General features: G+C 34.2%; 59 protein-coding genes, 3 pseudogenes and 2 other annotated features (2 of these 64 cut by a window edge). Of the genes and pseudogenes, 13 read left to right on the top strand and 49 right to left on the bottom strand.

Going from position 1 to position 57,671, the window contains the following annotated elements; all coding sequences use genetic code 11:
- Together rsgA and AAG068_RS09790 are read right to left on the bottom strand one after the other, a co-directional pair.
- Window positions 1-836, bottom strand: the 5' portion of a protein-coding gene (gene rsgA / locus AAG068_RS09795) for a ribosome small subunit-dependent GTPase A (RefSeq protein WP_342719119.1). 214 nt of this gene lie to the left of the window's left edge; the window shows 836 of its 1,050 coding nt (coding positions 1-836); it begins with the start codon at window positions 834-836; its stop codon lies off the left edge, out of view.
- A gap of 182 nt (window positions 837-1,018) precedes the next feature.
- Window positions 1,019-1,546, bottom strand: a complete 528-nt coding sequence (locus tag AAG068_RS09790; RefSeq protein ID WP_342719118.1) for a DinB family protein — start codon at window positions 1,544-1,546, stop codon at window positions 1,019-1,021.
- Between the two features lie 196 nt (window positions 1,547-1,742).
- Here AAG068_RS09790 and AAG068_RS09785 point away from each other — a divergent pair, with 196 nt between their 5' ends.
- Together AAG068_RS09785 and AAG068_RS09780 are read left to right on the top strand one after the other, a co-directional pair.
- A complete protein-coding gene (locus AAG068_RS09785) occupies window positions 1,743-2,090 on the top strand; it encodes a DUF4257 domain-containing protein (protein ID WP_000426320.1) in 348 nt (115 codons plus the stop codon).
- 84 nt (window positions 2,091-2,174) lie between these two features.
- Window positions 2,175-2,399 (top strand): hypothetical protein, encoded by a 225-nt coding sequence (locus tag AAG068_RS09780; protein ID WP_000162601.1) that lies wholly within the window; start codon window positions 2,175-2,177, stop codon window positions 2,397-2,399.
- 47 nt (window positions 2,400-2,446) lie between these two features.
- On the opposite strand, the pseudogene AAG068_RS09775 reads toward AAG068_RS09780, so the two are convergent.
- The 3 genes and pseudogenes from AAG068_RS09775 to AAG068_RS09765 form a co-directional block, all read right to left on the bottom strand.
- Window positions 2,447-2,648 (bottom strand): annotated as a pseudogene (locus AAG068_RS09775) (hypothetical protein).
- A 48-nt stretch (window positions 2,649-2,696) separates the two neighbouring features.
- Entirely contained in the window at window positions 2,697-3,872 is a 1,176-nt protein-coding gene (locus AAG068_RS09770; RefSeq protein ID WP_342719117.1) for an MFS transporter, read from the bottom strand.
- Between the two features lie 202 nt (window positions 3,873-4,074).
- A pseudogene (locus AAG068_RS09765) lies at window positions 4,075-5,008 on the bottom strand (aldo/keto reductase).
- A gap of 109 nt (window positions 5,009-5,117) precedes the next feature.
- Here AAG068_RS09765 and AAG068_RS09760 point away from each other — a divergent pair.
- The gene (locus AAG068_RS09760; protein WP_098669039.1) at window positions 5,118-5,426 is read left to right on the top strand and encodes an ArsR/SmtB family transcription factor; all 309 of its coding nucleotides are present in this window, start codon (window positions 5,118-5,120) and stop codon (window positions 5,424-5,426) included.
- A gap of 39 nt (window positions 5,427-5,465) precedes the next feature.
- Here AAG068_RS09760 and AAG068_RS09755 read toward each other — a convergent pair whose 3' ends face one another.
- From AAG068_RS09755 to AAG068_RS09745, 3 genes are all read right to left on the bottom strand, one after another.
- A complete protein-coding gene (locus tag AAG068_RS09755) occupies window positions 5,466-6,416 on the bottom strand; it encodes a serine protease (RefSeq protein ID WP_342719116.1) in 951 nt (316 codons plus the stop codon).
- 308 nt (window positions 6,417-6,724) lie between these two features.
- A complete protein-coding gene (locus AAG068_RS09750) occupies window positions 6,725-7,012 on the bottom strand; it encodes an AbrB/MazE/SpoVT family DNA-binding domain-containing protein (protein ID WP_000648329.1) in 288 nt (95 codons plus the stop codon).
- Window positions 7,013-7,126: 114 nt separating this feature from the next.
- Window positions 7,127-9,007, bottom strand: coding sequence for an ABC transporter permease (locus tag AAG068_RS09745; RefSeq protein ID WP_342719115.1), 1,881 nt, complete (start codon window positions 9,005-9,007; stop codon window positions 7,127-7,129).
- Window positions 9,008-9,277: 270 nt separating this feature from the next.
- Here AAG068_RS09745 and nadE point away from each other — a divergent pair, with 270 nt between their 5' ends.
- A complete protein-coding gene (gene nadE, locus AAG068_RS09740) occupies window positions 9,278-10,096 on the top strand; it encodes an ammonia-dependent NAD(+) synthetase (RefSeq protein WP_000174883.1) in 819 nt (272 codons plus the stop codon).
- 48 nt (window positions 10,097-10,144) lie between these two features.
- Here nadE and AAG068_RS09735 read toward each other — a convergent pair whose 3' ends face one another.
- The 4 genes from AAG068_RS09735 to AAG068_RS09720 all read right to left on the bottom strand — a co-directional run bounded on the left by AAG068_RS09735 (window position 10,145) and on the right by AAG068_RS09720 (window position 12,994).
- Window positions 10,145-10,606: an NUDIX hydrolase gene (locus AAG068_RS09735; protein ID WP_048527390.1), complete on the bottom strand. Its 462-nt coding sequence runs from the start codon at window positions 10,604-10,606 to the stop codon at window positions 10,145-10,147.
- A gap of 30 nt (window positions 10,607-10,636) precedes the next feature.
- Complete coding sequence (locus tag AAG068_RS09730; protein ID WP_342719114.1) at window positions 10,637-10,834, bottom strand: DUF4083 domain-containing protein; 198 nt, start codon at window positions 10,832-10,834, stop codon at window positions 10,637-10,639.
- Window positions 10,835-10,935: 101 nt separating this feature from the next.
- Entirely contained in the window at window positions 10,936-12,096 is a 1,161-nt protein-coding gene (locus AAG068_RS09725) for a transglutaminase domain-containing protein (protein ID WP_342719113.1), read from the bottom strand.
- Window positions 12,097-12,241: 145 nt separating this feature from the next.
- The gene (locus AAG068_RS09720) at window positions 12,242-12,994 is read right to left on the bottom strand and encodes a YwqG family protein (protein ID WP_342719112.1); all 753 of its coding nucleotides are present in this window, start codon (window positions 12,992-12,994) and stop codon (window positions 12,242-12,244) included.
- Between the two features lie 223 nt (window positions 12,995-13,217).
- Here AAG068_RS09720 and AAG068_RS09715 point away from each other — a divergent pair, with 223 nt between their 5' ends.
- Complete coding sequence (locus AAG068_RS09715; RefSeq protein ID WP_212805063.1) at window positions 13,218-13,355, top strand: YjcZ family sporulation protein; 138 nt, start codon at window positions 13,218-13,220, stop codon at window positions 13,353-13,355.
- Window positions 13,356-13,442: 87 nt separating this feature from the next.
- Window positions 13,443-14,408, top strand: coding sequence for a patatin-like phospholipase family protein (locus AAG068_RS09710; RefSeq protein ID WP_342719111.1), 966 nt, complete (start codon window positions 13,443-13,445; stop codon window positions 14,406-14,408).
- A 107-nt stretch (window positions 14,409-14,515) separates the two neighbouring features.
- Here AAG068_RS09710 and AAG068_RS09705 read toward each other — a convergent pair whose 3' ends face one another.
- Window positions 14,516-14,683: a DUF3933 family protein gene (locus tag AAG068_RS09705; RefSeq protein WP_000816377.1), complete on the bottom strand. Its 168-nt coding sequence runs from the start codon at window positions 14,681-14,683 to the stop codon at window positions 14,516-14,518.
- A 12-nt stretch (window positions 14,684-14,695) separates the two neighbouring features.
- Window positions 14,696-16,138 carry a PLP-dependent aminotransferase family protein gene (locus AAG068_RS09700; protein ID WP_342719731.1) on the bottom strand — a complete coding sequence of 481 codons (1,443 nt, stop codon included), beginning with the start codon at window positions 16,136-16,138 and terminating at the stop codon, window positions 14,696-14,698.
- Between the two features lie 118 nt (window positions 16,139-16,256).
- Between AAG068_RS09700 and AAG068_RS09695 the strand changes: the two genes are divergently transcribed.
- Window positions 16,257-16,871 (top strand): LysE/ArgO family amino acid transporter, encoded by a 615-nt coding sequence (locus AAG068_RS09695; protein WP_342719110.1) that lies wholly within the window; start codon window positions 16,257-16,259, stop codon window positions 16,869-16,871.
- Between the two features lie 53 nt (window positions 16,872-16,924).
- Here AAG068_RS09695 and AAG068_RS09690 read toward each other — a convergent pair whose 3' ends face one another.
- From AAG068_RS09690 to AAG068_RS09595, 20 genes and pseudogenes are all read right to left on the bottom strand, one after another.
- Complete coding sequence (locus AAG068_RS09690; protein WP_342719730.1) at window positions 16,925-18,154, bottom strand: MFS transporter; 1,230 nt, start codon at window positions 18,152-18,154, stop codon at window positions 16,925-16,927.
- Window positions 18,155-18,389: 235 nt separating this feature from the next.
- Window positions 18,390-18,596 carry an alpha/beta-type small acid-soluble spore protein gene (locus AAG068_RS09685; protein ID WP_000113545.1) on the bottom strand — a complete coding sequence of 69 codons (207 nt, stop codon included), beginning with the start codon at window positions 18,594-18,596 and terminating at the stop codon, window positions 18,390-18,392.
- Window positions 18,597-18,722: 126 nt separating this feature from the next.
- On the bottom strand, window positions 18,723-19,565 hold the full coding sequence (locus AAG068_RS09680; protein WP_342719102.1) for a sugar phosphate isomerase/epimerase family protein: 843 nt from the start codon (window positions 19,563-19,565) through the stop codon (window positions 18,723-18,725).
- Between the two features lie 37 nt (window positions 19,566-19,602).
- Window positions 19,603-20,586, bottom strand: coding sequence for a petrobactin biosynthesis protein AsbE (gene asbE, locus AAG068_RS09675; protein ID WP_342719101.1), 984 nt, complete (start codon window positions 20,584-20,586; stop codon window positions 19,603-19,605).
- A 23-nt stretch (window positions 20,587-20,609) separates the two neighbouring features.
- Window positions 20,610-20,885: a petrobactin biosynthesis protein AsbD gene (gene asbD / locus AAG068_RS09670; RefSeq protein ID WP_342719100.1), complete on the bottom strand. Its 276-nt coding sequence runs from the start codon at window positions 20,883-20,885 to the stop codon at window positions 20,610-20,612.
- Window positions 20,882-22,120 carry an AMP-binding protein gene (locus AAG068_RS09665; protein WP_342719099.1) on the bottom strand — a complete coding sequence of 413 codons (1,239 nt, stop codon included), beginning with the start codon at window positions 22,118-22,120 and terminating at the stop codon, window positions 20,882-20,884. Before AAG068_RS09665 ends, asbD begins: the two co-directional genes overlap by 4 nt.
- Complete coding sequence (locus tag AAG068_RS09660; RefSeq protein ID WP_342719098.1) at window positions 22,107-23,945, bottom strand: IucA/IucC family protein; 1,839 nt, start codon at window positions 23,943-23,945, stop codon at window positions 22,107-22,109. Before AAG068_RS09660 ends, AAG068_RS09665 begins: the two co-directional genes overlap by 14 nt.
- Before the next feature lie 58 nt (window positions 23,946-24,003).
- A complete protein-coding gene (locus AAG068_RS09655) occupies window positions 24,004-25,812 on the bottom strand; it encodes an IucA/IucC family protein (protein WP_342719097.1) in 1,809 nt (602 codons plus the stop codon).
- A 260-nt stretch (window positions 25,813-26,072) separates the two neighbouring features.
- On the bottom strand, window positions 26,073-26,594 hold the full coding sequence (locus AAG068_RS09650) for a GNAT family N-acetyltransferase (RefSeq protein ID WP_342719096.1): 522 nt from the start codon (window positions 26,592-26,594) through the stop codon (window positions 26,073-26,075).
- A gap of 96 nt (window positions 26,595-26,690) precedes the next feature.
- The gene (locus tag AAG068_RS09645; RefSeq protein WP_000119508.1) at window positions 26,691-27,371 is read right to left on the bottom strand and encodes an MgtC/SapB family protein; all 681 of its coding nucleotides are present in this window, start codon (window positions 27,369-27,371) and stop codon (window positions 26,691-26,693) included.
- Between the two features lie 159 nt (window positions 27,372-27,530).
- Window positions 27,531-28,187, bottom strand: coding sequence for a YkyA family protein (locus AAG068_RS09640; RefSeq protein WP_342719095.1), 657 nt, complete (start codon window positions 28,185-28,187; stop codon window positions 27,531-27,533).
- Between the two features lie 14 nt (window positions 28,188-28,201).
- Complete coding sequence (locus AAG068_RS09635) at window positions 28,202-29,023, bottom strand: peptidoglycan-N-acetylglucosamine deacetylase (protein WP_098671348.1); 822 nt, start codon at window positions 29,021-29,023, stop codon at window positions 28,202-28,204.
- A gap of 100 nt (window positions 29,024-29,123) precedes the next feature.
- A pseudogene (locus AAG068_RS09630) lies at window positions 29,124-29,583 on the bottom strand (sensor histidine kinase); the annotation flags it as partial.
- Between the two features lie 236 nt (window positions 29,584-29,819).
- Window positions 29,820-30,821, bottom strand: a complete 1,002-nt coding sequence (locus AAG068_RS09625; RefSeq protein WP_342719094.1) for an LCP family protein — start codon at window positions 30,819-30,821, stop codon at window positions 29,820-29,822.
- 322 nt (window positions 30,822-31,143) lie between these two features.
- Complete coding sequence (locus AAG068_RS09620; protein ID WP_342719093.1) at window positions 31,144-33,450, bottom strand: glycoside hydrolase; 2,307 nt, start codon at window positions 33,448-33,450, stop codon at window positions 31,144-31,146.
- Window positions 33,451-33,646: 196 nt separating this feature from the next.
- Window positions 33,647-33,856, bottom strand: coding sequence for a DUF6366 family protein (locus AAG068_RS09615; RefSeq protein ID WP_342719092.1), 210 nt, complete (start codon window positions 33,854-33,856; stop codon window positions 33,647-33,649).
- Between the two features lie 112 nt (window positions 33,857-33,968).
- Window positions 33,969-34,862, bottom strand: a complete 894-nt coding sequence (gene thrB, locus AAG068_RS09610; RefSeq protein ID WP_342719091.1) for a homoserine kinase — start codon at window positions 34,860-34,862, stop codon at window positions 33,969-33,971.
- Window positions 34,859-35,917 carry a threonine synthase gene (gene thrC, locus AAG068_RS09605; RefSeq protein ID WP_070805812.1) on the bottom strand — a complete coding sequence of 353 codons (1,059 nt, stop codon included), beginning with the start codon at window positions 35,915-35,917 and terminating at the stop codon, window positions 34,859-34,861. The genes thrB and thrC overlap by 4 nt, the downstream gene beginning before the upstream one ends.
- Window positions 35,910-37,205: a homoserine dehydrogenase gene (locus AAG068_RS09600; protein WP_342719090.1), complete on the bottom strand. Its 1,296-nt coding sequence runs from the start codon at window positions 37,203-37,205 to the stop codon at window positions 35,910-35,912. Before AAG068_RS09600 ends, thrC begins: the two co-directional genes overlap by 8 nt.
- Before the next feature lie 154 nt (window positions 37,206-37,359).
- Window positions 37,360-37,591: a binding site (T-box leader), on the bottom strand.
- 114 nt (window positions 37,592-37,705) lie between these two features.
- Window positions 37,706-37,937, bottom strand: a binding site (T-box leader).
- Window positions 37,938-38,172: 235 nt separating this feature from the next.
- Window positions 38,173-38,811: a pyridoxamine 5'-phosphate oxidase family protein gene (locus AAG068_RS09595; protein WP_342719089.1), complete on the bottom strand. Its 639-nt coding sequence runs from the start codon at window positions 38,809-38,811 to the stop codon at window positions 38,173-38,175.
- Between the two features lie 81 nt (window positions 38,812-38,892).
- On the opposite strand from AAG068_RS09595, the gene AAG068_RS09590 reads away from it, so the two are divergent.
- Window positions 38,893-39,501 carry an NUDIX hydrolase gene (locus AAG068_RS09590; RefSeq protein ID WP_342719088.1) on the top strand — a complete coding sequence of 203 codons (609 nt, stop codon included), beginning with the start codon at window positions 38,893-38,895 and terminating at the stop codon, window positions 39,499-39,501.
- A 51-nt stretch (window positions 39,502-39,552) separates the two neighbouring features.
- Here the strand turns inward: AAG068_RS09590 and AAG068_RS09585 are convergent, their stop codons facing one another.
- The 5 genes from AAG068_RS09585 to AAG068_RS09565 form a co-directional block, all read right to left on the bottom strand.
- On the bottom strand, window positions 39,553-39,888 hold the full coding sequence (locus AAG068_RS09585) for an SdpI family protein (protein ID WP_342719729.1): 336 nt from the start codon (window positions 39,886-39,888) through the stop codon (window positions 39,553-39,555).
- A gap of 72 nt (window positions 39,889-39,960) precedes the next feature.
- Complete coding sequence (locus AAG068_RS09580) at window positions 39,961-40,788, bottom strand: peptidoglycan-N-acetylglucosamine deacetylase (RefSeq protein WP_342719087.1); 828 nt, start codon at window positions 40,786-40,788, stop codon at window positions 39,961-39,963.
- A gap of 117 nt (window positions 40,789-40,905) precedes the next feature.
- Window positions 40,906-41,778, bottom strand: a complete 873-nt coding sequence (locus AAG068_RS09575; protein ID WP_342719086.1) for an aminoglycoside 6-adenylyltransferase — start codon at window positions 41,776-41,778, stop codon at window positions 40,906-40,908.
- A 133-nt stretch (window positions 41,779-41,911) separates the two neighbouring features.
- A complete protein-coding gene (locus AAG068_RS09570; protein WP_342719085.1) occupies window positions 41,912-42,583 on the bottom strand; it encodes an O-methyltransferase in 672 nt (223 codons plus the stop codon).
- A gap of 147 nt (window positions 42,584-42,730) precedes the next feature.
- Window positions 42,731-43,450 carry a 3-ketoacyl-ACP reductase gene (locus AAG068_RS09565; protein WP_073518693.1) on the bottom strand — a complete coding sequence of 240 codons (720 nt, stop codon included), beginning with the start codon at window positions 43,448-43,450 and terminating at the stop codon, window positions 42,731-42,733.
- A gap of 196 nt (window positions 43,451-43,646) precedes the next feature.
- Between AAG068_RS09565 and AAG068_RS09560 the strand changes: the two genes are divergently transcribed.
- Window positions 43,647-44,234, top strand: coding sequence for a DUF3139 domain-containing protein (locus tag AAG068_RS09560; protein WP_342719084.1), 588 nt, complete (start codon window positions 43,647-43,649; stop codon window positions 44,232-44,234).
- Between the two features lie 24 nt (window positions 44,235-44,258).
- Here AAG068_RS09560 and hitS read toward each other — a convergent pair whose 3' ends face one another.
- The 3 genes from hitS to AAG068_RS09545 form a co-directional block, all read right to left on the bottom strand.
- Complete coding sequence (hitS, locus tag AAG068_RS09555) at window positions 44,259-45,332, bottom strand: envelope stress sensor histidine kinase HitS (RefSeq protein WP_342719083.1); 1,074 nt, start codon at window positions 45,330-45,332, stop codon at window positions 44,259-44,261.
- Entirely contained in the window at window positions 45,329-46,006 is a 678-nt protein-coding gene (gene hitR, locus AAG068_RS09550; protein ID WP_342719082.1) for an envelope stress response regulator transcription factor HitR, read from the bottom strand. The genes hitS and hitR overlap by 4 nt, the downstream gene beginning before the upstream one ends.
- Window positions 46,007-46,094: 88 nt before the next feature.
- Complete coding sequence (locus AAG068_RS09545; protein ID WP_342719081.1) at window positions 46,095-47,855, bottom strand: ABC transporter ATP-binding protein; 1,761 nt, start codon at window positions 47,853-47,855, stop codon at window positions 46,095-46,097.
- 239 nt (window positions 47,856-48,094) lie between these two features.
- Between AAG068_RS09545 and AAG068_RS09540 the strand changes: the two genes are divergently transcribed.
- The gene (locus tag AAG068_RS09540; RefSeq protein ID WP_078419651.1) at window positions 48,095-48,859 is read left to right on the top strand and encodes an alpha/beta fold hydrolase; all 765 of its coding nucleotides are present in this window, start codon (window positions 48,095-48,097) and stop codon (window positions 48,857-48,859) included.
- 99 nt (window positions 48,860-48,958) lie between these two features.
- On the opposite strand, the gene entFM is transcribed toward AAG068_RS09540, so the two are convergent.
- Together entFM and AAG068_RS09530 are read right to left on the bottom strand one after the other, a co-directional pair.
- Window positions 48,959-50,221 carry an enterotoxin EntFM gene (entFM, locus tag AAG068_RS09535; RefSeq protein WP_342719080.1) on the bottom strand — a complete coding sequence of 421 codons (1,263 nt, stop codon included), beginning with the start codon at window positions 50,219-50,221 and terminating at the stop codon, window positions 48,959-48,961.
- Window positions 50,222-51,005: 784 nt separating this feature from the next.
- Entirely contained in the window at window positions 51,006-51,959 is a 954-nt protein-coding gene (locus AAG068_RS09530; RefSeq protein WP_342719079.1) for a D-alanyl-D-alanine carboxypeptidase family protein, read from the bottom strand.
- 261 nt (window positions 51,960-52,220) lie between these two features.
- Here AAG068_RS09530 and AAG068_RS09525 point away from each other — a divergent pair, with 261 nt between their 5' ends.
- The 3 genes from AAG068_RS09525 to AAG068_RS09515 all read left to right on the top strand — a co-directional run bounded on the left by AAG068_RS09525 (window position 52,221) and on the right by AAG068_RS09515 (window position 54,037).
- The gene (locus AAG068_RS09525; RefSeq protein ID WP_342719078.1) at window positions 52,221-53,207 is read left to right on the top strand and encodes a S66 family peptidase; all 987 of its coding nucleotides are present in this window, start codon (window positions 52,221-52,223) and stop codon (window positions 53,205-53,207) included.
- Window positions 53,208-53,364: 157 nt separating this feature from the next.
- Complete coding sequence (locus AAG068_RS09520; protein WP_000805122.1) at window positions 53,365-53,706, top strand: EamA family transporter; 342 nt, start codon at window positions 53,365-53,367, stop codon at window positions 53,704-53,706.
- Window positions 53,699-54,037, top strand: a complete 339-nt coding sequence (locus AAG068_RS09515) for an EamA family transporter (RefSeq protein ID WP_342719077.1) — start codon at window positions 53,699-53,701, stop codon at window positions 54,035-54,037. Before AAG068_RS09520 ends, AAG068_RS09515 begins: the two co-directional genes overlap by 8 nt.
- 35 nt (window positions 54,038-54,072) lie before the next feature.
- Here the strand turns inward: AAG068_RS09515 and AAG068_RS09510 are convergent, their stop codons facing one another.
- The 5 genes from AAG068_RS09510 to AAG068_RS09490 all read right to left on the bottom strand — a co-directional run.
- Entirely contained in the window at window positions 54,073-54,519 is a 447-nt protein-coding gene (locus AAG068_RS09510; protein WP_342719076.1) for a DUF6376 family protein, read from the bottom strand.
- 90 nt (window positions 54,520-54,609) lie between these two features.
- Window positions 54,610-54,831 (bottom strand): hypothetical protein, encoded by a 222-nt coding sequence (locus tag AAG068_RS09505; protein WP_342719075.1) that lies wholly within the window; start codon window positions 54,829-54,831, stop codon window positions 54,610-54,612.
- A gap of 248 nt (window positions 54,832-55,079) precedes the next feature.
- Window positions 55,080-55,646 carry an acyltransferase gene (locus AAG068_RS09500; RefSeq protein WP_342719074.1) on the bottom strand — a complete coding sequence of 189 codons (567 nt, stop codon included), beginning with the start codon at window positions 55,644-55,646 and terminating at the stop codon, window positions 55,080-55,082.
- Window positions 55,639-56,769, bottom strand: a complete 1,131-nt coding sequence (locus AAG068_RS09495; RefSeq protein ID WP_342719073.1) for a DegT/DnrJ/EryC1/StrS family aminotransferase — start codon at window positions 56,767-56,769, stop codon at window positions 55,639-55,641. The genes AAG068_RS09500 and AAG068_RS09495 overlap by 8 nt, the downstream gene beginning before the upstream one ends.
- A gap of 19 nt (window positions 56,770-56,788) precedes the next feature.
- Window positions 56,789-57,671: the 3' portion of a glycosyltransferase gene (locus tag AAG068_RS09490; protein ID WP_342719072.1), read on the bottom strand. Its footprint extends 1,679 nt past the window's final position; only the last 883 of its 2,562 coding nucleotides appear in the window; its start codon lies beyond the right edge, outside the window — the gene reads right to left on this strand; it ends in the stop codon at window positions 56,789-56,791.

The raw sequence follows: 57,671 nt of genomic DNA, 5'->3' as shown, positions 1-57,671 counted from the left end.
TTTGCTAGTTCCTCAATATCAGAAAATGTTGTTTGAATTGCATCGCTTCCTTCCCAAAGCTGTAGCTCCCTCATACCAGGAGTATCAATTACTAAACTACCACTCGGTAATCGGAACAATTCACGATGAGTTGTCGTATGTCTCCCTTTACTATCTTCCTCACGAATATCACCGGTTTTTGCTACTTCAATTCCTATAAGTGCATTTAACAAAGTGGATTTTCCAACCCCAGATGATCCGACTAGAGCAATTGTTTTTCCTGAAGAAACAAATTGCTGCAACGATTCAATACCAGTATGTTCTAAACTATCAACAACGAAGATCGGAACACCAATTGCCACAGCTTCTGTTTCAACGATTTTCTGTTCCACGTCTTCACATAAGCTACTCTTTGTTAAAACAATAACAGGCATTGCACCACTTTCATACGCTAATAGTAAATAGCGCTCTATTCTTCTTACGTTAAAATCATGGTTAAGTGCATTCACTAAAAATAGATAATCTACATTTGCTGCTATTACTTGTTCTTCCGTTCGAGTACCAGCCTCTTGTCTAGAAAAAGAGCTTCTTCTTGGAAAAACACGATGAATAATTGCTTTCTTTTCATTCTCTATTTTTTTTATATACACCCAATCACCAACCGCTGGATAATCCCCCTTCGTTACTGCTTCATGCCGAAACTTACCAGACAGCTCTGCCATATATTCACCATCATTGCAAATAATTCGATATATATGCTTATGCTCAAGTAAAATACGCCCTACTTCAAAGTTCTCTACAGCTTGTTCCTCAAAAAAAGAATTCCAGCCGAACGATTCTAAAATATTTTGATTCAAATTGATATCCTCCCTAGTTTAAGCTAAGCGGAAGGATCGTGCGCTCCCTTATATAGTCTCGCCCTTTCCATCCACCTTTGTATTTGGTTTATTATTCATATAAGCTATTTTCGCCATAATACATCACCCCGTTCTTATTTTAATTACTCTCATTATATGGAATATCTATACAAAAAGCTACCTTATTTAACGTAATTTTCAAATAATTTATTTTTCATCATTCTAATTTGTCCACGGTGATTAATCTCATCTTCTAGCACATGAAACCACAGATAGTGCTGGTTATATGCTACACCGTTAGGCCACTTTCTTTCTGACTTAAGCCACTCATCATCTTGTTTACTCAAATACTTCAGAGATTCTTCTCGGACACTTTGTAGAAGTTGTACATAATACTTTATTTCATGACCACGGATTGTTCTCCCCACTTCCCCTAAATACAGTGCGTCTTCCCATATTTCTAATTCTTCTTTAGTAAAGTCACGCTCTTGAAATGAAATAAGTTGGTGAGCTTTTTCTATAGCTGCTATATGCTTTAGTAACGCTCCAATGGAATTTCCCTCACTCGGTATCATTAAATCTAATTGCTCAACTGACAGATCTTTTATTTCCTGTAATGTTACAGCCCTCGTATACTCCAGCATGCTTACTAATTCCCCTATATTTTTTGTATAACCATCCACACTTCTTATTCGGTAATCTATATTCATATCACGCACCCCTTTCTACATTCATATTAAGGAATAACTGCGTCATATAATAGACTCATATATATCAGATTTTTCTGCTATAATTAAATTGAATATAGAAAAAAACCAAACAAACTTTCTCAATATGCTTCTATGAAATATTAAAAGGAATCAATATAAAATAATCGAATCTTATTCACTAAAAGGAGTGGATTCGATGGAAATGTATCAATGGCTAACTGCTGTTCTCGTTGGTGGCATTACCGGTTTCGTTTCCCATCTAATCAATAACCAAGGTAAGTTATTGCTTCCACGCCGTTTGAAAACTTTTTTTCACTTTGGGTTTTTGACTGATATTTTCACTGGTAGTCTAGCTGCACTTCTTGGACTTGTTTTATTCGATGTCACCTTAATAAAAGAAATTATTAAAGTATCCATTGTGACTGCTATTTCCGGTCAGACTTTCTTACTGCATCAAGCGCTTGGTGGTGAGCAGGCTAAAAATACACAAATTGGGAAAGCTGATGAGAAGATTCAAGAAATTGACAAATTATTACGACGTTAGTCTATACTTTCTTTAAAAATTATTGCTATAATAAACAATAAATATTTTCTATTGCGTCGTTTGTCAGAAGAAAGGGTGTTTCGTATGACAAAAAAGAAAATAGAAGATTTCTTAACAGACACTGAAAAAGAGGAACTGCTAGAAAACTATAAATGTTTACGAGAAGCCCGCACAAAAAGCGAAGCTAACTATTTTGGAGAAGCAGTAAACCATCTATTAAATAAAGCAAAACAACGAATTATTAAAGATGCAGGCATACATGATGAAAATGCAGCAACTGTTCAATCAAAAAGAAAAGCACTGTTTTAGTTCATTGGCTAAAACAGTGCTTTTCTTTTTGAGGTATTTTTTCGCATCTATTTCACATCTTTTTCACAAATATAAGTAGTGCGATATGCTAAACTAAATATATCCTTTTCTAAGGAACTATATGCCGATATATAAATCCCTATCTTTATAGGGATTTTTTATTTTTGGATTCCTCATAACTTTGTTACAATACATTACTTCTACTATTTCTATACTTTTAGTAACCACTGTAATGAAAAGTACATTCATGTATCCATACTCTTATTTATTATGATATATGCAATATCTATACAAGCTTTATGATGCAATTCCCGTTTCACTATGTTCAGTAAGTTTTTCACTTTTTCTAAACAAAAATAAAGCTACAACATATAGTAACGCAGTAAAACTACCTATAAGTATAAAATTGTGAGATGCTGCAAATAACATTCCTGCTATTGCCGCTCCAATCATTTGACCAATATACATAGAAGCATTCGCAAGCGCGGCTCCTGTTCCTCTTGCTACACTAGACATGTTTTGTAAGTGCCTCATCATTAATACAAACAAAATTCCTGTCACAAAAAATATAACAAAGAATAATAACTCCACAAATATAATGTTCTTTACATGAGGAAGTAATACATATAGCACTGCTGTAAATATAATTCCACTATAGAAAGAAAGGTTATAACTAATTTTATTTACGATTCTAGGGCCAAAAATATTACCGGTTAAATTTCCTAATCCTAATACGAACATAGCTGTACCTACTTCATGAACTTGCAAGCCAAATTGAATGGAAAGCCATACACCAAAAAATGAAAATGCAGCAAAATTACCAGTTTGAAAAACAAAATATGCAAAATAAGAAAGTGAAACCTTTGAATCTGCAAGTAATTGTTTATAGCGCTTTAAGATGTTTGTTTTACTTTCACCTATATGAACCGGTTGTATTTCTGGTAATACTACATAAATAAGAATGACAAGTAATGCTGATAATATACCAATGACGAAGAATGGTGTTGTATAGTGTATCATTGCCAAATACGATCCAACTGGCAATCCTAAAATTTGAGAGATTGCTAACCCTGCTGTTGCAATTCCAAATGCCTTTACAATTTGTTCCTTCTCTATAAGGAGCGGAATAGATGCCCAAACTTGTGGAGATACAAAGGCCGCACTCACACCTGCTAAAAATCTAAATACTAGCATCCATAGAAAACTCGGTGCTATTCCACATAAAAACGTACTTAACGCAAAAAAACTCATTCCTATTACCATCACTTTTTTTCTATTTAAGCCATCTGATATAGGACCAGCAATAAGTGCAAATCCAGCGTACCCTAAAGCATATGAACTCACCATCCACCCTGACAGCTCAGTTGAAACATGATACACCTGTTGTAATGTCGGTAAAAGTGGTGAAATTAAGAAAGTATCTGTACCTATCATAAACATAATCGTAAAGAATATAACTAGTACTCTTTTCATTTAAACCTTCTCCTTTTATATAAAGCGAAACTTTAATCAGTGGGGGTTTTGTTCATCCCCCACTGATTATCAGCCCTCACCAATCGGGCTTTTACGTGCAGTTGATTCCCCACCTAACTTCTTTGCTTCCACTAAATTTTGAGGTGGGGGTCTTACTGCCCGTTAATGCGGGATAAGAAGAGGGGACTCCCCCTCTTCTCAACTAAGCTTCTAAAATAGTTTCAATTTCTTTCATAACCTTTTCATTCAATGAAACTTCCACCGCTCTTACACTTTCTCTTATTTGCCCCGCTCGTTTCCCACCAGGAATAACAGTATCAATTCCTTTTTTGTTTAATAGCCACGCTAAAGCCAAATGCAATACTTCAAGATTCATTTCTTTAGCTAAGCCTTTTAACTTCTCAACTTTTTTAAAGTTACTCTTATATGTATTTTCTTCAAATAGATTTACACTTTGACGCCAATCACCTTCACTTAATTTAAAATCTTCCGTATATTTCCCGCCTAGTATCCCAAAGGCAAGAGGTCCGTACGGAATAAATGAAATACCTGATTCTATACAATACGGCAAAAGTTCTTCCCCTGCAGCACGATTCAACATATTATACGGTGATTGTACAACATCTATATGTCCGTGCTGATTCGCTTCTTTTAATTGCTCTAGGTTTATGTTTGATATTCCAATTGAACGAATTTTCCCCTCTTCTTTAGGCGAGTAAGCTCACCAATTGAATCTATGTAACTTGTTTCTGGATTTGTAAAATGTAAATAATATAAATCAATATAATCAGTTTGTAATCTTCTTAAGCTATTTTCCACAGCATTTCTTAAATAGCTTCGTTCATTATTAATATAAACCTCTCCATTTAATAACGGCTGTATTCCACCTTTTGTAGCAAGTACCACTTCTTGGCGTTTTCCTTTCAATACTTCGCCTACCAATTCCTCTGATCTACCGAAACCGTATGAATCTGCTGAATCAAAAAATGTAATCCCTTGCTGGATAGCTTCTTCTATTAATCGTTTCCTTCTTCCTCATTCACATTAGCATATAAATTATGCCCCCCTACAGCGTTTGTTCCTAACCCCAACTTTGAAATATGTAGTCCTGCCTTTTGTAATTTAGTATACTTCATTTTTTCTCCCCCCTATATTTCTATTGTTCTAATACATTCGAACAATAGAAATATACCACTTTATATGTTATAGTGCAAACTATATTAACTTATACAAGCAGGTGAAAAAATGCGTACTCTCTATCATCCAAACCGAGAAGAAATTCAATTCTCTTCTGTTTTATACGCACTTAGCGATCAAATTCGTTTACAAATTGTAACTATGCTACTAGAGAAACGTGAACAATCTTGTGGTGCGCTAAACATTCCAATTGCGAAATCAACTTTATCTCATCATTTCAAGGTTTTACGTGAATCCGGTGTTATGTATACACGTCTTGAAGGAACACAGCGTTTCATTTCAATTCGTGAAGATGACTTACATGCTAGATTCCCTGGTTTATTAGACGTCGTATTACATGCGACAGAACCATACTAAAAAACATCTCATAAAATTATGAGATGTTTTTTGTATTTTCTATTCTTTTAATAAATCTAATAATCCATTCCCTTCAGATGTACGTTCATAACCTAAAGGTACAGTTCTTTTAATAAGTTGTGCATATATTTCTGGCTCTGATAATTTTCTACCATATTCTCTCTCACACTGCTTAATAAGCAATGCGAGCGCTCCAGCCACATGCGGTGTCGCCATAGAAGTACCACTTAATACCGCATATTTCCCTTCAGGATACGTAGATAATATTTCATCGCCTGGCGCCACTAAATCAATTTCTTGATTCGAATTACTAAAACATGCGATTTTCCGTTCTAAATTGACAGCGCCGACTTCAATTACTTCTGAGTATGCACCTGGGAAATCTAGTTCCTCCGTGTTATCATCACAATCTCCATCATTCCCAGCAGCACATACGACGAGAACATCTTGCTTTACCGCGTTTTGAATTGCTTCATGTAATTCCGGAACGTCCTGCGGACCACCAAGTGACATTGATATAACTCTAACTCTTTCTTTATTAGGCCCTCTCCAATTTACAGCATAATGAATTGCCTCAATAATTTGCTCATAACTTCCAGACCCATCTCCCGCTAAAACCTTTAACACCAACATTTTAGCAAGAGGTGCGACTCCTAAAACACCGACTCCATTTTCAGTCGCTGCAATTGTCCCCGCTACATGAGTACCGTGTCCGTTATTATCAAGATAAATATTTGGATCCCCTTCATAATCTTGTGTGAAATTTCTTCCGCCAATAATGCGATCCTTTAAATCTATATGATTCATATCACACCCTGTATCTAATACGGCAACGATAATATCTTTTCCTTTCGCACTCTTCTCCCATACTTGCGGAGCATGAATGAGTTGTACACCTGGTGGAATTTCATTTACTTGTTCAACCACCTTTTCGACTGTAAAAGGAATCAATTGTATACCTTTTTGTTTATTCGCTGTACTACTATTCATCGTAATCCCTCCTGAAAATATATTATTTTCATTTCAGACCACTTTTGAAAACGCTTACATGTAACATTCGTTTTATTCGTTTCGTATTCCTCCCTTAAAAATATTTCTCAATATAGCTTACTAATTTTATCCCGCATTAACGGGCAGTAAGACCCCCACTGATTAAAGTTTCACTTTATACTACTCTTTTATTTATCTCGTAATTTTTAGACAAGAAAAATTACGAGATAAATAAAAGGACCAATTTAATGGTCCTTTTATAGTTTTTAAAGAATGATATGAAATTTTAAAAATAATTTAAATTAAGACTAAGCCTCACTCTTATTTAAAAACTTCTCTATTTCTTTTATGAGATGTTTCGCTCCATCTATACTAACAGTAATGTTTCCATTTGCTAATGATATGTTTTGATTTGAAACATCACCTGTTATTTGACAAGCATTGTAAGGTTGATATTTTTGTAAAATGACTTTGTCTTCTTCTACGAAAATTTCAAGCGGTGATTTGATTTGTATCCCCAATACATCACGTAATTCTTTAGGAATAACAATTCGTCCTAATTCGTCTACTTTTCGAATAACTCCTGTTGCTTTCATATTACTCCCCCCTTACTTTCTATTATTTTTCCACCTCGCTCTTTCCATTTTATCACTTTTTGGTAATACTTGTCTCTTTTTAGAAAATTTTGTACTCAAGTTAAAAAAAAACATTTAATGAATACGTAATCTCTCTTTCAATTGTTTTAAATAACGAAATCTTATCAGTAAAAAGTAACAAACTTGAATTCCTACGAAAATACTTAATACAGTCGCATTTTCTTTAAATAGTGAGTACTCAAACATCTGTCCCAGAGCAGTTAATGCTACTGCTCCATGTAATGTTGCAACACCTATTGGAACGAAGAATAATAGTGCTAATCGAATTGTAACTACTTTCGATAATTCTCCGCTCGTTAAACCTACTTTTCGGATCATTTCAAACAAACGAGTATCATCCTCTAAATCAGAAAACAGACGGAAGTAAAGGAAGCTTCCTGCACATACGAAAAATACTATACCAATAAAGAAACCTACAAATAGAATCGGTCCTGCAATTTGTAAACTTTGGTTTTGTTCATACTCTTCTGCACTAAACGTTGCATATTCTTCATATGGCTTCATTTGATACGTAAGCTCTTTACCAACCTCTATTTCATCTTTCGTTCCTTCTGTTTTGTACACATAATCTTTTTCCTCTTTAAATCCATCTTGTAATGCATCATATTGATTTTTAGAGATTACATAAACGTTACCTCTTAGTATTTTACTTAATGAAGAAGTATTAACTTTTTTCACATGTAAAGATTCATTCAAATGTGGTAAAGTAATTTCTTTTCTTTCTTTCATCGGTGGTCCTGGTATATCGACTGCTAAGAATAGAACTTCTTTATTTGCAACAGTTTGAAATGGTTCTCCTGTTAACTTCGCATATTTCTCATAATCTGATTCTTTTATGAAAATGCCGTTTCTTAACGACTGCTCCTCCGCCTTTTTCGTTGAAATATTCGTTTTAGAAGATGCTATATTATGTTTCTTTAATCCTTCATCAATTATCTTCAAATGCTGTGATTCATTACTATTTCCTTGCTTAGAATGATACTGAAACGCAATTGGTCTCTCCATAATGCCTTTCGTCATTGATGCGAAACCAACTAATGTACCTATCGCTGAAAATGCTACAGTTGAAATAATGGTTACAATAAAGAACATTCTTGCGTTATCTCTCATACGGTATGCTAAATCTGACAAGGTGATAATATTTGTCTGTGTCCAATAGAAACGTTTACTTTTTTTACACAGTCTAATAATAAAGACACTCAACTGCTTGTACAGCAAATACGTACCAATAATGACTACCGTTGTAACAGGAATCATCATGACAAATACCATTGCACCGTGTGACAACAGCGCACCTGCATATCCTGCACTAAGCAATATAACCGCTAATATAGAAGAAATAATGGATGCTTTCGGTTCTGGCTTCGCTTCTGCTGATCCTCTAAACAATTTCATAATTTTATTTTTTCGAATCATTCCTGCACTAAACAATGAAATAATCATAAATAATACGAAAAACATAATACTCGTTACAACAATGGCTTTCATCGGTATGTAATAAGCTAAAGAAATATCTAATTTTAATATCATCGGAGCTACAAATAGTAATACTCCGGAAAATAGCATTCCAGCAAGTATCCCAAAAATAATGGAACCTATTCCAATCATAATATTTTCAAAGAAAATAAGACGCTTTAATTGATATTTCGTCATACCTAGCATCATTAAAATTCCTAATTCACGCTTTCTCGTTTTTAAAAACATTCCCATCGAATATAAAATAAAGAAAAATGTAAATAAGTAAATAATGGACTGTGCAAAAGACATACTTACGAATACGTATTGTCCCAATTCTCCAGCACTTAATGCGGGATGAAACGCAAAAAATGAATAAACAAAAAAGGCCAAAATGGCAAATGCACTACTTAAAAAATATGCTGAGTATGTTCGTCTATTTCGCGTTACATTCCGGTATGCGAGTTCTCTAATGTTCATATTCCTTCTCCGCCCTTCTACTAACTATGTTCTTATATTAGTAAAGTCCGGAAATGCCTTCCATCGATTCAAATGACAAAAACCTTACATTATTGAAAGGTTTCAAAAAATTGCTTAAACGAAACAGTTTCATTATAATGACTACATTCATATTCATACACGCACCCTATTGTATATTCGTTAGTTTTGCGAAATAATAAAGGATAGAAGTATGAACCAATATACATATAAACTTAATTACCGCTTTAATATGAATAGGAGGAAAACATAATGACATTACAAGAACAAATTATGAAAGCATTACATGTTCAGCCTGTAATTGATCCGAAAGCAGAAATCCGTAAACGTGTTGATTTCTTAAAAGATTACGTAAAAAAAACAGGTGCGAAAGGATTTGTACTTGGCATTAGTGGCGGACAAGACTCTACATTAGCTGGACGTTTAGCTCAGCTTGCAGTGGAGGAAATTCGTAATGAAGGTGGTAATGCAACATTTATCGCCGTGCGCCTTCCTTATAAAGTACAAAAAGACGAAGATGATGCGCAATTAGCATTACAATTTATTCAAGCTGATCAATCTGTTGCATTTGATATCGCTTCAACAGTTGATGCTTTCTCAAATCAATACGAAAACTTATTAGGTGAATCATTAACAGATTTCAATAAAGGTAACGTGAAAGCACGTATCCGTATGGTTACGCAGTACGCAATCGGTGGTCAACAAGGATTACTTGTGATTGGAACTGATCACGCTGCAGAAGCTGTTACAGGATTCTTTACAAAATTCGGAGATGGTGGTGCAGACCTTTTACCATTAACGGGATTAACGAAACGTCAAGGACGTGCCTTATTACAAGAATTAGGTGCGGACGAGCGACTTTACTTAAAAATGCCAACAGCTGATTTATTAGATGAAAAACCAGGTCAAGCTGATGAAACAGAATTAGGTATTACGTACGATCAACTTGATGACTATTTAGAAGGTAAAGCAGTTCCAGCTGACGTTGCAGAAAAAATTGAAAAACGTTATACAGTGAGCGAACATAAGAGACAAGTTCCAGCATCTATGTTTGATGATTGGTGGAAGTAAGTAAAACATAAAAAAGAAGCTAATCTCATTTAGCTTCTTTTTTATATGTTAACGATATACCCCTACTCTTTTCTCCAATAAATCTTGCAGGCAATCTTCATGCTGTTTACAAAATAACGGTGGCATGTCGTCTAACGGGAAAAACTTCAAATCCAACGTTTCATCACCATCTATTTTTTTATTCCCTCCAACTATTGAGCATGAAAAACACATCACAATTGACTGTGCTTTGTCTCCATTTGGATATGATTGAAAATATTTTGTATACACTCCAATAAGCTCATTTATTTCTACATCATACCCGGTTTCTTCTTTTATTTCTCGAATTGCAGTTTCCGCAGCCGATTCTCCTATCTCCATTGCGCCACCTGGAAAGCCCCAAGCGTTAAAGTCTCCTCTTTTTTGCAGTAATACTTCTCCTTCTTTATTAAATACACAACCACCGGCAAAGTTTAAGAAAACATAATCATGCCCTACTTTTTCACGTAATTCTTTTATATAATTAGCCATCCTCTTCTCCTTTTCATACATCTTCTATCACTATTTCTTATCTTTCTCAAGCAATTCAATAATTCGATCTAGCTTCTTATTCATATGCATCACATGTTGTTTTTTTGCAACGCTGTTTTGCAATGCTCTTCTTATAAACAAAGTAAATGATAGGAAAAATAAAACGACAAGTCCGATTACTAAACAAGTATATATCAATGTAAATATATTACTTTCGAACAAATCCATTCAGATTCCACATCCTTCCTTTTTATTTTATCACATAATTCTGTTTTTTAAAGTAATACATAATAAAAAGAGCACCTTTTACAGATGCTCTTTTTCATTACTTAATACGTAAATGTAATTGTCGCTAATGAATAATCTGCCATCGCACTATATGGTGCTACTTGATAAGAAACACGTTTTGCACCTTTTGGCCAATCTATTTCATTTAACACTTTCTTTATATCTTGCATCGTCCCATCCATAGACTGCTTATATCGTACTTCTACCTTTTCTGGCTTAGAAGCGAATTGTTGCTGTAATTTCTTCTTAAACTCACTATAATTCTCTGCTCCGTATTGTGTAGACATATATTTTAAATTTGTTTCTTTTAACATTTGTTCATACGCAGCAGTCTTTGAACTACCCGCTTTTATTTTGTTTGTTAATTCACCAAAATAACTTGTAGTTGCCGCTGGATATTTACTACGATCCCATTCGTGATCTTTACTTAATTGCTCGTCAGACATATTAAAATATGAATATGTTACACGTCCAGCTTTATCTGGTACTGGATCATCGAATGTAGTATCAAGGTGGTACCATTTGTTTTCAATGTTCACTAAATTCCATGCGTGAGCTTGTCCATTTCCTATACCTGTTACAATATGGTTTTGGATACCCGCTTCTTTTAGTAATTCATATGTTAATAACGTATATCCTTGGCAAACGGCAGAACGATTCGCTAACGCTTCATATGCTGTATATGCTCCATAAGACGTATCATACGATACATGTTTTACAACGTAATCATGAATAGCTTTTACTTTCTCATGCTCATCCATTCCTGGTTTTATAATCGAGCCTATAATCGCTTTCGCCTGAGATTTTACATATTGTGTTTGCTCTTTTGATTCACGGTACTTAACTTGCAGTATAAACGTATAGTTTCCTGGTAACCCTTTAATAGAATATCTAGTAGACGCTACATTATATTTTACATACTCATCTGCATCTACAACTTTATTAAACTCGTCATACAATTGGTCCATCACATTTCTAGCATTTCTATCTTTTGTTTTATATGTGATTGTAATATTTTCTTCTCGATTATCAACCTGTTTTTTTAATTCTTTTCTAAAATCATTTAACAACTTTGCATCTGATTGTGATGTCGCTACAGTTGAATTCGTAGCTGCATAAGATACAGATGAAGCCTGTAAGCCTCCCATTACTATCGTTGAACAAAGTGCGGCAGCTGTCACATACTTACTTGTCTTTCCCATCATGTCACTCCTTACATTCTATAACTATACGAAAAAGTATCGTATAGTTTCAGAGTATACAATACTTTTTCGTATAGGTCATATGAGATTATGCATATTTAACATTGTAAAAAGGCTGTTCTTTTTATAAGAACAACCTTCTTCCTTAACAAGTTTGTAATACACAACATGCATTTTCAAAACGTCGATTTTTCAAGTCTTCATTTCCAATGCAGAAATAAAGCATCCCTAAATCTCCCCACATCATATTACAATTTTTAGTATCTGAATCAATTTGGAATAAAAGCGTCATTTGCTGCGGGTCTATTCCCATATACTGTCCAGTTTCGTACAATACCTCATCTTGTACAGAAAATGGCTCACCAAATATTTGATGGTTATCGTAGTTATCTGGAATTAACTCTTCAAGCAATTGTAAGAATCGATCTGAATCATCCTCATCTTCAATGAAGAGCTCTGGCAATTTATATGTCAGTTCAAAAGTAGTTGCACACTGGTTATAATTCGTTTGCAATTCATCCGCTCTTCGTAATTGCTCAACAGGAACATCATAATAAAGCACACGTCCCGCTTCGGTTGGATTCACATCTTCTTCAAAGTAATTTTCAACGCTAAAGAAATATAACATCCCTGTCCCAGGGAGATCGTGATCTATACCAACATTTTGTAAATCATTTAAATTAAATTGAGCGATAAACTGTAACGGATTTCCTTTATGCGTTGGGTATTCAAATGTAGCTGGTAAGTCAGGAACCCCTCCCATTTTCGAACTACCTATCGCTACTGTTTCCTCCTGCTTTGGCACAACTTTTATACAAGGAAATACAGTATTCATAAGTTCCTCTTTTAAATGTGTGAGCCCATATTTATCAATTAATACTTCAATTTGTTTATTCATACATTCTCCTTATATTTACATACTTATTTGTATCATCGCACAAAAATTATACTCCATTCTTTATAAAAACAACAAGCCTCCAAAAAACGGGCTCTTCCTACATACGCGAACAAGTTTAAAAAAGCATAGTATACATTGTTCCTACAAACACGATAGTTCATTATTTCTTCCAGTACATTTTCCCCTCGTTCATTTTTATTTTTAATATAAGGAGGAATTCCACATGGGTTACGGATATAGTTGCTGTGGTTACGGATACGGTGGTGGTTGTGGTTATGGAGGTTTCGCTTTATTAATCGTTTTATTTATCCTTCTAATCATCATCGGAGCTAGCTGTTGGGGCGGCTTTGTAGGCTGCTAGTAAATTTAAAAACTATTGTAAAAAAGCACGTACAATACGTGCTTTTTTGCCATTTTCAAATATTTTATGTGAAAGGAAGTATGATGGATGAAAATTGATGGTGTTTTTGAAGGAGGCGGTGTACGCGGAATTGCGCATGTAGGGGCAATTTACGCGTTAGCTGAAAAAGGCTATGAATGGGAGCGTGTAGCTGGAACATCGGCTGGTTCCATTATCGCCGCGCTCCTAGCAGCAGGATATTCTTGCTCAGAGTTAAAAACAATTATAACTGACATTGATTATAATAAATTTACGAAGAAAACCTTTATTGACAGAATCCCATTTATCGGAAAAGGATTAAGCGCATGGACTACTCTTGGTATTTACTCTAATATTTTTATAGAAGAATGGATTGAAGAATTACTGCGAAAAAAAGGAGTTCACTTATTTACAGATTTACCCGATTTAAATAAGCTTAAAATTATCGCTTCTGATATAAGTAATGGTAAAATGGTTATCTTTCCCGATGACTTACCAAACTACGGATTTTTAAATTATCGCTTCTCTATTGCTAAAGCTGTAAGAATGAGTAGTACCATCCCCTTCTTCTTTGAGCCCGTAAAATGGAGAACCCCTAAATGGAAGCAGCCTTGTTATATGGTTGATGGAGGAATTTTAAGCAATTATCCAATTTGGATTTTCGACTCCCCTACCTCTCCCCGCTGGCCGACTTTTGGGTTTCATTTCGTAAAAGATGAGATTCAAGCTGACCCAGCCCACTACAACGAGCCTATCTCCATGTTCAAAGGACTTTTTAAAACAATGATGCAATCCCATGATTTACGTCATTTAGACAAGGAATCAAAAGCAAGAACAATTACAATTCCAACAGGGGCTATTACTAGTACAAACTTCGACTTAACAAAGGAAGAAAAAGAGTGGCTATACAATTCTGGTTATAATGCCGCAAATAAGTTTTTACAATCGTGGAACTTCAGACAATATATTGATGACTATAGAAACAGAAAGCAGGATCGAAAATCAAATCGTTACTTCCGTCAACTTGACTCATAATACTATTACTTTTCATACGAGAACACGTAACGCTTTCAAAAAAAAATAAGCCTAGTAATAATATATTACTAGGCTTATTTACTTTCTGCATCATTATTATACGTTGTTTAAGGATACGTTAACCCTTCTGCTTCCTCTGCAGTAATAACGGTGTATCGATTTCCCGTTCGTAATCCTAACAATTCTGCTTTTTCAATTGCTTCCTCCTTCGTCTCCGCATAAGCAGCTAAATATTTTTCTCCATTGATAATTTGGCAAATTACATATTGTTTCATTACTTTCTCCTCTTACTTTTTCATTAGTTGTGCAAGTTTTTTAATACCTATTTCAATTTCTTCTAACGTTGCGTATGAATAGGATAGACGCAAAAATTGATTTGCACTTCTATCATACAAAGTACCTGGATTTAATAAAATCTTTTCTTTCAAAGCTTTGTCAAATAAGCTACGATTTGACACGGGTATATTCATATGTAACCAAATATAAAAACCACCTGCCGGTTCATACCAAGTTGCTATATCATGGCAATATTTCTCTAACATCTGTAACATAAAATCTTTACGTTTTTTCAACTGAGTTCTTACAAACTGTAAATGTTCATCATACAATCCATTTGTAAACCATTCCGCTGCAATTTGCTGGGATATTGAACTCGAGCCATAATCTGTTTGCATTTTTATGTCTGCTAATCTTTGAATGACTGGCTCTGATCCGACAATCCATCCGATTCTTAAGCCTGGACTAATGACTTTAGACATACTCCCAATATGTAGTACAATTCCGTTTTTATCATATGCTTTTAAAGGCTTTGAAACAGGCTCATCAAACCATAAGTCTTGATATACTGCGTCCTCTATAATAGGCAATCCAATTTCATTACATATTTCCATCACTTCTATTCTTTTCTTCTCATTCATACTAAAGTTCGTCGGATTATGAAAAGACGGGATTGTATATAAAATAGATGCATTAAATTGCATCATATATTTCGAAATATATGATGCATGTAAACCATTCTCATCCATCGGTATACCAATTAATCGCATTCCTGCTGATTGAAAAACATTAAGAGAATATAAATAAGATGGTTTTTCTAATAAGATAGATGCCCCTTTGGGTAGAAGCCCCATAGAAATAAGTTGCAACGCTTGAATTGCTCCTGAAACAATTAATATAGAATCAGGAGTTACATATACACCATGTCCTTTTAAATAGTCCGCAATTTTCTTCCTTAAATAAAAATTCCCTTTCGGTTCCTCATATCCAAGTATCATGTTCGACTTTAAAAGCTTATTCATAATATCTTTCATCTTTTTTTCAGGTAAAAGACTTGGCGCGAGTTCACCTGTTCCTAAACGAATTACGTGCGGATAAAATTCAGCTTGATTTATTTCTTGAATAGCAGGCAGATTCGGATAATGGAGTCCTGTTTCTACATAAGACTGCCAATTAGGCGGGGGTGCGTATGTAGAAGCATTCTCATTATTCTTTACAACAATTGTTCCTTTCCTGCCATTCCCTTCAATGTATCCCTTTGCCACTAGCTCATCGAAAGCCATTACAATTGTACTCCGGTTCACACCAAATGTATGTGCCAAATCTCTTTGTGAAGGTAATTTCGTTCCAATAGTCCATTCTCCATTAACGATTCTTTCTTTTATATGCGTTTCTATTTGTTTATACAGAGGTGTCGCTAGAGACATATTCGGTTTCCAAAAAGATCTTTCCATCATATCACCTTATATTCTTTTTGGTTGGTAACCTCCCCAACCATATGGATGGATACAAATTTTCATTTCTTCTATACAATATACACTATCATAATGAATTAAAATAGGAGGTAATATGATGAGTGAAGCAATTATTCATGGTATCATTCTTGCATTTGGTCTTATCATTCCATTAGGTGTTCAAAATGTTTTCGTCTTTAACCAAGGTGCGAGCCAACCAAACATTTGGAGGGCAGCCCCTGTAGTATTAACGGCCTCTATATGTGATACGTTACTTATATTAATTGCGGTGCAAGGTGTCTCCCTTGTACTCCTTACTTTTTCTTGGCTAACTAACTCGTTATATATAATTGGATTTTTCTTTCTCCTGTACATGGGCTTTATTATTTGGAGAAGTAACCCTTCCAACGATGTAAAGCAAGAAAAAAGTATGCCATTAAAAAAGCAAATTCTTTTCGCCGCATCGGTTTCGTTATTAAATCCACATGCAATTTTAGATACAATCGGTGTAATTGGAACAAATTCTATTCAATACATAGGAAGCGAAAAATGGGCTTTCACACTGGCGACTATTATCGTTTCTTGGATTTGGTTTGTAAGCTTAGCTTTTGCGGGGAAATTTCTAAAAAGACTAGACTCAACCGGAAAGACAATCGTATTATTAAATAAATTTTCTGGTCTCATCATATGGGGTGTCGCACTTTATATGTTAAAACAAGTTATTTATTCTTAATGAACGAAAGAGAATTGCATGTTACTGAAAACATCATGCAATTCTCTTTCAAATTATGAAGTAGGTTCCGGTTTCTGTTTTACGTTCTTTGCATCTTTTGCTGGTTTAATCCAAATGATCGCTATAACAGCACCGACAGCAGCGAAAATACTTGTTAAATAAAACACTTCATGGTCAGCACCTTTCATGAAAAAAGAGTATAGAGGTGGTCCAGCTGCTACACCGATAAATCGCATAGAACTATAAAATGACGTAACCGTCCCCCTTTGCTCCTTTTTAATCCCTTGTGTAATGAGAGCATCTAAACATGGGAGTGCCATACCAATTCCTACCCCCATAATAACGAGACAAAGAAGTAGTAAATAAATCCCTTTTATAAATAAAGGAATGATAACTGATGCAGCAGCCATTAAAAAACCAATATAAATACACTTCTTCATAACGTTCTGATTATCTCCAATTTTTTTACCAGCCATATATGAACCAAGTGACAGTACAAGTAACGGGATAGCAAGTACACACCCTTTCCATATACCATGAATGTCATACTTTGATTCCAGTATAGTCGACAAATAAAAGAGAATTCCGAATAAAATAAGCATAATAATTGCACCTAATGCAAAAATGGCAATCAACCATCTTCCCTTTTCTCGAAACGTAGCGAGAATAGATTTGATAAACTCTTTAAGTGGTGGTACTTCTCCTTCTTGTTTCTTTGCCTTTACTAGAACGAGTAATAAAACAATTGATACTACGCATAAAATTGGAATCGCCCAAAATGGTAAGAACCATACAATGGCAGCAAGAGCAGATCCTAAAATAGGGCTCAGCACTTTTCCAAACGTATTGGATGTTTCGATGATTCCTAAACCTGTGCTAATTTGTTTTTCATCTTTGTATAAATCACCAACACACGGTATAACAACTGGCATCGCACCAGCAGCACCAATACCTTGAATCGCTCTACCGATCAATATCCAATTGTAGGGATTATCAACTTTCCAAGATACCCAACCAGTTATCGCTCCTCCTATAGCCGCAATTAGCAAACTCGGAACCATTACCATCTTTCGTCCCCATCTATCTGATAAATAACCAGCAATCGGTATAAGTAAAATGGCTACAATAGAGTAAATTGTAATAATCATGGATACTTGAAACGATGAAATATGTAATTTCTTTTCAATAGTCGGCAGAATTGGAATGAGCATTGAATTCCCTAACGTCATAACAAGTGGAACTGATGCAAGCGCAATTAAACAACAGTTTTCTTTTTTTAACATGTTGACTTCGGAACCTTTCATCATATATTTCTTACCATATAATAGCCCTGCTGGAACGTAATTTTTCATTCCACCAGGGCTATTACATCTTTACTACTTCCCATTCACAACAAAAGAAATTGGGGAAAATATAGTATTATTACTATTCTTTGAATCCAGTTCGCAATATATCCATACCAATTAATTGAAAAAAAAGAAAGGAAGAATCCTCCCTTTCTCCTATAACCTTCTACAATTAGCGAGTATATCCGCCACCAAGTTGTTGTTCTGCCATCGCTACAAGGCGTTTTGTAATTTCACCGCCTACAGAACCGTTTGCACGTGAAGAAGTATCAGCGCCAAGTTGTACACCAAACTCTTGTGCAATTTCATATTTCATTTGATCTAAAGCCGCTTGTGCTCCATGTGATGCTAATTGATTAGAATTACGATTTCTAGCCATTACCAATCACCTCCTTATTTAAATATAAATTGTGTTAAATTTCAATTTAAATACATGGTAATTTTTGGTTATTGTTTTTTATAAAAAAAGAGTCTCTACAATGAGAGACTCTTACATCATTTTATATTAAGAAATTACTACTTCTAAATTTCTATTTGTTAATACTTTCATTTCTTCTTTTAATATATCTTTCGCATTATGTCCAAACCATTCGAGTGAGGCAAAATGGTCAGTGCCTCTCACTTCCTGAATAATCTCATCATAATTTACGATACCTTCAAATAATGGCACCATCCCGATACGACTTCCCGCTGCTGCATATACATTATTAGGTTCAAACACATGTAAATACTCTGCTGAAGATATATTCTTAAAATGGTAATGTTGTATCCACGGCTTTAGACGATGGAAGCTGTCTATTGGATTTGCGCCGGACTCCCATATATGAAGAAAATCAAGGTTTATTTTCAAACTCGGATGATCTACTTCTCCTAATAATTCCAAAGTAGAAGGCAATGTATCCGTTAACGTATTTGGATGTGTTTCTAAAAGTACATACATATTATGCTGAGCAAATACTTCACAAATGATGCGAATACGCTTCACATACTCCTGCCTCTCCTGTTCCGAGAAATCTTCACTACCTTTTTGTCCAGCAAATGTACGAATTTTGTTCGTTTTAAACCAATTAGCTAATATTGCAAGTTGTTCACACTTCTCTATTGTTTTTTCAAAATCTGCTGATAAGGATATGTCTAAGTAATCACTTATCATCGTGATTTCTAAGTTTTTATCCTTTAAACAATTTAATTCCCGTTCTGTCGCTTCATACTCTTGTATATACAAATTTTGTGCATGAGTCCCCCACAATTCAATTCCTGCAAAACCGTTTTCATATGCAAATTGAACAATATCAGTAAATGAAATTAATTGATGACGAAAGGAAATAGTACATAATGAATATTTCATAGGTTTGAACTCCCTTATCTTAAATTCAGTTAGCCTTTTATAATGCTAAGACAGACTCGTTTGTTTTCATTTCTTTCCATGATAAAAACTGTCTCTCTAATTCAGCCTTAATTTGCAGTTCAATTGCATTCATTTCATCCAGCTTTTCAACAATTGATAATAGCATACTTTTATTATTCGTCATTGCCATTTTTATGGAACGATACTGTACATTTGTAAATCCTTGTACAATATCTTCTACTCGATCACACCAATAATCAAATTCTTGCTCTGAATATTGCAACGTTTCACGGAAGTATGCAAAGGCATGTTCATAACTATATTTACGAATTGCAAGTACTGGTATTTGTTTTACTGCCGCTACAAGGCCAGAAAGCGAATACCCCTCTTCTTCATTTGCCATTTTTATAATTAAATTTTTTAGCTCCATAGTCAACTCATTGTCGTTTCTTTTGAAAGTTTCTATGAAATAACTTGCTACCATTTCTTCTGTTGGCTCCTGAATTTCTTCTATATCAATGAAATACCCTCCGCCAAATGGGTTATCTTGAACAGAATGAAGCACTTTTTCTCTTTCCATATTCCCTTCCCAGCGAAAATCAGGATCTAGCATGAACCATTCTTCTTCTTTCTCCGTCTTTGATATCATTAAATAATGTGGAAATGGTTTTTGATGGAATTTATTTTCCCTCTCTGGCAATAGAGACATATCTACCATTACAATGACATAGCGATTCTCTGGCTTGTTTTCTACTAATTGTAAAAACGTTTCTACATTGCTATCCTTATCTTTTGCATGATCATACCATTCGTTCACTTTTGCGCCATACAATTTTTCATACCATAATAAATAATTATCGTGGTTAATATTTTCGGAGTGATACGAAATAACGCCACCTTCTGTTATATCAAAATCTCCGTCCCATAATCCAAAATAAAAAGGACGAAAATCTATATCGCTACGCCTTTTTATAATTTCACAAAAACAACTCACTAAACAGTGAACTTTAATTGAAGTCATGTTCTCATCTACTTTCTTAAAGGTTAGTTATTTACATTCACTTCCTGTAACGGCTCTAATTCCTCCATAAAATCAAGCAATGATCCTACAGTAAGAAAGGCTTTTGGGTCTACCTCATCCTCTGGAACGCATAGCTTTACATCCATTTCTATGTAAACTATGAGTTGTAACATCATTACCGAATCTATATATAAATCTTGATTTAAACGCATCGTTTCTTCTAAATACGTTACATTTTTTAGTTCCATTTTTTCTGTCATAATTTTCAACACTTCATTTTTTAATATTTCACGTCTCATGTTGTAACCTCTCCCATCTCTAGTAACTTTCTACTTACTTTTCCAGTTTTATTTTTCGGAATTTCAGTTACACTTTCAATCTCATGTGGAACTTTATAAGCTGGTAAATGCTGTATACACCATTCTCTTATTCGAACTGGATCAATATGAGAGATTACTTTCGCTTTAACTATTTCGCCCATCACAGGATGTTTCCCTCGATATACAATTGCCTCTTGAACGCCTTCTAGTCGAAGCATCATTTCTTCTACCTCTATAGGAAAGACTTTTAATCCTGAAACGTTAATCACATCATCCATGCGCCCCATAAAATGAAGGCCTCGCTCAGACTTATATCCCAAATCTTTCGTAAAAATTTCTTTACCGTTCATTTTCACTACGATTTCTTCAGGCATATTTTCATCTGAACCTATGCTTATACTCGTATGGGGTAGTGGATTTCCTAAATCTAAATGACTTTTCATATCATGACATATACTAATACAACCTGCTTCAGAACAACCGTATTGTTGCATCATATATGTTGTCGTTTCTTTTAGTTTATAAAACAAAGCTTCTGGTAAAGGCGCTCCGGATGTCATAATCTTATGAAACTGAAACGTACCTTGCGGGAAACTCCCCATAATATGTAGCATAAGTGGTACTGCATATATGATATGTTTTTCTGTAGTGCGAACTATATTTAAGGCGAATTTAGGATTTTTATTTGTAATGATAATCGGCTTACTTCCCCTCATAATTGCAGATAACGTACCACATATGAGTCCATATGAATGTGAAACAGGAGCCATAACAATCGGCACTTCATCTACTTCACAGTTTAAAGCCTCATTATAAGCAGTAATTTCTGTATCAACTTCCGTCCATGCTCTACGAATCAGTTTCGGTTCTCCAGTCGTTCCTGAACTATATTGCAATAAAGAAGGCTCTTCTAATAAAGAGTTCACTACTTCTAATTTCTTAAAATCGCTAATTTCTCTATAAAAAATTCCGATACAATTTGCACGCTTTGCCATTTCAATAGCGGTTTCTTTTGGTGTATCTTCATGTATAAGTAGTACTGATGATTTCTTTTCTTTTAAGAAAAAAACAAGCGTAATAATATCGAATGGATCTTTCAGACAAAGCGCAAATCTATTTCCTGCTGCTTCTTGAAATTGTTCCATTCCCTCATAAACTTGAAACCTCAAATCAAAATCACTTTTGCTATACTCTTCTTTATTAACGATTAGCATAATTTCCCCCTGTAACAACTGATTTTTGTTTGTTAAGTTGTCTTGCTCTATACAATGGATTTGGAACTTCATGAACAAGCGATTCCACATCCATATATAATCTACGCTTCGTTAATTGCTCAGCATAGAATGTAGGAGTGTATAGATGAATTCTTTCAAATCTATCTTTCAAGTGTGGATATTTTATAAAATGATTTTCAATTTCATCGACCACTACCATCCAAAAACTTTCTTCTTTCCAATCATATTTATCCGCAAGTACGAAAGCTAATTCTCCTACATTAAATAAGAACAGTGCATCTAATACCATCTCTTGTAAACATTCGATACGATCCATTTCAAAGAAATCATTCATTTTTCCATTCGCATACGTTTTATGCATTTTAGTAAAGTCGGGACATTTATCCATTTCTTTTAAGAATGGTCGATAAAACTCAAGTCCTTCATGGAAATCCTTTAATGCAATACGGACAGGTAGCCCTTCTTTATGAACTAAAATCATATTTTGTCCGTGTGATTCTAACGCGATCCCATGTTCTACAACAAGATGTATAACTGGAATAATTGTCTTTTGAATAAGTAATCGCAACCAATTTTCTATCCCATATTTGTTTAACCATGTATCAATAACTGGTGTCCCGTCCTTCTCTTTTGCATATAATCCGTTAAAAGGTACAGCATCTTCTTGCTCATCTAAATAATGATGAACACTTTCACGCCAAATGCACCCTAATGAACCATATGTGGCTTTCTTATTCGCATCATACGTTACACTCGAGAATTCCTGTAACAAAATTACACGCGATTCATCCCTTAAATAAGAATCCCGGCTTACGATATCGCTCAACCAGTTCGATATAGCTGGTGCACTCGCAACTGAATATGGTTTCAACGTACGGAGTGTTGAAGTATTCAGTATGTTCAGCGATAACTTTACATATGGTCTCTTTGGATTCGTAACATTTCTTAGCGTCCTCATTGACTGTTGCGCACAATAATCGTCCGCTGATCTCCCTAAATAAATAATGTTTTTATCTTGTATATGATCAGCGTAATTGGGAATGATGAAGTTTTCCCACTGCCAAGGATGAACAGGTATAAACACGTACTGCTTTGGATCACATCCCGTACTGTGAATTCGTTCTATATACGCTTCTAATGTAGGCTCGCCTACCTCACCTTTTAAAATATTGTCATAAATCACTTCATTTTCATAACCTACAGTCGCATATTTCTTATGAGCTGCAATCCATATAAGTTTTATTGGCCTCATAAATTCATATCCATATTGAAAATTGTCACGATATTGAAATCCAATGCGTGCTTTATATATAGGATGATATGGGTGGCCATCTACTAAATGGCTTTCAAAGTCATCGTATGATTTTTGAGTATAATTCATCTTATTATGTCTTTCATATTGTGCAATCGTGTCCTTAAATATCGTTTGTTCTAATTCGTGAATAAAAGAATTTAATTTCGTTTGTTCTACGTTAACAACTCGAAAAACTTCTTCCAAAAATTGCGAAACTGATTGTACTTCTTGTTTTTCCTCTTGAACTCTTACTATTAATGAATCTATAGAAATACGTCCAAATGTCATTCGTTCTCTTCCGTAACATTCGTACGTGACACTTTTTTTGTCTTCATTAAATCCTTGTATAAGAAAAAGAATTTGTTCTTCGCTTTCTATACGAACCGGCGTAATGATTCCCTCATAAATTAACGATTCTACTAATTGACGTAACACTCTTCTTCGCACTGAAATGTAATCTTCTGATTCGAGCGCTTTCAATATTTTTGTATGATACATGTCCACTCTCATAAGTCCCTCCACCTTATAAAAATACCATTATTTGTATTACGTGAAATTTTAACGTTATTTATGAACGGACAGCCACTTCTCTAACGAGCGGATTCCGTACCTGTACGTAAATTGCTTGTTCTAAAGGATTACTTAACTCGTCGACATCGAAAAATCTCGTTAATAAATTTGCTTTACATGCCAATTTATCCTCTTCTAACAATTCTCTTAAAAAGGTCGAGGGTTCACGGTTATGAGGAAGGAATGATTCAAGTACAGATCTTAATTCCACGAGAAGAATTTCTTCCTTAATTAATCCGGCTGTACCAAATCCGTTAATGAGTCCAAACATATGATTAAAAATTAAGTAGTAACGAAATCTTTCATCTACAATATAATCGTCATATAAATTTCCAGTACGTTCTCCAATACCAGCTAACTCATTATTAAGCATCTTTTTCATTGAATTACAGAAATAAAACCCTTGATTATCACGGAAATAATATTTTTCTGGGTAACCGTCCTTTAGCTGAATAACACTATTTTGCTGATGAGCTTCTAACGCAACACCATAACGTAAGTACATCCATACCATTGGCTTTAAAGAAATATTCATATATTGTCTAAACCAATCTAAACTTACTTCTTCGCAGCTTCTACTTTCTAAATCTGCTAGTCGATGAATAATATTTGATAAACGAGTACGTTCTCCAGGTATAGCATCTTGCACTAGTCCAGCAATTAATGTAGCGTCGTTTGCATGTTCTCTATAAAAAGGATTCTCTCGTATAATTACTTCAAACCCAGATTCTTCTGCTCCGTAATGTAATGTAATAAATGCTGGATCACAAATAAAATCAAATCCTGGAAATTGTTCTAACACTTCACCAATTGCTGTATTTAGTATTTCCTTTCCTTCAAGGCCACTCTCTAGTTCCTTCAATTTATTAATGCGCATTGAATTTGTTACTTTTACTGGAAATGAAAACTTAAGCATATATTTTGATTTGGGATGGTATAACGTCCTAAGTGATGATGTTGCCATATAACACTTACCGGCTGGACCGATATATTCAAGTACTCCTTGATTTATCCAATCTTGTACGTAAGGTTGGTGTAATAGCCATTCTGCCTGAAGCGGATGTATTGGAAGTAATGAATATTCATCTTCCCTACAATACTTCAATATAAATTCTTTACTAACCACCTCATCATTACGTAGCTCTTCTTTTATAATTACTGTTGTAGAATCAAATAATAATGATTTTTCATGTACTATACTTTTATGTGCCCTAAAATAATGAAGCTGACATTCTCCTTTTAATTCTGGAGAATATATTGCATTTTTCCATTCCAAAATACCTTGTCTACTCTTTGGCGTTGGATGAGTTAAATGTCCAAATAATAAAGATTGCTCCGCTTCTATAAAGGATGTATGGAAACCATATAATGCAGATGTATCTTCTATTCTCTCCTTTATAAATTCCTCAATATTTTGACAACTACGTATAACTCGAAGCATAAGTTCGGCAGGATTCGTCCCTTCTCCGTAGTTGATAGACATCTCTTTTATTAAGAGTGTAATAACCGTCACGTAATCAGCTTTAATAGCAGAATTACTATCTCCAATTTGATAATAAAATTGTTCTCCAAACAAATGACGATCTGTTGCTGATTTATATATAACTTCTCCATACAAAGTAACGTTCTGTGCCGATAGCCGACAACATAAATATGTGGGGACTGTATCTCTATTCAACGTATTACTGAAGATACTTTCCATTCTTTCATCCTCTGTAATCCATTCTCCACTCCCTGTTTCTCTTAAATAACAGTTTAAAAAGCTTTGTAATGTTGCATGTTCTGCGATTTGTTTCGCATGCTGCATGTTGGTCCTCCTCTTTATATTAACGCTATGAAAATTTCATATTACAATTGATAATTGAATATCGTTATCAACTATGATTCTAATTGATAATGATATTCAATTCAATAGTATATTTCAGAATTTTTTTATCTGATTTAATTTTTATTGTTTTCTCTCTTTTCTTTAATCTAGTTAAAAATACACGAAAAAAATACTCAGTTTCAAACAATATACTTACTATTTTTCATTAGTAATCTATCCAAAATAGTTAAACAAAAAGTTTACATAATAATATTATTTATATCTCTCCAACGATACGCTGTCTCTTCTACCTGTACTCGCTCTAAAAATTTTGTATCAATTTTTTCTGGATTAAATTTTTCATAAAACTTTTTAAAAGGATTATTCGTGACAACCCATACTAAAAGTGATTGCATATCATTGTTTATACATTCCGATAGTAAAGCTTGAAATAACTTTTGTCCTATTTTCATTCCTTGATACTCTTGTAAAAGGTAGATCGCATATAATTCTCCATCACAATTATATGTACCAGTTCTTTCTGCTCCTCCATCGATGAATCCAACTATTTCTCCATTTAACGTCTCTGCTACAAATCTATATTGGTATTTATCTTCTTGTCGAAAAATATTTTCCCATTGTTTTTCCCGTTGCTCATATGTTATATTTTCTAAAATTTCGTCGGCAAATATCCCTTTATATGTTGTTTTCCAGCTATCAGCATGTACCTTTGCTATACCTGGTATATCATCTTTTATCGCTCTTCTAATATGTATTTCCATCATTTCTCCCCCTTGTTATTCATCATTATATCAATTTATTTCCTTAAAAATCCAAATAAAAAAAGAGTGAATTCACTTCACTCTTTTTTATCATCATTATCTACTTTCTACTTCAACTGAAACTACTCGATCAATCTCTTTTAGGGAACTGTATAACTCTGTTGTATACAAGTCTTCTGGAGCTAAAATAACCATCTCCAGTTGCTGAAATGCTCCACTATCTATATCTTTAATTTTTACGCGTTTCACATGCATACCTAAATTTTTAATTTGCTTAAATATACCGTCTAACTCATGATGCTCTTTTACAGTAATTTTTATAGATAAATCCTTTTGTCTTAATGAATAAGGACCTGCAATTTTCACAAGTTGCGGAAGTACGTTAATCGCTAAAATGATTAAAATCATAGCAACAGTCGCTTGTAAATAAAAGCCCGCTCCAATTGCTATACCTAAAGCTGAAGCAGCCCACACCATAGAAGCTGTCGTTAATCCCGAAATAACATCATTACTTCTTCGTAAAATAACACCTGCTCCAAGAAAACCAATCCCGCTCACAATTTGAGCAGCTAAACGCATTGGATCCATATTTGTATGCCCTGGAACAGAATATACATGTACGGATTCAATTGAAACCATCGTAATTAAACAACTTGCTACAGAAATAACCATACTTGTTTTCACGCCAAGCGGTTTATTCTTTAGCTGCCTATCTATCCCGATGAATAATCCTAAAAAGAGCGCTAAACCTAATTTGAGTAAAAATTCATATGACATATTTCCAGTCTCCTTACTTTACAATGTTTCCCTTAGAATAATTCACTATAACTCTTTTATGATATCAATTCCAGTCTTTTCTATTCATTTAACGTAAAAAACCGAAAAAACATTTGTGATGATGTTTCCCCGGCTTTTTATTACGCTTAAGATTCTTCTTTATTTCTGATCTTTAATCTTAATCTCTGCATCTTTGTAGAATGCTAATTTACTGTCATTATACTCTTTTGTAAAATTGTTAAATTGTTCTTTTGATTTTTGTGCTTCCACAGTTAATTCATTAACAGCTTTAACTTTTTCACCAATCTCTTTTAATTTCGTTTCTTTTACTTTTAACTTTTCATACAGTTCTTTTTCAGTCGCTAACGCCTTCGTATAATTTTCATTCATCTTTTTGAATGCATCATAGCGGTTTTTATACGAATCTTCTACTGCTTTCGCTTGTTTTTGTAACTTCTTATCTTCAAGCTTCTCTATATTTCCTTGAATAGATTTCGTTTCTTTCTGCGCTTTTTCTAGCATTTCTTTCTCATTTTTCAATACTTTTTCACGTTCATCTACATTTGCAGTAGCTTGCTCTATTTTCTTCATAACAGCGTCATTATGATCTTTACCTTCTTGTAAAATTTGAGAATATAGTTCTTGACCTTCCTTCTCTAACTTCTCTAATTTCTTCGCTTCATCAACTAATGATTTTTCTTGTGTCGCCGCTGTTTCAAAAGCTGTATATAGGTTTTCTTCTGGTTTTTCACCGAAACAACCTGTTAATAGGCCTACTGATAGTGCTCCAACTACTGCTACTTTTCCATACTTCAACGTTCATTCCTCCATTACATACGGTTATCATGCCAGAAATTCACTGGGAAGTGACTCTCTTCATGATAAGCTTCAAACTCATAACCCTTTTCTTTTAACCCTTTTAAAATTGCTGGTACAGCAGCAACTGATTGTGGGTGAATGTCATGCATTAAAATGACTTCTTGTGGTTTTGTTGCATTAGTTAATACATTTTGAGCAATTTGTGCTGCAGCTGCATCAACTTGCATTTTGTTATATTTCCAGTCTAATGAATCAATTGTCCAATCCCATACTTTAAAACCGCCTTCTACCACTTTATTTCGAAGACCTTCATTTAATCCAGGCATCGAACCGTATGGCGGACGTGTTAATTTAGGTGATTTCCCAATAATATTTGCGATTAAGCTTTGATCTTCTTTCATCTCATTTACATACTCACCATTTTTATATAACTTCGCAAAATTATGTGTCATACTATGCATACCTACATAATGACCCTCTGCATTTTCACGTTTCACTAAATCCGGAAATTCTTTTACATTTGCTCCGATTAAAAAGAACGTCGCCTTCGCATCATGCTGTTTTAACGTATTTAACAATTCAGCCGTATATTTCCCTGGGCCATCATCAAATGTAAGATAAGCAACTTTTCTTTCTTTTCCATTAAAACGACTTGGGGCCGTTTTATTCATTTCTACTTTCGGTTGTTCACTTGCAAGCTGTACTACATTTTCTTGTTTTGCAACAGCCTTTGCTGGTGAAGTAATGGATTGAAACATGAAATACCCAATAGCTACTGCTGCAATCGCTATTAAAACGACCACTACTCGTTTAATTTTTAAAGCTTTTTCCATTCTATCGAATTCCTCTCCCTATTAATCTTATATATAAATCACCCAATATAATTATACATCTATTTATTTTATTACACTATATAAACAGACTTTATATGTATTATAATGAGAGTTTTATCAAAATGGTTGTTCCTATTCCTTCTTTACTTATAATACGAATTGTACCTCCATGAAGCTCTACCATTTTTTTAACGATAGCTAAACCAAGACCAGCACCTGTAGCACGGTTATTAATCTGGTAAAATGACTGTTCTATATATGGTAAATGCTCTGTAGCAATTCCAATACCTTCGTCTTTCACCTTTATTACTGCTTGTCCTTCTAGTCGCTTCAATATATACTTTACCATTTTTATGTGAATATTTAATGGCATTTTGAACAATATTCAAGAAAACTTGCTTTAGCCTATTTCGATTTCCCATCAATTCAATTTGTTCTATAGTTTTGATGAATTGTATTTGCTTCTCTTCAGCATTAGGAGTTAATTGCCAAATCGTCTCCTCTAGTATATCGTATAATTGCACCTTTTGTTTATACAAATTGAAATGATTTAAGTATAAGTTTTCTAAAATAAAGTGAAACTTTAATCAGTGGGGGTTTTCTTCATCCCCCACTGATTATTAGCCCTCACCAATCGGACTTTTATGGGCAGCCCGACCCCCACCTAAATTCTTTGCTTTCGCTGAATTTTGAGGTGGGGGTCTTACTGCCCATTAAAGTGGGATAAAAAATCGTTACAGAAAAGTTACAAATCCATCTCGATAAAAAAAGATTGGCAAAGGCCAATCTTTTTTTATTATTCATTTCGAACTGGCTTTGGTGTTACACCTAAATGCTCATTTAATTTTTTTGAAATATCTTTTACATTTTTTTCGTTTGGAATGTAATAATAAATACCTCCGATACGTTTATCCGTACCTTCTACTTGCATTTTTTCCATTTCCAAATTAGATCCTGCCATATTTTTTGTAATAGCAAGCATATCATCAAAAGTTAAGTTCGTTTTCATATTTTTATCAACCGCATCAAGTAAAGAGCCCATTTTGCTAATAGATTGAACAGACATCGCTTTTTTAGCAATTGCTTCTATTACAAGTTGTTGTCTTTGACCACGCATTGCATCACTGTCAATTTTACGCGTTCTTGCAAGCGCAAGTGCTTGTTCTCCATTTAAATGTTGGTAGCCTTTCTCTAAATGAACCATACCCGCTTGGTCTTTACTATCTTGTTCAGTGAAAGTAACTGGTACATCAATATCAATACCACCGAGTGAATCGACGATTTGTACGAATGATTCAAAGTTAAACTTCACATAATAATCAACAGGAACATTTAAAAATCTTTCCACCGTATCTCTTGTACTTTCAACACCACCAAATACGTGTGCATGTGTAATTTTATCTAATTTCTTTCTAGATGGAATGTATACACGTGAATCACGTGGAATACTTACTAATTTAACTGATTTATCATCTTTATTAATTGTTGCTAATAAGAGTGCATCTGTACGAACAGCTTCACCATATTGGCTTTTACGCATTTCGCTGCCGTCTACACCCATAATTAAAATAGAAATGTTATCCTTTAAAGGCTCAACTTCTTTATCTCGTTTCGATGATTTATCAATTTGTGCATACGCATCACTTACAACAGCTTTTGCTTTATTATATATTAATGATCCATATCCTACTCCTCCAAAAATAAGTAGGAAAAATGGAATTAAAATGAACCATTTTATTGACTTTCTTTTAGAACGTTTTTTACTGCTTCTCGTATTTTGTTCTAATTCAGAGCTCATTTTCATTCGCCTCTCTTTCTCTTTCCCTAGTATAATGTATGTCTAGCAATCTTCATATTGAATTTCCTTTCAATCACCTTACATTTTTGTAAGGTTACATGATAAATCCAATATGTATTCCATTTCACATTATACTCTCGTGCTTATTTTTGGCAAGTCACTATTTTCTAACTTCAAATATTTAGCATTTCGTAACATCCGAAATTACCGATTTGTAAACTCATTCATTTCGAATCGTTCAATTTCTCTATAAAAAGTCAGCAAGAATAAAGAACAAAATTAGCAATATAATCCGTATGAATATAGTAATGTACATTTCATATTATTTTTTCTCAAACGGTGTATACATTGTTTTCTTCCCATGATTATTAATGAAAGCGGATTTTGCTTTTAGTTTCGTCTTTTCTATTTCTATCTCTTCATTTGAGAAATTTACAATAATTTTAATATCTTTTCCATAAGAAGCAGATTGAACTAATTTATCTTCTGACAAATATGCAAAGTTCGTCATTTCTTCTTTTACTGCCTTTTCATGAACGTCATTCCAAACTTTCAGGTGCTGCGTAATTTCTTGTTTATGCTTATTCCACTCCACTTCATCTAAGTGGTACAACGGAGGAACATTATACAATAATTCGTATAGTATACGGCTCCCGACCTCATCTTTTACTTTCAAACTGCCCCATTCCCAGTGGTGCGTTGTAATCACAGAATCATTGTATACTAATTTATATAATGGTACGGAATATACAGGGTTTAAATACACTTGTTTATATTCTTCTTTTAACGGTACTTGTTTTGCATACTTTTCTGGAACATTTTGATTCGGTGACCAATATCCTCCCACATAATACGGACTTGTTTTGTTTTTCCTCATATCTTCATCGTCCCATTTAATTACAGGTGTTTCAATACCATGAGCAAATGCAATCGTGCTACTTGCAAAATCATTTCCACCCTCAGAGCCTACTACCATACCTTTTTCTTGTGAAATATAATCCATTCGTTGCAGTCTTGCTTTTAAATCTTGTTCTTGGGTCGTTATATGTTTAGCCGAATAGTCATCGTAAATTTCCCCTGTTGCATCACAATCAATAAACCATGAATTATATTTAGGTCCATTTTGTAATATATCGTTCATTCGCTCTTTTACACTAGGAAGAGATAAAGTTGGGTTTAACTTTCGTCCTCTACCTAAAAACCCTTGCACCTTTTCTCCATTTTTCTTCGTCACAGTTGCCTCTTCATATAACGATGGATCCTGAAAAGAAGCTGTATTCCAATTTTTATCAGCCTTTTCGTGAATAGAATGGTAAGAATCATACGGACCAACTAAATATCCCATTTTTTTAACTTCTGTCACGAAATTAGGCTGCATATAGCCTTGTTCCCAGTTCGGTAACCCAATCCACGCATTGTCTATTCCTGCCGCTTTCATTTCCTTTATAATATCCGTTCCATCTGCGTTCCCCCACTTACTTACTTCTTCAATCGCATCACCGAGCGCCGACTTTAATATATGCTTATTTAAGTTATATAACTCCATCTTCGATAAGTGATCCACGCCTCTCTTTAATAACTCACTAGCCTTCTGATCAACTTTTTGGAAAATATCCTCTTTATACAATTCCTTCATTGATAATACTTCATTTACATAGCGCAACATAACATTTTTTTGGTACTTATCAATGAAATCTTGTTTACTTACTTGATCAAATACATTCAATTCCCCAGGCTCCGAACTATTCTTTTGAATAAGTTCTTTTATATGGCTAAATACAGGACTATTTATTTGCTCTCTTATCTTCGGCCAATTTACATTACTGTCAGACAAACCATTTTGATTCCAAAAATAAAAATGAGCCGCACCATAAAGTTTTTCAATCTCTTTATTTTTTCTAGCCTTTTCTTGTAATGTTTTAAATTCACCTTTTCCAGCAATATTATCCTTATACAGTTTAGCAATACTGACTGCATCATTATTTGTCACATATAATTGAAATCCATATGTTTTACTTTTATTTATACTCGGAAATTCATGTATAAAATCAAATCCTATTTTCGGATCTGAATGAAATTTCAATTCATTATTAAACATATTGTTCGCGATATATACAATGGAATATTTCGAACCATTTAACGCAAAAAACTTCATAGAAAATGATTCAGCAAATGAATATGCATCATCCTTTAAAAACTTCTTCCAATTTTCATCATTACTCGGAATTTTCTTCCCTTCCCATAACGGAAGTGTATAATTTTCAGCTTGTACTTTCGGCCATGTGAAGCTTTCTGAACCAATTGATTCCACTTCAATATTTAAGTGATCTTTTTTCTTTTCTACATTCACTTTTACTTTTTGATCTGGATATTCCCAAGATGTACGCCCCTTGTCTTTTTTTACATTCGACACCTTCATTTTCGGTAACGGCTGTGACGCCTGTTCCTTTACACCATCATGTTCTACAGTTAACGTGAAAGTCTCTGGATTTACATCATAAGTAAACTCTTTATACGTTGCTTTCTTTATTTTAGACTCTTGTACAGCATTGTTACCTTTTACATCACACCCAACTAATGTCGAAAATGACATAGTTGTAAGAAGACATATCGCTATCATTTTTTTCATCTTCTGCACCTCCACCACTGAATATACAGAGGCTTTGTTACAGGAATGTGGCAAAAAAATAGAACTAGCATAAACTAGCTCTATTTTACATATGGACAACTATAATTTGCATAAAGTATATGTAGTACAATAACCGTGTTTTTTCATACTCACTACTTATAAAAGCAAATCATTCTATATTATATACACTTATTTCTTAACTAAAGAAATAAGTGTATATAATATAACCTAAAGCTAGCACTAAAATTACTAGCGCGGTGCCTTTCCAATTCATACCACCTGTCATATCAACTGGACTACCTGTTTCAGCTCTGTTTAATCCATCCTTTAAAGAACCAGTAGGATTATTTTTCAATTCATTTTGCCGCATACGTTCTCTTTTTTCTTCCGGTGACTCTTTCTTCATGCGATCACCTCCAAATGAATACACACTTTACTAAATTATACATTATTACTTTTCTTTTATATGCCAACTGAAAAACTATTTACAACAAAAAAAGCTAGCAATGCTAGCTTTTTTATAGTTCTATATGCTCTTCTTTATTTACAGTAATTCCTCTATGATCGATTTCTAGCTCGCACACTTTCATTGACGTAAATACTCTCGCTAATTGCTCAGCAATTTCTTGGCGTTTCTCATATGGCGTTAATATAAAAATGGATGGTCCTGCACCGCTAAGCGCTGTGCCGTATGCACCAAACTCTTTTGCACATTTACGAATAGATGGTAATAACGGTACGAGTTCTAAACGGTATGGCTCGTGAAAATGATCTCTTTCCATCATTTCTCCTACAACTTCCCATTTCTTTTGACAAAACGCAGCTACTAATACGTTGCTGATCGCACTAGCCTTAACAGCTTCATGAAACGGAAACATATCTGGTAATACAGAACGGCTTTCATCTGTATTTAGCTCTTCATTTGGAATAAGAGAAATTACACCTAATTCCTTACTTTCAATTCTTACAACCGAAACATTCTTCCCATCAAGTGCCCCGATTACAGTTCCCCCTAGAATGGAGGCAGCAACATTATCAGGATGTCCTTCAAAATTTGTAGCAATTTGTACCTTTTGATCAGTCGTTAAGTTCAATTTTCCTAGTTGATTCGCAAGCTCTATCCCAGCTACAATTGCTGATGCACTACTTCCTAGTCCTCTTGTTAGTGGAATATTACTAGTAACTTCTATTATATGGGGTGATAAAGAAGGACTTACTTTACATGCCGTACTAACGATTAAATTTTTATCATCTATCGGAATTGAATCATCAAAGGAATGGATTACTTGCCATTTATCAGCTTTCTCTTTTACTACTACATGTAAATACAATGACAACGCTATTCCTACTGAATCAAATCCAGGTCCAACATTCGCTGTACTAGCAGGAACACGAATACTGAATGGTATCACGACATAATCACCCCTTTAATATGCTCTTTAATTTGTTCTATATTATTTGAAACACTTGCAATATCCAATGTATTAGAAGAAATTGCGATATCAGGGTCTTTTAAGCCATTTCCAGTTAAAACCGCAACAACTGTTTCTCCTTTTTTGATTTTTCCAGATTGAACATGTTTCATTACGCCAGCTAATGAAGCATTTGATCCCGGTTCAGCAAAAACTCCTTCCGATTTTGCTAATAATCTATACGCATGTAAAATTTCTTCATCTGATACCATATCTATTTCACCGTGAGACTGCTCAGCAGCCTCTACTGCATATGACCAACTTGCTGGGTTACCGATGCGAATCGCTGTTGCAATTGTTTCAGGTTCTTCAATGACATGTCCTTTTACAATAGCAGCTGCTCCTTCCGCTTCAAACCCGTGAATTCTTGGCTTCTTATAGCCTTTTTCTTTCTCATATTCACAGAAACCTTTCCAGTACGCTGTAATATTTCCAGCATTCCCAACAGGAATCGCTAAAACATCTGGTGCACTTTGTAACTGATCACAAATTTCAAACGCTGCTGTTTTTTGCCCTTCAATTCGATAAGGATTCACTGAGTTTACTAATGTAATCGGCTCTTCTGCAGCAATATTTCTTACAGCCTTAAGTGCATCATCAAAATTTCCTTCTATTGAAATGATTTCAGCTCCGTAAGCAACTGCTTGCGCTAATTTTCCATGTGCAATTTTCCCTTCTGGGATTACAATAATACATTTCATTCCAAGACGTGCCGCGTATGCTGCGGCCGATGCTGATGTATTACCTGTTGACGCACAAATGATTGCCTCTGAACCTTCTTCTTTCGCCTTCGCAACTGCCATTACCATACCACGATCTTTAAAAGAACCTGTCGGATTCGCTCCTTCATACTTACCATATAATTGAATTCCTAATTGTTTTGATATATTTAATAACGGAATAAGCGGTGTATTCCCTTCCATTAAGCTGACATCAGGTGTATTTTCATTCACCGGTAAATAAGAAGCATACTGTTTTAATAGTCCTTTATACATATTGTTTTTCCTCCTCAATAATGTAATAGCTGTTTATTTCACTTGCAACCTCTTCTATCGCTCCTAAAACTCGTTCAAATTGATACTTTGAAGTTTGATGTGTCACAACAACGACTTCTGCAAGTTCACGATTTAAAGGTAACTGAATAACTTCTTTTAAACTTACGGAATAATTAACGAAACATTCTGTTATTTTTTGTAACATCCCAGGTTCGTCTCGTAATGAAATACGTAAGAAATATTTCGAAACGACTTCTTCATCTCCCTGTAATTCGTACGGCTCTGGTTCTTTTAACGCACTTTTATTTTTCTGAACTTGATTCATATTTTTAACGATTGAAATAATATCACTTACTACAGCAGAACCAGTCGGTAACTTCCCAGCTCCAGGTCCGTAAAACATTACTTCTCCTACCGCTTGACCGTGAACATATACTGCATTAAATTCATTATTTACATTCGATAATGGATGATGACTAGGTAAAAGAGTCGGTTCTACACTTAAATGAATAGCTGACCCTTGTTTCTCTGCTTTACCAATTAATTTCATAGTAAATCCTAACTTTTCAGCCATTTGTAAATCTTCTTTTTCGACCTTTCGAATCCCTCTTACTTGCACATCATCTAAAGAAACATTCATCGAAAAACCTAAGTTTGCAAGAATCGCTACCTTTCTCGCTGCATCTAGCCCATCTACATCCTCTGTTGGATCCGATTCTGCGAAACCTAATTTTTGTGCTTCCTGTAAAGCCTCTTCATACGTCCATCCATTTTGACTCATCTTTGTTAACATGTAATTTGTTGTACCATTTACAATTCCCATTATTTTTTCAATTTGATCTGATGCTAATCCGTCTGTTAACCCTCTTAACACCGGAATACCGCCCGCTACACTTGCCTCATAACATAAATCACAATCATTATCGTTCGCCAGCTGGAGAAGCTCTGCACCGTAGACAGCCATTAAATCTTTATTTGCTGTCACGACATGTTTCTTATTTCGTAAAGCCTTAACAATATGCTGCTTCGCTTCTTCAATTCCGCCCATTACCTCTACTACAATATCAATATTTGAATCATTTAGAACTTCATCGACATGACTTGTTACTACGATTCCATCAATACAAACATCACGTTCTTTTTCTAAATCACGTACAACGACTGTCTTCACTTTCACTTCATACCCTGTATCAAGTGAAATTTTTTTGCAATGTTCTTTCAAAATATGGACAACACCACTTCCGACCGTACCTAATCCTAACACCCCTACATTAATAACATTATTCATCTTCTAATCTCCTCCTACAATTTTATTTTTTATCTTTATCAATCACCTTGCTCTGCTTTTCAATCATGCAGGTGGTGGTTATTTCCGTACGTACAAATCGTTTCATGTTGCTGCACCTCCTTTCAAAATAATAAAAAAACACACTCATCCCTAGGAAAGGGACGAATGTGTTTTCGTGGTTCCACCCTTGTTCCAACCTAGACTTATTTCTTTCTAGATTGCTCAAGTTCAGATAACGGCTGATTCCGTCAATAATTACTAGATTACTCGTTCACTATTGAAGTTCAAAGGTGGTAAAATCATTTCTCGTGTTAGGAAGCTCACACCCTTGGCTTCCCTCTCTGTAAACCGTAAAAATGATTTCATGTCCTTATCGTTACTTTTCGTTCATGTTTATTTGTTAACTCATTATACTCGCATAAAAAACAAAATCAATACTATTTTTAAATTATTTTAAATTTTCAATCTTAATTCCCGTAAAAAAACACACTCATCCCTAGGAAAGGGACGAATGTGTTTTCGTGGTTCCACCCTTGTTCCAACCTAGACTTATTTCTTTCTAGATTGCTCAAGTTCAGATAACGGCTGATTCCGTCAATAATTACTAGATTACTCGTTCACTATTGAAGTTCAAAGGTGGTAAAATCATTTCTCGTGTTAGGAAGCTCACACCCTTGGCTTCCCTCTCTGTAAACCGTAAAAATGATTTCATGTCCTTATCGTTACTTTTTCGTTCATGTCTATTTGTTAATTTATTATAGTTATCAACTTTTTAAAAAGCAAGCCTATTTTTACTAACTATTTTCAAAATCATTTTTTATTATATTTTACAATAACATTATGCCACTGCCAATCGATTTACCTATTTTGTTGTTTTTCCTCCTTATAAATCAACGGTTCATATATAAATATCCCATTCTAAAATGTGTACATATCCACCTTACAAAACTATATAAATAAAACTTTTTTAATACAATCTTTTCGTATAACTTTCTTCTAAAGAACGTGCAACATCTTCTTCAGAAGTATTTACTTTCGCATGCTCCAGCAACATTTTTGCTGCTGAAGGTAATTCTTTTTTATTCAACCAAGATTCTGGATCCCACATTTTCGAACGAATAAAAGCTTTTGCACAATGAATGTAGCATTCCTCTATTTCAACAACAATTCCAAGTAGCGGATTGCGTCCATTTGCCTGCATTTCTTGCAAAATTTCTTCGTCGTTTGTTATATACGCTCGGCCATTTATTCGGAGTGTCTCCCCAAGACCAGGAATAAAAAAGAGTAATCCTACACGTGGATTTGAAATAATATTTAAAATGGAGTCTATACGGCGGTTCCCTGGTCTTTCTGGAATAATAATTTTATTATCATTTAATACATAAACAAATCCAGGAGCATCTCCTCTCGGCGAAGCATCGCACTCTCCTAATTTATTTGCAGTAGATAATACTAGAAAAGGAGATTTAGACAGAAAATCTACGCAATGATAGTCTAATGATGAAATAACCTTTTTCAAAGCTCTCTCACTTGGTTGCCCTAATATTTTCCGTAATTCTTCCTCTGTTGAAATAATCGATTTTATTTCCGCGCTCTCTATCCCCACTTATACCCTCTCCTTTTTCTTTATTTTTCCAAAATTCAATACAAATATTGTATAATATAATTTGTAGAAAGGGGAATTTAAATGACAGAGTGGTTAAGAATATTTGATACTGAAAAAAATATACTTGGGAAGAAATTACGTGATGAAGTGCATCGTGACGGTGATTGGCACGAAACATTTCATTGTTGGTTTGTAGAAAAAGATGATGAAGATATGTTTTTATATTTCCAATTACGTTCTAAAAATAAAAAAGAAGCTCCAAACATTTGGGATATTACTTCAGCCGGACATATTATGCATGATGAAGATGTACAAAGTGGCGGTCTTCGTGAAATTGAAGAGGAATTAGGGCTTTCTTTCCAAACGACTGATTTAGCATACAAGGGCATCTTTAAAATAGATTATGAAATTTCAAATCTTACGGATCGCGAGTTTTGTCATATGTATTTCCACAATGTCATCAATCCACTTCCATTCGCACCAGGTGAAGAAGTAGACGATGTGATGAAAGTACATGCAACTTCATTTCTACAACTATTTAAAAGAGAGATTTCATCTTTTACAGCTACTTCTGTTTTGAACAATAAACTGATAACGATAACTTTTGATGATATTTATCCATATAATCTTGCATACTATGAATTTGTTGTTGAACAAGGAAAAGACTTACTAGAAAATAATAGTTTATAAATAAAATAGGACTCCTAGCATTATATTGCGTGGAGTTCTATTTTTTCATTATTATTCAAGTATTTTTAATCTACTCTCTACTCGCATAAATAAACGAATGATTAATAACAGCATAATCACCATAATCGCTATCATTGTATGTGGATATCTAAACAGTATACTAACAACACTTCCAATTAACATCATGATGAATCCGTTTTGCTTCATCACTTCTGCACTATACCTATTACCTGCATCCCATAATTCTTTATTTTTCATAGATCGTTTCGTACAATAACCATATGCCGCATTAATATCGGTCGGTGGATTTTTTTGAAGGACAATTGCCGCAAGTATAAATATAATACCTATTAAAATACTCATTCCTATGTTTATTAGTGCATACATCAATTATATCCCCTCCTAACCTACAGCTTCATTATACGACACAATCCTGTTTTTTCCAATTTAACAACACATTCACTTCCGCTCTTTCGATGTTTGGAACATACTTGGCAGCGTTACAAAGCGTGCCCCTTTCGTTTTTAACTGCGGAATGATTTTGTCTAATGCATCTACAGATCCTTGTAAATGCCCACCTGGTGTTGAATGCTGAAGGATAACACTTCCAGGAAATGAATTCCCTAACACATTATTTGTAATTGTATCAGCGCTTACGCCTTTCCAATCAACTGTATCAACACTCCACTGTACAATCATAAAATTTTGCTCTGTTGCCCACTTCAATTGATTTTCAAGTATTTCACCGTACGGTGGACGAATAAACTTCGGTGCATAACCAGCTAAACGATTTAATATTTCTTCTGTTTTTATAATTTGATTACGGTACTCAGCATCATTTACTTTCGCTAAATTCGGATGGCTATACGTATGATTACCAATTACATGCCCTTCATTCGCAATACGTTTTACTACATTCGGAAACTTTTCTGCATTTTCACCAAGCAAGAAAAAAGTAGCTTTTACATTATGTTGTTTTAACTTATCTAATATTTTGGGCGTGAATTCTAAATCCGGCCCATCATCAAATGTAAGAGCGACTTCCGCTTTATTGTACGGTCCTGAAAATGCGTACGCATATTTTTCGACCCAAGAAAATGGTGTCCACGATCCACGCTCATCTGCTTTCATCTGTACTTCATAATTTTGAGGGATATATGCGTATAGCAATGAGCTTATATAGTCTCCATAATAAAATGAGTGATATGGCATATAGGCGTACGAAACATCTCGTTCTAATCCCCATTGATATGGAGCAAACATTTGTGGCGAATAAAAATAATACATAATAAAAACCTCCCTAAAGTTTCATATGTGATTCCTCTGCACTTTGTTAGAGAAATTCCTATTCATGAACAAAAATAAGACTGTCCGTCATTTGGACAGTCTTACTGCTTACTATTATTAATAAATTGATGTACTATCTTTCGGCAAAGTTTTCACATGTTTTAAATAACTTGTCACTCTGTCATCATCACCTTGCGGGTACTGATATCCATAAGCGTTAGCAATTTCGTTCGCCACTTCCCTAAATAAATTACCCATGACAAAGAATGATTCCCATATGTTTTCATATTCTGCATCAGAAAATGTCCTTTTAAATTGCTCCCACATATCTCCTTCAAAATATTGCTCAAAATGCTTTCCAAATTTACCTGCATTAACTGTAAAGTCTGTTTTCATACCAATATGCCATTCTAGCATTACGATGAACATATCTCGCACCGGACCATCAAGCATTCCTTTTGCATAAGAAAGTTCCTCTCTCCATAACCCTTTTGCCACATTCGTACTACACCACCAAAATTCATTACAGCAGTCCAAAAACTCTTTTTCTGTAGGCTTTTTTATTAAGTAATCCTTATCGCTTGCTGGCAGGAATTCTTCCATACAATTATCTTTATCAAGAAGCAATTTACTTAAACTATCTTGTCCAACGAAATTATTTATTAATTCAACTGGAACTAGTGTTAAATCAATCCGATTCCCATCCATGAACTGCATTAAATACGGAAACTTCCCGTCTCCATCTGGTGGAACTAATGACATTTCCTCTGGCATTTGTACAATCATTATTGCTCCAAATCTATGAATCCAATTATGATTAGACGTAAAAGAGCGTATATCTTTTACAACATACATAATATCGTAGTCTTGAAAACAGTCTCTTTTCATAATTGGATTTACACGTGATCCATTCATGATGACAGCTCGAATTCTTTCATCCTCTTTTGCTGTATTCATAATTAAGTCTATCATTTCTTTTTCAGTTCTCATCTATCCCTAACCTCCAATTTTTAATATAAACTTCTATTTCCAAGTACGTTGGAGGTCCACGAGCTAACTGTGTTGCACACAATATATGTTATAATTTTTGAAATTTCTTTTTCATCCCTTTTACCTCCTCACATCACCCTTTTACGACTGCCATGACAAACCCATCGTATCCTTTACTTCCGACAGTTTGAAGTGCAGTAGCACTTACACGTGGCTCTGCAGCTATTAATTCATAGAAACGACGTATCCCTTGTACGCGAGGGTCATTACTCGTATTGTCAATAACTTCTCCTTCACGTACTACGTTATCCCCAATAATTACAGTACCAGGGCGTGATAGCTTGAGTGCCCATTCAAAATAAGCAGGGTTATTTTGTTTATCGGCGTCTATAAAGATAAAATCAAATGGTTCATACTTCTCATTTTCTATTTTCTGTAAAGAATCTAAACCTAATCCTGTTCGCACTTCAATTTTATCATTCAAATTGGCACGCTCAATATTGCTACGCGCAATTTCAGCATGCTTTTCACTTGCTTCCAATGTAACAACTCGGCCTCCAGATGGTAAGCCCATTGCAAGCCATATCGTACTATACCCGCCTAGAGTACCAATTTCCAAAATATTTCGAGCTCCCTGAATTTGCACTAATAGTTGCAAAAACTTCCCTTGCGTTGGCGATACATCGTGTGCTGGTAAATTAGCTGCAGCGTTTACTTGAAGAACTTCTTCTAATGTAGAATCTTTCGGTATTAATACATCACTCACATATTGATCAACAACCGTCCATTTCTCAATCGTACTCATGTAAATACTATCCCTTCAATTTTTCAATACTTTTCTATCATCCACATTTAATTATAACGAAAATTCTGTCTTATATACAAAAAATAAAGAAGGGACATCTCCTCCATTACAAAATAGATGTCCCTTCTTTATTTAGAAATTTAATTCTTATGGATTAGTAGACCAAAGTCCTGCTGATTTAATAAATGTACGTTTATTTAATTTCAGCTGCGCTACGATAAATTCTGCAATATCTTCTGCTTGCATTACTTTATCAGGGTTTCCATCAGTTAATCCTAAATCTACAGCCATATCAGTTGCTACTGTACTTGGAGTTAAAGCTGTTACACGAATGTTATGTTTGCGAACTTCCATCGCTAACGATTCTGTTAAGCCAAGGACACCAAATTTAGAAGCACTATATGCACTTGTTACAGGTGCACCTTTTTGTCCTGCTGTAGATGAAATGTTAATGATATCACCAGATTGTTGTTCAATCATGCTTGGTAAAGCTGCGCGAGTTGCATAGTATACACCCATTAAGTTTACTTGAATGATTTTTTCCCAATCAGCAACGTCTAGTTCTAAAAACTTACCGAACTTAGAAATACCAGCGTTATTAATTAAAATATCGATAGATCCTAAACCATTTTTTAACGTTTCAATTGCATTTGTTACCTCTTCATATGAAGATACATCAGCAGTTGCAATAACAGCTTTTACGCCTTCTGCTTCTACTTCTTTCGCTACAGCTTTTAAGTTTTCTTCTGAGCGAGCTAAAAGTCCTACATTTACGCCTTCTTTCGCTAATGCAATCGCTACAGCGCGACCAATCCCTCTACCTGCTCCTGTAATTAAAGCATTTTTGCCTTGTAATAATTCTGCCAAGTATAACACTCCTTAATCATTTCAGTTATATATTATATTAAAATTGTATCTATGTTTATGTAAAAAGGCAATGATGCACTTTCATGTGCGTAGGTTACTTGTAGGTAACTATAGAAAGTTTTTATTTATAATTCTCATGTTTTCGCCATAATTCATGTAAAATAAAAATAAATTCCACATAGGAGAATGTATGTGTATGAAAAGAAAAAAATGGTTCTTGCCACTAACTGCAGTCGGACTATGTATCATATTTTTAGCTATGTACTTTATATTTGGTAATCCACTACATTATAAAGTAATAGAAAAAGATACTAACGAATATCTCCATACTATAAAAGGATATAAGCAAAAAGAAATACAAAGCATAACCGGAAAATATACTCTTCTTTATAATATCGGCTATTATGCGGAAGTCGTATATAAAGACGAACCTTATTTTACATACTCTTATACATACGATAATAATAATAAAATAATACAAGACAACGGCATTTTAGGAAGACATACTGAGTCATTTGAAAATCTTAATTTAAACTGGTCATTGTTTGACGAGTTAGTAGACGGTATTCATACAAACTTGCAAGAAAGAGGTTTAAGTGAAAAGAAAGATTATTCTATACGCCATGTTCAATTCGTTGATATCGATGATGATAAAAACGGTGCAGAAGCATACGTTGACTTTAAGAAAGATACAGCATCAGACTACTCATACCGTATGAATAACGAAGGAAAAGCTTATCAATATAGTTGCAGTAACGGGAAATATGTGTTTAAAGAGAAATAGTGTTAGAAGGGTTTCCTCCTAACACTATTTCTCTTCATAATTCGGAATACAAACTATAAATTCCGTCCCATTCCCTTCCTCACTCTCGACTTTTATTACTCCTTGATGAAGGTCGAGTACCTTTTTTACAATAGCCAAGCCTAAGCCACTTCCTCCATAAGCACGATTGCGTGAAGAATCTGCTTTATAAAAACGTTCAAAAATATGTTGTTTCTGTTCTTCTGATATACCAATTCCCGAATCGCGAATACGTACTTCCACTACTTTCTCATGCTTTTGTAACTGGATTGTAATTGTGCCGCTACTTGGAGTAAATTTAATACTATTATGAATTAAATTAATCCAAACTTGACTCATACTTTCTTGGTCAGCAGTTATTTGCACTTTTTCTAAATCAAGGTCTAATTCAATTTCTTTCTCAGCCCAAAGCGGTTCACTATTTAATACAATTTGTTTTAACTGTTGATCTAATCGATAAGTTACTCTTTCTGGTGTATACTCTTCCGACTCTAAAAGAGTGAGTTTCAGTAAATTTTGACTTAGTTTAGATAATCTCGTCGTTTCTGTTTCAATAATAGTAAGATAATGCTTTCTTTTTTCCTCGGAAAGATTGTTATCTTGTAGCGCTCTAGCAAATCCTTTTATAGACGTTAATGGTGACTGTATTTCATGAGAAACATTCGACACAAATTCCTGACGCATTTTCTCCATCGCATTTAGTTCATCTGTCATATCATTTATACTTTTTACGAGTACACCAATTTCTCCATCATACTTTTCTTCATTTCGTATTTTTACGGAGAAGTCCCCTTTCGCAATTTTTTGTATCGGTTCAATAATTGTCCAAATCATTGCCTGTCGTTTTGGCCTCATTAATACTGCAATTAATATCCAAAGAAGAATCATAAATATAAAACTGAGTACGTCACTAATGAGATACGTAACAAAAGGTGATAGATTTATTTCAAGCGCATCTATTATACTGGATGATACATAAAATGCTGTAGACCAAATTATCGTGAGAAAAGAAAAGAGCGCTATGATCGCTCCCGTTACTTTCAACATCTTCAACTTACTCATGTGTTTTCTTTTTCTCATTTACTTACCTCTAAGCGATATCCTAAACCTCTTATTGTTTTAATACTAAATTTCGACTTCTCTTCTTGAAACTTCTCACGTAACCGATTTATATGAACATCTAGTGTACGTTCATTTCCTTCAAAATCATATCCCCATACATCTTCAATTAATTGCTCTCTCGAACACGTTCTTCCTGCCTTAGAACCTAAAGTAAAGAGCAATTCGAATTCTTTTAGCGGTAACGTAACCGTCTGTTCTTCAATTGTAACTTCAAATGTTTTGCGATTTAACAGTACATTTCCAACTTGAATCGATTGCGACACTGTAATTTGGTAACGTTTCAATAAAGCCTTAACTCTCACTACTAATTCTATCGGATCAAATGGTTTTACAAGATAATCATCCGTGCCAAGGTGAAATCCTTTTACTTTTTGAGACGTTTCCCCTTTAGCAGTTAACATCAAAATCGGAATATCATAGTACTTCCTTAATTCAAAGCATAAATCGAATCCATCCATATTCGGCATCATAATATCAAGAATAACCATATCGACTTTCACTTCATCTATTTTCTGAAGTGCATCTAGTCCATCAATTGCTTCATATGTTTGAAATCCTTCCCGCTCTAAAAAAACAGAAACAAGTTCTCTAATATGTGGGTCGTCATCTACTATTAAAATTTTTGGTATCAAAGAACCATCTCCTTTCTACGTAGCCATCTTTTATATAACTTTTAAAAATGAATCATCAGCGGAGTATAAGCCCCACTGATGATTCATTTTATAATGCCGCCTCTTTAATTTTCAATTGTTGCGTTGCAAATTCACGATACATATCATGCGTCTGTAATAATTCATCATGCGTACCACTTCCTGTAAGATTCCCTTTTTCTATAAAGATAATTTTATCTGCATCTACAACCGTAGAAAGTCTATGTGCAATAACTAACGTTGTTCTCCCTTTCATTAAGTTATTTAACGCCTTTTGAACGACGGACTCGGACTTACTATCTAAACTTGAGGTTGCCTCATCTAACATAAGAATTTGCGGGTTTCGAAGTAACGCTCGGGCAATCGCAATTCGCTGTCTTTGTCCTCCAGAAAGCTTCACACCACGTTCTCCGACTTCTGTTGCATATCCATTCGGTAAGTCATGAATAAACGCATCAACATATGCCATCGCTGCTACTTTTTCAATTTCTTCATCTGTCACTTCGCCCTCAACACCGTAACAAATATTATCACGAATCGTTCCATCAATTAACGGACTATCTTGTGATACGTAACCGATTTGACGTCGCCATGATTGTAGTGAATAATTCTTAATTGAGTCTTTTCCTAATTTAATAGCACCGCTAGTTGGCTCATAAAAACATTCTAATAATGAGAATAACGTCGTTTTCCCGCTACCACTTGGTCCTACGATTGCTGTTACTTTTCCTGATTCAATTGTGAAATCAATATTCTTTAACACTTTCTCTTCTTCGTTATACTCGAAATATACATTTTCAAGAACGATTGGCTGCTTAGCATCTGTAACCTTCACACCAGTTTCATGATCTTCTACTTCATATTCTAAAATTGTATTAATTCTTTCCGTTGCACCAATTGCCTTTTGAAATTGTGTAAAGAACATAGATAATTGACTCATCGGCATTATAATTTGAACTAAATATAAAATAAACGCTACAAGTTCACCTGTAGTTAATGCACCGCTAGAAACACGCATTCCACCATACCCTACGATAATAACAAGCAATGCCATTAAAACAAACGACATCACTGGTGAAATTAACGCTTGCACTTTACCTTCTTTCAAACCAAATTGCAATAGCTTTTCAATACCTTTATTTCCCGTTTCATATTCCCTTTTTTCTGTGTTCGAAGATTTTACTAAACGAATTTCTGATAATACTTGCGTTAATACACTAGTAAACGAAGCCGTTTCATCTTGAAGTGCTTTTGAAATCTTATACATTTTTCGTCCAAGCGGAACTAAAATGAGTACCGATAATGGAATAACTGTTAAAAGTAAAAGTGTCATTTTCCAATCTAAAACAAATAATACAATTAAAGATCCGACAATTGAAATACCGCCTGTTAATAAGTTTGACAAATGCTCAGAAATTAACGTTTTCACAACTCCTGTATCATTTGTCATACGACTAATTGTATCTCCTGTTCTATTTTGATCATAATAAGTTACCGGTAAAATAAGCACCTTGTTCCACAAGCGTTTTCTCAGTCCAGCTACAATCTTCTGTCCAATATAATTTAATAAATATATAGACAATCCTGCAGCTATAGTTTGCATAATAAAGAATGCAACTAGCCCAACAATTTGTCCTGTGCTAATTGACGAAAGTGAAAAATTATCTACTAATCCTTTCGTTAACATCGGAATAAATAAACTCGCTCCTGTAGAAAGCAAACTCATGAATAACGCAAAAATTAATATCCCTTTTGGAGGATTTGTATCTTGAATAAGGCGTAAAAACTGCCTCCAGCTCCCTTTTTTCTTCATTTCATTTTTAACTTCCATTACGTTCATCTCCTCGTGTTAAACCAAACTGTTCTTTCTAAAAGTAGAATACAATACGAATGTAAACTGAATGTAAACACACCTTTTCTGTTTTTACAAAATATACATACAAACATATCTTTACAACAGATATAAACATCTGATATTATTACCTAGTGCTAAATATTATTCTATGTGAATGATAAATAATCAATTTACAATACTATATAAATCTCCCGTTATTGAAAGGAGTATCCTTTTTGCAAACAAATATACATTCCGAAAAGGAAACAATTATTTTTATTCATGGATTAGTCGGCAATCGTCGTGCCTTCAAAAAAGAGCATAAACGATTTTCCGCCTCTTACAACGTTATTACTTATGACTTATTAGGTCACGGCGATGATAAAGGAGAAGCTATCGAATTTTCATTACAGCGTCTCGTAGATCAATTATTGAATTTATACGAAAAAGAAGGCATTAAAAAGGCTCATATTTGCGCTTTAAGCTACGGCTGTTATATCTCTACTATTTTTGCACAAATGCATCCAGAAAAAGTTTTGAGCATTTGTCATATTGGTGGACATTATAATAACCCTTCCATTTTATATAACGTATTTCAAAAATTTTGGGAGAAGCGAGGAGACGATTACTCTAAATGGCTCTCTCAATACGCAAATACCATTTTTCCAAGTGGCATACTAAAAGCAAATCCGTTCGCAGTCATTTCAAGAAATATTTATTACCGTTTCGGATTGCAATTACATTCATCAATTATTGCCCAATCATTACGACACCGATTAGAATTCGATTTGAAATCTAAATTAAAATCACTTCCCCACCCTATTCTATGGGTAATGGGTGAACATGATCATCTCTATAAATCTTGCCTTTTTGATTTAAAGTCTATTCTTCCAAACGTTTTATATAAAGAAATACCGCTTGCAGGACATGCAGCTAACTTGTTTCGTCCCAACTACTTTCACGACCTATACGCTCGATTTTTAAATGGGAAGTTACAGTAAAAACTACTACATTCCCAATTTATCCAACTATAAAAAGGCTTCCCAAGTTTCCCTGGAAAGCCTTTTCTCTATACGAAAAGTATATAAAAATACTTTTTCTTAGTATGCTTTTGTGTAACCTAATAGGTGCTTGCTCCAGTAAGAGTTGCTTACAGAACTAATACGTACACCAGTTGCATCAGTTTCTGCACTAATGAACTGACCGTTTCCTAAGTAAACGCCCATGTGAGAAGGACCTGATTTATAAGTATTTTGGAAGTATACTAAATCACCTGGTTGTGGATTGCTAGTTTTTGTTTTAGAGCTCCAGTATCCAGCAACTGTTTGACGAGCGCCTTTATGACCAGTTTGATTTAATACGTAGTGAATGAATCCACTGCAGTCAAAACCAGCAGGTGTTGTACCAGCAGTTCTGTATGGTGAACCATTTAAAGATCTAGCGAATCCAGCGATTGAAGATGTATCTCCACCTGTTGATGGTTTTTGTACGTCTTTACCTGGTTGTTGAACGTTATTCGTAACGTTGTTTACTCCGCCTTTTACAAACTTAACGAAGTCTGCACTTACGTAACCTGTGCGGCCGTTATGGTTAATTTTGTACCAACCATTTTCAGCGCCAGTAACGTTTAATACTGTACCGTTTGTTACACCACCGATTACAGCGTTGTATGTAGCTGGGCCTGTACGTACTTTTAATGCACCAGTGTTAACAACATAAGAACCACCAGTTTGAACTGTAGTAGTATTGTTGTTTGTAGTTGGTTGTTGTGTTTGGTTAGATACAGCAGAACCACCTTTTGTTACGAAGTCTTTGCTTACGTATCCAGTTCCACCATTGAAGTTGATTTTAAACCAATCTTGTACTTCTCCAACAACTTGTACTGTTTTACCTTTATTTACAGAGCCTAATACTGTATGAGATGCACTTGGGCCTGTACGTACGTTTAGTGAAGAAACGTTTACTGTGTAAGTACCAGTTCCTTGTTGAACAGTAGTTCCTGTTTTACTACCAGTCGTTACGAAGTCACCACTTACATAACCAGTTTGGCCGTTTACAGTTACTTTGAACCAACCGTTTTCTTGTCCAATTACTTGTAGTACTTGACCTGATTTCACTTTAGAAATCACGTTATGTCCTGTACCAGCACCTGAACGAACATTTAATACATCAGCAGTTACTGTGTATTTTAAGTCTGATTTTGTTTCTACAGTTTTTGTTTCAGTTACAGTCGTTTGATTTTGAGTTTGTCCATTAATTTCTTTTAGCGCCTCGTTTGAAACTTGTGCCTGAGCAGAATCCATACCTGGAACTGCAACACCCACTACAGAAGCTGCTGCTAAACCTGCAATTACTTTTTTCATAAGTTGTCTTTACTTCCTTTCCCTACTATCCTCTTAAAAAAATTTATAAACTTAATACTTTACAATATTATCAAAGTAAAATATTCATTAAGTTCCATTTTTTAACAAGAGTTTTATTTTTCACACAGAGTTCATTTTAAACGAATGAAGTGAATTTCGTGTGAACTTCATGTGAACTTTACCATTAAACTCACTATTTTTGCAATGCTTTTTTCAAATTCCTTATGTATTTCATTGAAAATCCGACATTCTATTCATTATCTTAATATATACTTTCCTATCCACTCGGAAAATTCTATTAATCTAATACAATGCAAAGAATCTATCTCCTAGTAAAGTCACTCCTATGAAGCATACTCTTATCATGACAAAAAATGCTTTTTTTATCAATAGCATACTATTTTTAGAAAACTATTTTCGATACTATCTACCGCTTTTAAAAGATTTGACGATTTGTAAGATTTATCTTCAAAAATTCTGTTCTAATTTGACGAAAACACACATTCCGCTATCTATTTTTCACTAGCCATGGAATTTTAAGGATATTTATATTATCATATATATAGTAGTTTATTAATCCATACAAATTTTATTTACCCTATACTGAAACTAATCGAACTTTTACAAGTCGGTACATTGAATTTTAAGATGGAATTTTTATTACCCACAAATTTTTTACCTTTTTACTTTCTTAGTGCTAAAAAATAAAAGGCAATTTGTTGTTACCGATAGTAAGTAACAACAAATTGCCTTTCTTATATGATGATACAACTCAATATTTTACTTAATTAACTAAGTCAAACGCATAAGACATTAGCTTATTCGTCTCTGTAAAACGCTTCGTTTTACCTTTTGTTCCCATAACAACTGTAATAATACGAGTATCACCTTGTTTTGCTGTACCCGTAAAACAATACCCTGCGCTATCTGTGAATCCTGTTTTTAATCCATCTATTCCTTCTATATATAAAGCTTTATTATTTTTATTTAACATATCATTTGTACTTATAACATTAATATTATTAAATGCTAACTGACTTTGACGTAAGTGAGTCACTTCTAATATTTCTGGGTAATCTTTTATAAGATGATACGCCAAGTTTGCTACATCACCAGCCGTCATTTTTGTTTCACTTCCATCTGGCTCTTGTAATCCAGAAGCATTTGCAAATTTAGCATGTTCCGACATTTTTAACTGTTTCGCTTTTGCATCCATAAGCTGAACGAAATCTTTCTCCGATTTTGCCATATGTTCTGCTAAAGCCACAGCTGAATTATTAGCTGACTCAATCATTAATGCATGATATAAATCTTTAACAGTTAATGTGTCATTAACTTGTACTGGGATTCTCGCTCCCTCTGTTTGTGCCGCCTTCGCACTCATTTTAACTGGATCTTCCCAGCGAACTTTCCCGTTATGTATACTCTCTAGTAGGAGATATGCTGTCATCATCTTAGACATACTAGCCGGTGCAAAAGCTTCATTTTCATTATATTGATAAATAATATCTCCATCACTCGCATCGATAATCATAGCCGCTTTTGCGTTAATTTCTGGTGGGATGTACTTTGGCGGGACTACTTTTTCAGTAAATCCTGCTTTAGGTAGTTCTGCCACTTGCAAAGGTTGTCCCTCTACATTCGCTACGCTCTTTTGATTTCCTTGGAATAAGAACCAACATATCCCTAAAATAATGAATAATAGGACTGTCATCCTTCCCCATCTTAACCGATTCATTTCAAAACTCCTTTAGCAAACCTTTTATACACTCACATTTAACCTTAACAATAATTCCTTTATACAGTCAAGGCAAAAAGGTATATTTATTCATATACAACAATGATTATTTTAATTTATTTATGGTAAACTTACAATATCGAAACGTAAGAATATTCAATAATAAAATCTCGTAAATAAAGCGAAACTTTAATCAGCTCCACCAATCGGGCTACCCGTCAAATAGCGTGATAAACTATTTAATAGAAGGGATTCATACAAATGCTACTTCCAAAATCATTAAAATATGGAGACACAATTGGGATCTATTCCCCTTCCTCACCAGTAACCTACACTTCTCCAAAAAGATTTGAACGAGCAAAATCTTACTTACAACAGAAAGGGTTTCATATATTAGAAGGTTCATTAACAGGTCGATATGATTTCTATCGTTCGGGTAGTATACAAGAGCGTGCTGACGAACTGAATGCTTTAATAAGAAATCCTAATGTTTCTTGTATCATGTCAACAATTGGTGGCATGAATTCAAATTCAATATTACCTTATATTGATTATGATGCTTTTCTAAATAACCCTAAAATAATGATTGGGTATTCAGATGCAACTGCTTTATTACTAGGAATTTACGCCAAAACAGGCATCCCTACATTTTATGGACCAGCTCTCGTCCCTTCTTTTGGCGAATTTGAACCTTTTGTTGATTGCACATACAAATATTTTGCTGAAACTTTACTACATGATCATTCTCTTCCTTATCATATAAAACAACCATTATTTTGGTCAGATGAATTTATTAATTGGGAAGAAAAGACGAAGGAGAAAGAACTTCGACCAAACGATTGGATTTCAGTAATTGACGGAAAAGCTACTGGACGTATTATTGGTGGGAATTTAAACACGATACAAGGAATTTTTGGTAGCCCTTATATGCCACATATTCAAGAAGGTGACATTCTCTTTATTGAGGACAGTTCAAAAGATGCAGCTACTATTGAAAGAAGCTTTTCATTCCTTAAAATTAACGGTGTATTCGATAAAATTTCAGGTATCATTCTTGGAAAACATGAGCAATTTGATGATTGTGGTACAAATCGAAAACCTTTTGAAATACTGTTAGAAGTACTTCAAAATCAAAGAATTCCTTTTCTAGCTGACTTCGATTGTTGCCATACACATCCAATGATCACCATGCCTATAGGTGTTCAAGTAGAGATGGATGCAACAAATAAAACGATACATATTGTATAATCTTGGAAAAATGAATACATGGCTTCTATTGTTTTACAATAAAAGCCATGATACTATATAATTCGGAATGTGAAAGATTAAACTAAATACGTTCCAATATCTATCATTGGAAAAATTAGGTATAAATATATACTTATATGCAAAAGAGAGTGAATAAATGAAACCAACTATTAAAAATTATTTATTTTTACATGTAGCTTTTTTGATATATTCTATCATTATGGTTTACATGAAATGGGCGGCTAAATTTCCCATTGCTTCAATCTCATTTTTTATTGCTTATTTCGGACTAGTTATACTTTTATTTGGATATGCAATTTTATGGCAACAAGTAATTAAACATTTCGAAATATCAAAAGCATATTCACATCGCGGGATTATTATACTATGGTCAATGCTTTGGTCAGTATTTCTATTTGGAGATACGATTCAGTGGAATCATTTACTTGGTGCAGCTATTATTATCGTCGGAATTGTGGTGGTGACAAAAGATGAATAGTTATATGTTATTATTTATTTTCGGGATAATTTTAGCTAATTATTCACAAATATTATTAAAAAAAGCTACTTTGCAACAATACGATTCTAGAATAAAAGAATATGTGAATCCTTATGTTGTTATCGGCTACTCTTTATTTGTAATTAACGCTGGATTAAATGTTATCGCCATGAAGGGCATGGCATTAAAACAAGCATCAGCATTAGAATCCTTAAGTTATATCATCATATTAATTTTCGGTTGGTATTTCCTAGGAGAAAAAATAACGAAACGTAAACTCATCGGCAACATGATTATTATCGTTGGTGTAATCGTTTATTGTATCCAATAGTAAAAGGCTCCGTTTATCACAAACGGAGCCTTTTACTATTGACCTAAATTTTGCACCTTATCTTTCAAATTTCGAACTTGATCTACCGTCTGCATAAGCTCAGAGTTTTTAAATTGCTCTACATCCACTTTTCCTTCTTCTATCTTTGTCATCGCCGTATCAATTAACGTATTTAACTTTTCGTTATATCCGACAATTTGCTGATGAAGATCCTTTGCTACATCAGGTGGCGTTAATTCATTGAATGCAGGTATGTCTTGTTTAATTTCACTAAGCTTCGTTTCTAATTCTTTTCGAGCCTCGCTATCATTAACAGCCTTTTCTGCTAATGCTGGTGCATCATTTGCAAATGCACTTATTTCATTTACATAATCTGTCGCTTTTTGCGCATAATCTAGGGAGTTCTTTCCTTCCTCTACTAGTGAACATCCCATTAATCCAATTGAGACTATACATGCTAATAAAATTGATTTTATTTTCATTGTAGGCTCCCTTCATTTTTAAAATTGTCTGCAATTTTCTCTATCATAACTTCTAGCTAAATTACTTAAAACCTTTTTTCAAATAACTAATCATCCTCTTACATGCCCGATTATAGTTACAACATCTATTTCTATATGTACGCTAATAATATCTTCAATTATATCCATATATCCTTGTCCTATAGCTGTTCCATAGTGTAATGTAAACCCCTTCTTTTCATACACTGACTTTGGCACTGAAAAAATAAATCTCCTCAAGTTCCTTTCATCAGCTGGTTCCATAATTAAAACAATCCCATCCTCATCAAACATATACGATCGCCCTCCAACTTTACATTCACTATGGCTCAGTATTGCCTTGGTCAGCAAAATTTAAAACATAATAAATTAAGATACATTCTGCTTTATCATAAAGTGAAACTTTAATCAGCCCTCACCAATCGTTTTTTTACTGGCAGCGAGTCCCCAACCTAACTTCTTTGCTTTCGCTGAATTTTTGGGTGAGGTTTTACTGCCCGGCAAATAGCGGGATAAAAATAAAAAGCATTCATTCTTTTTTATTAAGAATGAATGCTTTTTAAAAAATCAATTTCTAACTCTAGCATCTTTTTTTGACGAGGTTTTACTTTTCTTACGGGAACTCCCGCATAAATATACCAATCATCTAAACTCTCTTTTACCATACTCATCGCACCGACTGCCGTGCCTTCTCCTATAGTTACATTTGGAAAAATAATAGAATTAGCACCAATAATCGCATGTTTTTTTAAAATAACTTTTTCTGTTTTCACATTCCTATATTGACTCGGAACAGTTGGTCCCATTAAAGTATTTCCACTGAAATCATCAAGTACTGCATATACGATTGTTTTAGCTGAGATATTTGCAAAATCATGCATTTCAATCCCAACTTCCCCTCCATATAACGCTGTATACGCTGATATATGCGAATAACTTCCAATTTTGATTTTGCCACTTAAAATGCAAAAATCATCAATTCTTACATTATTACCAACTGATATAGCACCTGGATTATATATACTCGCTTTTTTACTGATCAATACATTTTTCCCAACAGATAAAAATCCAATTTTCTTTAGTTCTTCTTGACTATAAAAACTATTCATCTGCCGATACCACCTTCTGCCCTAAACAGATTACAATTTGTTCTACTATTTCTTTTGTCATTCCTTCCCATAAAGGTAAACTTACTATCCTTTTGGCTATTTTATTCGTTTTTATTAAATCTGTAGACTTATAGTTTCTAAAAAAAACTTGTTGGTGGCATGATGGTGAAAAGTATAATCTAGCTTCTATTTTCTGTTTTTTTAGTTCTTCTATTACTTGTATGTTACAAACTTCTTCTGGACAAAGAATTGGCATAAATTGTTGAATAACCGCTTCTGTCTTTTGGACTTGCCATCCTTTTTTCATTAATCCATTACTTTGTAACAATTGTTTATACCATTCAGAAATACGGGTGCGTTCTTGTAATTTTTGATCCCATTTTTTCATAGTCGCAATCCCAATAGCTGCTGCATATTCAGACATTTTACAATTAAACCCCATCATCGTACATTCACGATTTTTATCAAATCCGAAATTCCCCATTCTTTTAATACGTTGTATATCTTCTTCCTTTTTACTATATATGAGCCCTCCTTCACCAATTCCGAACGGCTTTGTTGCATGAAAGCTATATACGATCATACCACTAAAATCCTGACCGTAATGCATACTTCCATTCATTAATCCGAATCCCGGTGCCGCATCTACGACAACCGGAACACCCCTCTTCTCTAATTCTTCATATTCTTCTAAATTCATCCATGATCCAAACGTTGCGTACGGGACAACAATCGCAACCTCTTCTTTTAATTCTTCAATCTTATCCAAAAGTACTGTTTTATCCATATACCAATCATCTATTGAAATATCAATAAAATAAGGTTCCAATCCACACCAAATAGCTGCTAATGGAGTCGCAGGGAATGTAAAACTAGGCATGAGGGCATACTTTCCTTTTTTTCTTTTCTTAAGTTGAATGGCCGCCATTAACCCTAACGTTGCGTTTGCTACTGTTGTAACAGCTCCCCTGTTCTGAAAAAAATCCGACATAATTGTTTCCTCAAAACGTTGATTTATAGGTCCATAATTCGTATATATATGAGATGTATCAATTTCCTTCAATTCTTCCAAATACTCAATTACAGGTACAGTTGAAGCACGTAAAAAAGGAATATTCTCCATATCTATCTATTCCTTCCTATCATTTTCGGACAATATAGAGCATATCTGTTTCAGACAATCCAAATTTCCTAGCACTTTTCATTCCTTGTCTTTCAGCTATGTTATATAATTCCACCTTAAATCCTGCATTCATTAATCGTTGAATGAATCCCGATTGATTATATATTCTCACATGATCCTCTTGACCAAAAGCTAATTTCCTCAATTGTGGTGTTACAATTAATTCATTCTCTATAATAGAATCTACATTCATTACGATTGGTACTTGAATAATTCCCCATCCATTTGGCTTTAAAACTCTATATAACTCTCGCATTGCTTTGTCATCATCAAGAACGTGTTCTAATACATGGCTACATAAAATTACATCAAAAGTATTACTATCATATGTAATGCTTGTAACATCAATTTCCTTCATTAATGGGTCCTTTGGTTCTAAATCCCCACATACATAAGTAATATTTCTATACTCGTTAAACCAATCTCTTACCTTTGCTTCTGGTGCAATATGAAGCATTGTATATTTTTTACTTAACAAGTCCGTTTCCGCTTCAATGTACGCACGATACAATCTTTCACGATCCATTGAACTACAAACTGGACATATCCCCGTATCTTTATTCCACATCTCAAATTTATATTTCGGAAAATCATAATGTGCTGGCCAAGGGGAAAATTTTTCAAATTGTTGATTGCAATATTGACAGTAACAAGACTCTTTTTCAAACATATGAGCAATCAGCTTGTTTAACCCTTTTTTAATCTTTTCATTATAAATTTGATCTAGTTCTCCATTTCTTGCCGCATCCTTAACTATAAATCCCGCATTTTCTAAACAATAAGATAAGCTCTCTTTATAATCTCTTTCAGAACTTAAAAATCCACTATTATATGCATCTATA

It is taken from the genome of Bacillus paramycoides (genome assembly GCF_038971285.1).
Lineage (GTDB): Bacteria > Bacillota > Bacilli > Bacillales > Bacillaceae_G > Bacillus_A.
This window is presented reverse-complemented; position numbering and strand designations above follow the sequence as displayed.

Bases quoted from the DNA above. Each gene is read 5' to 3' on its own strand.
- AAG068_RS09790 (WP_342719118.1), bottom strand. From the start codon at position 1,546: ATGAATATAGATTACCGAATAAGAAGTGTGGATGGTTATACAAAAAAT.
- AAG068_RS09785 (WP_000426320.1), top strand. From the start codon at position 1,743: ATGGAAATGTATCAATGGCTAACTGCTGTTCTCGTTGGTGGCATTACC.
- AAG068_RS09780 (WP_000162601.1), top strand. From the start codon at position 2,175: ATGACAAAAAAGAAAATAGAAGATTTCTTAACAGACACTGAAAAAGAG.
- AAG068_RS09770 (WP_342719117.1), bottom strand. From the start codon at position 3,872: ATGAAAAGAGTACTAGTTATATTCTTTACGATTATGTTTATGATAGGT.
- AAG068_RS09760 (WP_098669039.1), top strand. From the start codon at position 5,118: ATGCGTACTCTCTATCATCCAAACCGAGAAGAAATTCAATTCTCTTCT.
- AAG068_RS09755 (WP_342719116.1), bottom strand. From the start codon at position 6,416: ATGAATAGTAGTACAGCGAATAAACAAAAAGGTATACAATTGATTCCT.
- AAG068_RS09750 (WP_000648329.1), bottom strand. From the start codon at position 7,012: ATGAAAGCAACAGGAGTTATTCGAAAAGTAGACGAATTAGGACGAATT.
- AAG068_RS09745 (WP_342719115.1), bottom strand. From the start codon at position 9,007: ATGAACATTAGAGAACTCGCATACCGGAATGTAACGCGAAATAGACGA.
- nadE (WP_000174883.1), top strand. From the start codon at position 9,278: ATGACATTACAAGAACAAATTATGAAAGCATTACATGTTCAGCCTGTA.
- AAG068_RS09735 (WP_048527390.1), bottom strand. From the start codon at position 10,606: ATGGCTAATTATATAAAAGAATTACGTGAAAAAGTAGGGCATGATTAT.
- AAG068_RS09730 (WP_342719114.1), bottom strand. From the start codon at position 10,834: ATGGATTTGTTCGAAAGTAATATATTTACATTGATATATACTTGTTTA.
- AAG068_RS09725 (WP_342719113.1), bottom strand. From the start codon at position 12,096: ATGGGAAAGACAAGTAAGTATGTGACAGCTGCCGCACTTTGTTCAACG.
- AAG068_RS09720 (WP_342719112.1), bottom strand. From the start codon at position 12,994: ATGAATAAACAAATTGAAGTATTAATTGATAAATATGGGCTCACACAT.
- AAG068_RS09715 (WP_212805063.1), top strand. From the start codon at position 13,218: ATGGGTTACGGATATAGTTGCTGTGGTTACGGATACGGTGGTGGTTGT.
- AAG068_RS09710 (WP_342719111.1), top strand. From the start codon at position 13,443: ATGAAAATTGATGGTGTTTTTGAAGGAGGCGGTGTACGCGGAATTGCG.
- AAG068_RS09705 (WP_000816377.1), bottom strand. From the start codon at position 14,683: ATGAAACAATATGTAATTTGCCAAATTATCAATGGAGAAAAATATTTA.
- AAG068_RS09700 (WP_342719731.1), bottom strand. From the start codon at position 16,138: ATGGAAAGATCTTTTTGGAAACCGAATATGTCTCTAGCGACACCTCTG.
- AAG068_RS09695 (WP_342719110.1), top strand. From the start codon at position 16,257: ATGAGTGAAGCAATTATTCATGGTATCATTCTTGCATTTGGTCTTATC.
- AAG068_RS09690 (WP_342719730.1), bottom strand. From the start codon at position 18,154: ATGTTAAAAAAAGAAAACTGTTGTTTAATTGCGCTTGCATCAGTTCCA.
- AAG068_RS09685 (WP_000113545.1), bottom strand. From the start codon at position 18,596: ATGGCTAGAAATCGTAATTCTAATCAATTAGCATCACATGGAGCACAA.
- AAG068_RS09680 (WP_342719102.1), bottom strand. From the start codon at position 19,565: ATGAAATATTCATTATGTACTATTTCCTTTCGTCATCAATTAATTTCA.
- asbE (WP_342719101.1), bottom strand. From the start codon at position 20,586: ATGACTTCAATTAAAGTTCACTGTTTAGTGAGTTGTTTTTGTGAAATT.
- asbD (WP_342719100.1), bottom strand. From the start codon at position 20,885: ATGAGACGTGAAATATTAAAAAATGAAGTGTTGAAAATTATGACAGAA.
- AAG068_RS09665 (WP_342719099.1), bottom strand. From the start codon at position 22,120: ATGCTAATCGTTAATAAAGAAGAGTATAGCAAAAGTGATTTTGATTTG.
- AAG068_RS09660 (WP_342719098.1), bottom strand. From the start codon at position 23,945: ATGAGAGTGGACATGTATCATACAAAAATATTGAAAGCGCTCGAATCA.
- AAG068_RS09655 (WP_342719097.1), bottom strand. From the start codon at position 25,812: ATGCAGCATGCGAAACAAATCGCAGAACATGCAACATTACAAAGCTTT.
- AAG068_RS09650 (WP_342719096.1), bottom strand. From the start codon at position 26,594: ATGGAAATACATATTAGAAGAGCGATAAAAGATGATATACCAGGTATA.
- AAG068_RS09645 (WP_000119508.1), bottom strand. From the start codon at position 27,371: ATGTCATATGAATTTTTACTCAAATTAGGTTTAGCGCTCTTTTTAGGA.
- AAG068_RS09635 (WP_098671348.1), bottom strand. From the start codon at position 29,023: ATGGAAAAAGCTTTAAAAATTAAACGAGTAGTGGTCGTTTTAATAGCG.
- AAG068_RS09625 (WP_342719094.1), bottom strand. From the start codon at position 30,821: ATGAGCTCTGAATTAGAACAAAATACGAGAAGCAGTAAAAAACGTTCT.
- AAG068_RS09620 (WP_342719093.1), bottom strand. From the start codon at position 33,450: ATGAAAAAAATGATAGCGATATGTCTTCTTACAACTATGTCATTTTCG.
- AAG068_RS09615 (WP_342719092.1), bottom strand. From the start codon at position 33,856: ATGAAGAAAGAGTCACCGGAAGAAAAAAGAGAACGTATGCGGCAAAAT.
- thrC (WP_070805812.1), bottom strand. From the start codon at position 35,917: ATGTATAAAGGACTATTAAAACAGTATGCTTCTTATTTACCGGTGAAT.
- AAG068_RS09600 (WP_342719090.1), bottom strand. From the start codon at position 37,205: ATGAATAATGTTATTAATGTAGGGGTGTTAGGATTAGGTACGGTCGGA.
- AAG068_RS09590 (WP_342719088.1), top strand. From the start codon at position 38,893: ATGACAGAGTGGTTAAGAATATTTGATACTGAAAAAAATATACTTGGG.
- AAG068_RS09585 (WP_342719729.1), bottom strand. From the start codon at position 39,888: ATGTATGCACTAATAAACATAGGAATGAGTATTTTAATAGGTATTATA.
- AAG068_RS09580 (WP_342719087.1), bottom strand. From the start codon at position 40,788: ATGTATTATTTTTATTCGCCACAAATGTTTGCTCCATATCAATGGGGA.
- AAG068_RS09575 (WP_342719086.1), bottom strand. From the start codon at position 41,778: ATGAGAACTGAAAAAGAAATGATAGACTTAATTATGAATACAGCAAAA.
- AAG068_RS09570 (WP_342719085.1), bottom strand. From the start codon at position 42,583: ATGAGTACGATTGAGAAATGGACGGTTGTTGATCAATATGTGAGTGAT.
- AAG068_RS09560 (WP_342719084.1), top strand. From the start codon at position 43,647: ATGAAAAGAAAAAAATGGTTCTTGCCACTAACTGCAGTCGGACTATGT.
- hitS (WP_342719083.1), bottom strand. From the start codon at position 45,332: ATGAGAAAAAGAAAACACATGAGTAAGTTGAAGATGTTGAAAGTAACG.
- AAG068_RS09545 (WP_342719081.1), bottom strand. From the start codon at position 47,855: ATGGAAGTTAAAAATGAAATGAAGAAAAAAGGGAGCTGGAGGCAGTTT.
- entFM (WP_342719080.1), bottom strand. From the start codon at position 50,221: ATGAAAAAAGTAATTGCAGGTTTAGCAGCAGCTTCTGTAGTGGGTGTT.
- AAG068_RS09530 (WP_342719079.1), bottom strand. From the start codon at position 51,959: ATGAATCGGTTAAGATGGGGAAGGATGACAGTCCTATTATTCATTATT.
- AAG068_RS09525 (WP_342719078.1), top strand. From the start codon at position 52,221: ATGCTACTTCCAAAATCATTAAAATATGGAGACACAATTGGGATCTAT.
- AAG068_RS09520 (WP_000805122.1), top strand. From the start codon at position 53,365: ATGAAACCAACTATTAAAAATTATTTATTTTTACATGTAGCTTTTTTG.
- AAG068_RS09515 (WP_342719077.1), top strand. From the start codon at position 53,699: ATGAATAGTTATATGTTATTATTTATTTTCGGGATAATTTTAGCTAAT.
- AAG068_RS09510 (WP_342719076.1), bottom strand. From the start codon at position 54,519: ATGAAAATAAAATCAATTTTATTAGCATGTATAGTCTCAATTGGATTA.
- AAG068_RS09505 (WP_342719075.1), bottom strand. From the start codon at position 54,831: ATGTTTGATGAGGATGGGATTGTTTTAATTATGGAACCAGCTGATGAA.
- AAG068_RS09500 (WP_342719074.1), bottom strand. From the start codon at position 55,646: ATGAATAGTTTTTATAGTCAAGAAGAACTAAAGAAAATTGGATTTTTA.
- AAG068_RS09495 (WP_342719073.1), bottom strand. From the start codon at position 56,769: ATGGAGAATATTCCTTTTTTACGTGCTTCAACTGTACCTGTAATTGAG.